Below are 57,671 nucleotides of genomic sequence, written 5' to 3' on the forward strand. Positions count from 1 at the left end.
GCGATCCTCGTGATGCTGCCGTCCACCGCGGAGTGGATCAAGGCCGGCTGACGCCCGAACCTTCTGTCGCCGAACCGAACCGTCGGGCCACGCCCTGTGGGTCGTCGGTGGTGATCTGGTCGGCGTGCAACTCGAGAGCGCGGTCGATGTCGGGGTCGTCGGCCCGGCCGAAGGTGTAGATGTCGATCTCGCGTCCGGTGGCGTGGAACGCTGCGACGAGGTCGGTGCCCCGATCGGCGACGGTCAGCACCAGCCGCCGGTCGAGGTAGATCACCTCGGCCCGAGGGGAAGCGGCGACCGCATGGTCGACGAAACGCCGATAGGTGCGCCACCTCAGCACCCGGTCGACCGCGCCGTAATGGCAGGGGTCGTACCCCACACGCAGTCGCGGTACCGCATCGGTGAGGATGCGTACCGCCTCGGCATCGCCGCACGAGAGAATCGCATGCTCTGCGAACGGTGCCACCGCCTCGACGAACGCCCGCACGGTCGGCTCGTCGAGGTCGTCGGCGGACTGCTTGAGATCCAACTGCAGCAACGCATTCGGGTGAATGTCGGTGAGCAGACCGCCCAGGTCACCGAGCAGCGTCACCGGTTCGTCGATCCGATGACCGTCGTTGTCGCGCAGGGACAACGATCGAAGGTAGTCGGCTGGGGCTGCGCCGACGTCGCCGGCGCCCGTCGTCGCCCCGGCCAGATCGCGGTCGTGCAGGATCGCGAAGCCGCACGACGCGGACGAGCCCGGCCCGTGGATGACGAGGTCGACCTCCACGCTCGCCCCGACTGCCATCCCCTCGACGATTCTGCTGCGCGTGAAGGGCGGGTCCTCGGCGCGTTTGCGTGCGCGATGCCATTTCAGTCGGGTTCGGTGGCCGTCGGATGTCACGGCGATCGGTTCAGCGGTACTCATCGTCGGCGCACTCTACCGTCGGCAGTTGGCCAAAACGTGTCCGATAAAGTGAAACGTGTTCTAGTTTTGGCTGATGACGTTACGAGTGGTGGAGTGGTCGACCGGAACCGTCGGCCGACATGCGATTGCCGGGATCGATGCCCATCCCGACCTCGAACTGGTCGGGGTGTGGGTCTCGGACCCGGCGAAGGTGGGCAAGGACGCGGGCGAACTCGCGGGTCTCGGCCGCGACCTCGGTGTACTCGCGACCGACGACCGGGCCGCACTTCTCGCGCTGGCCCCCGATGCCATCGTGCACACCGCGATGACCGACGACCGCATCTTCGAGGCGATCGACGATCTCATCTCCTTCGTCGAGGCGGGCGTCAACGTGGTCTCGAGCGGGCCGGTCGTGCTGCAGTTCCCCCTGGGCATCCTCGATCAGAAGCTCCTCGATCGCATCGCGGCCGCAGGCGCGGCGGGTGGGGCCAGCCTGCACGTCAACGGTATCGATCCAGGGTTTGCGAATGATGTTCTGGCGCTGTCGATGACGAGTCTCTCGCAACGGATCGACGAGGTACGGTGCCTCGAGATCGCCGACTACTCGACGTACTACCAACCGGTGGTCATGCGTGACATCTTCGGTTTCGGGCAGCCGATGGACGCGACTCCGCTGCTCCTGTTGCCGGGTGTGCTCGCGATGGGGTGGGGCAGTGTCGTCCGCCAGCTCGCCGCCGGGCTCGGACTCGCACTCGACGAGCCGCTGATCGAACGACATGAGCGCGTCGCGGCCGACCGTGACTACTCGACCGTGTCGGTGGAGATTCCCGAGGGAACCATGGCCGCACTGCATTTCGAGGTGGTCGGCCAGGTCGCCGGAGTCGACCGCATCGTGCTCGAGCATTACACCCGCACACACCCCGAACAGTGTCCGCAGTGGCCGAGCCCCGTCGACGGTGACGGCTGCTACCGCATCACCATCTCCGGTGAGCCGCAGATGTCGGTGGAGTTCGCTCATCACGGTGAGAACGGCGATCATAACGTGTCGGGGATGATCGTGACGGCAATGCGATTGGTGAATTCGGTTGCCGCGGTGGTTGATGCACGACCGGGTCTGGTAACGGCCCTCGACCTGCCGCTCATCACCGGTGCCGGGCTGGTCTCGAGGTAGGAGGCATCCTCCGGCGGTTCGGGTGCTTTTGCAGGAATCCCTGCACTGCAGCATATTTCGGGCTAATTGGACAAGTCGGACAGATCGAATCAGCAGTGTTTGGTTATGCTAACCTTGGCCGCCATGGTCACGGAGCAGGTCGCCAACCCACCGGTCGCACGCACCAGGGCATCGGCAACCCGTCGGCGAACGTCGAAGAAGCCGGTGCGACGTGCTCTGATCGTGACGCACCGGTGGAGTTCGATCGTTCTCGGTCTGCTTCTGGTGGTCGTCTGCACCAGTGGTGCGATCCTGGTGTACGAGCCAGAACTGGTGCGCGCCACCAACTCCTCGCTGTTCACCACCACCGACACCGGGCTTCAGGCGAGTTTTGCCGACGCGGTGTCGGCCGTCCACGCTGCCGACCCGGATTTCGGTGCCCAGTATCTGTCACTCAAGGACGGTGTGTACTTCATCAGTTCCGCCGATACGACCGCGGGCACCTGGGCCGTCGATGCCGGCACCGGAAAGGTCAACGGCCACGGCGATATTGACGGCGGATTTCTGGGTTTCCTGGTCAACCTGCATGACTGTGGCCTGACCTGTGAGGGCTATCCGGGGTACATCTCGTGGTTGGCCAAGCCGTCGGTGGTCGCCGGTTGGGGTTGGTTCACCGCCGATATGACCTGGGGTGCACTTCTTCTCGGGATCAGTGGACTGTTGCTGGTCTTTCTGGCCATCTCCGGCATCGTCATCTGGTACCCAGGGCTGCGACGCTGGCGCAACGGTTTTCGGGTGCGCATCGGCAAGGGGCGATTCGCGCGGGACACCGACCTGCACAACGTGATCGGCATCGTGGCCGCGATCCCGCTGCTCATCTGGGGGCTGACCGGGATGAACTTCGAGATCCCGGGCGTCGGCAAGGTGTGGTACGCCGCCACCGGAGGTGTCGCGCCGGCCGATGACGCGTACACGATGCCGACCTCGGAGTCGACCGGACCTCTCATCTCCCTCGACCAGGCAATTGCCGCCGCTCAGGCGCACTACCCCGGATCGCACGCCACCTGGGTGGGGATGCCGTCGGAGGGCTCGGAGTACTACTCGGTGGATCTGCTTGTCGGAGGGCCGGATCTGTGGTCGGGGAGCGCGACCTACCACGGCAACCGAGAGCTCGGAATCGACGGCCATGACCCGTCGGTGATCAAGGAGTTCTCCGGGGCGCCGGCGACGGTCTCCAACACTATCGCCGACGACTGGGCACAGCCGACCCTGCACTACGGGGTGTCGGTCAACGGCTGGTGGCGGGCGCTGTGGTTCATCTTCGGGATGACGCCGCTGCTACTGATGATCACCGGGCTGAGTACCTGGCAGATCCGAAACCGCAACGCGCGGCGCAGACGTCGTCGCGCCCGTGACCGTGCGGCCGCTACGCCCGACACCTCGACCGACTCGACGGGCGTCGCAGCCGCGACCGACGTCGAATGAATCCATCTGTGGCATTACTGCTCTGCGTCGCGTGCGTAGGGGCGGCGCTGTGGTCGCTCCTGGGACTGACCTCCGTGCCGTCGCTGGCCTGGCCGACGCGAGTCACCGTGATCGTCGCGGTCGCTGTGATCGCCTGGACCGCAGGCGGTCTGGTGGCGTGGATGATCGGCGTCGATGCCCCTGCGCGACCCGGGGTGTTCCTCGGCTACGCGGCCACGGCGGTGGGTCTCGCGGCATTCGGCATACCAGCAACGACGACCCTCGGTCGGCGTGGAGCCGCCGTCGCCCGGGCGCTCGTCCTCGCGCTGTTGGCTTTCGTGTGCTGGCGAGCCGAATCCGTCTGGCTGATCGGCGTGCCCGGGATGCATGGCTGACCGCACCGGAACTTGTGCGAGAGAACTTTCGACAACCTCTTGCCAACCCGACAAACCCGGCATACACTCGAACACAACAACACACAAACACGTGTTCGCTAGCGCCGGGGGGTGACAATCATGGTCGACACCGCACTCCCCGACGACGCACTGCCGGACGTGTCGGGGTTGTCGACCACCCAGAAACTTGCCCTCGCCCACCGCGTGGTTGATTCGCTGGCGTCGGATGATTTGACCGGGCTGTCCAACGACGACCTGGTCACCGTCGCTCAATCCACCGAACAGTTGATCACCCGCATCACCATTCAGGGCGATCGGCAGATCGTCGAATTCTCCGACCGCCATCTGGCCCGCGAGTACGGGTTCGGGTCGATCACCGACGCCATGATCGGCTTACTGCGTGTGTCGGAACCGTGGCGGCGGTGGAAGCAACTGAAAGCGACCGCCACCTTCCACACTTTTACCGGTGAGGTCGCCGCCCCCAAGTATCCGGCGTTGGCCGAAGCGATGGCCTCCGGTGCGGCCGGCTCCTCGCATGCGGCGGTGGTGATCGACGTGTTGGTCCGTATCCCCGCGGCAGTGCCGTTCGACGAGAAAATGTCGGCCGACGCCACGATGGCCCGCTACGCCCGCACCCACACCCCCTCCGACCTCCGGATTTTGGGGGCACGGGTGTTGGCGCACCTCGACCCCGACGGCGACCTGACCGACGATTCGGATCGGCAACGCCGCCGCCAGATCCGCATCGGCCGCCAGGACGCGCAGAAAATGAGTGGGTTGTCGGGGCAGATGACCCCCACCCTCACCGCGCACCTCGAAGCAGTACTCGCCGCGTGGGCAGCCCCCGGAATGAACAACCCCGCCGACCCGGAGTCCCCCACCGGGAGTCGCGAAGACGCTGATCCCGAACAGGTGGCGGCCGCGGCGGCCCGCGATCACCGTGATCAGGTACAACGCAACCATGACGCGTTGGAAGCGGTCCTACGCGCCGGACTGGATGTCGGTCTCGGCCCCCAATCCCATCGCGGCCTACCACCACATCTGATCATCAAAGCATCGCTGTCCGACCTGATTGCGCAGACCGGAATGGGGGTGAGTGCGACCGGCACCCTGCTCCCGATCACCGATGTCATCGCCCTCGCCGCTCAGTGCCAGCCGTGGCTGGCGGTGTTCGACGACCACACCAGTCTTCCCCTGTATTTGGGGCGCGCGCGGTTGGCGAGTCAAGGCCAGCGGATCGCGTTGTTCGCCAAAGACGGTGGTGAATACTGCTCGTTTCCCGGATGTACTCAACCCGCCGCCCATGTCGAAATTCATCACGCCACCAAAGACCATGCGAAAGGTGGGCTCACCAACATCGGTGACCTCGCCCCCGCCTGCGGCACACACAACCGGATGGTCGGCGACAAACCCGGCCAGTACACCACCGGGATTTATCGCGACGGGCCGTGGGCCGGACGCTGCTGGTGGCGCAAAAACACCCCCGTCGGCGCAGCGACACCGAACCCGAAACGCACCAACGCACTCCCCGACGTCGGCACCACCTACACCGACGCGCTGGCCCGCATCCGCGCGGAACTGCACCCACCACCCGACCCGACACAAGGTGATGCTGATACCGATCTCGCCGAGCGCGACGACCGGGACTCGATGCTGCCCACCAACCGAGTCCGCCGCACCCGAGTCCCGCTCGGACACGGCTACTACGACCTCGTCGAAATCCTCACCCCAGACCCTGGCTCGCCGGTCGAGAACCGACTCGCCCAACTACTCGGCGACCGCGGGTTCTAGACCGTCACGTATTCGGTCCGGGGCTGGAACCAGCAGCGGCGCAACCGGCCTCGAGACCCGGTCAGCCGACGCTCATAGGGTCCAGGAGTGCACCGGCTCGCCCTCGTGCATGTGGGTGACGTAGTCGGCCAGCATTCCGCGGAGGGCGTTAGTGCGGTCCTCGCCGGCCTGCTCGCGTGCGGCGACTGCCCGACGCTGCCATACCGAGCCGGTTTGTCTTGTGACGCAGCGGCCTTCGATGACCGACAGGTAGCGGGCACGCGCTTTGGACGAGACTCCGAATGCGCGGAGGCCGTCGTCGGCGAGGGGGAGTAGTCGACGGAGGGTGAGCTCGTCGGGGCGCACCCAGCCCACGTCGGGCCAATACAGTTGCGACTCGAGGCCTCCGCGGGCGCCGGCATGCAGATTCTCGGCAGCGGCATTGAACGACATCTGCGACCACAGCGGTCGGTCGGCCTCCACGAGACCGCGGACCACCCCGTAGTAGAACGCGGCGTTGGCCATGGTGTCGACGACGGTCGGCCCGGCGGGCAGCACACGGTTCTCCACCCGCAAATGGGCCTGCCCGTCGACGACGTCGTAGATCGGCCGGTTCCAGCGGTACACGGTGCCGTTGTGCAGACGCAGTTCCTCGAGCGCAGGGATGCGCCCCGCGTCGAGTTCGGCGAGCGGATCGACGTCCGTCGACACCGGTAGCAGCGCAGGAAAATAGCGGGTGTTCTCCTCGAACAGGTCGAAGATCGTGTTGATCCATCGCTCCCCGAACCACACTCGCGGTCGCACGCCCTGGTTCTTCAGTTCCAGCGGCCGGGTGTCGGTCGCCTGCTCGAAGACGGGGATGCGACTCTCGTGCCACAGCGCGGTCCCTGCCAGGAACGGGGCGTTGCCGGCCAGCGCGACCTGCACCCCGGCGATCGCCTGCGCGGCATTCCAATGCGCGGCGAAATCCTCCGGTGCCACCCGAAGATGGAGTTGCAGGGACGTACACGCGGCCTCGGGCAGGATGGAATCGGTTGAGGTGTGCAGTCTTTCGCTGAGGTGATGCTCGCCGAGCGGGACCCCGGCGATGTCGATCTCGATGTCCTCACCGCGGGCGGCAAAGATCTGTTGGTTCAGCAGGTCGTAACGCGGATTCGCCGAGATCCATTGATGTGCGAAGTGCTCGGTCCGCAGGGTGGGCAGCGTGCCGATCATGACCAGGTGCGTACCGACGCGGGTGGCCTGTTGCTCGGCGCGATTGAGCGAGGTGCGCAGCCGTTGTTCGAGAGACATCGTGTCGTTGTCGACGAAAGGCCGCGGCGAGACGTTGATCTCGATGTTGAACTGGCCGAGTTCGGTCTGATAGTCGGGGTCGGCGATGGCGTCGAGTACCTCGGCGTTGGCCATGGCCGGGTTCATCTCGTCGTCGACGAGATTGAGCTCGACCTCCATGCCGAGCAACGGCTCGGGCGGAGCGCCGTGGTCGGTGAACAAGCCGTCGGCGAGCATCCGGGCGATCGCCTCGGTGCCCCGGCTGACCTGCTTGCGAAAACGCACCCGGTCGGCGCCGGAGAACTGCTGGGTGCTGACGTCGGTGCCCATTGCTCAATCCTGCCCGGTCCGTCCGGGTTGCGGGCGCGATCAGCGCAGGGCACTCAACGCAGGGCGGCCACGACCTGATCGGCCATCGCCTGCTGGCCGCGCGCGTTGGCGTGCATGGACGGGAAGTTGACCGCACCCAGCGTCGGCTCGACCCAGCGCCGATCACCCGCGCAGGCGTCGTGGCCTGCGGACGCCTTCGTCATGTCGACGAAGGTCGCATGCGTCGTCGCCGCGGCACGGCGCAAGGCGTCGTTGAGGGCGGCGAAGGCCTGGTGCAGGTATTCGGTGTCGGCGGGCGTGGTGAGCAGCGCAGCCGAGCAGACCGGGGATCCCACGGCCGGGAAGATCTGCGGATATCCGACGAGCACGACACGGGCGTTCGGGGCGGCGCGGTCGATGTGGCGCAACGCATTCACCAGGTCGGGGTAGGTCGAGGTGTTGATCTTGTCGACCAACGAGGTGCCGAATGCATCGCGGCACGGGGCGGCCGACAACGGCGCGGACAGCCAGGCCTGCTGGCAGGCCGACGTCGAGTCGCTGAACAGCCCGTTGTTGTTCGCGCCGATCGTCAGGGTGATCAAGTGGGTCGCCGGTCCCAACGCGTTGATCTGCGGTCCCTGCCACCGGTACTGCGACTGGGTCAGGTCGGCGGTCGTCGCGCCGGCGCAGCTGACGTCGGCGACATTCATCCCACGTCGCTTGGCGACGAGGTGGGAGTAGTTGACGCTCGAGTTCGAGCAGAAGGTGGCCGCACTCGTGGCCTGGGGGAACACCGATGCGCCTGCGCTGTAGCTGTCACCGAGGTTCACGTAGGGATATCCGTTGGCCGCCTGCGCCCCGCCGGCCTGAGCGAGTCCGCCGAGAAGGGCGACGGCGGTGGCCGCCGCGGTCAGCACGGTTCGGATGCCGAGGCGTCGGTGGGGGCTGCGGCCGTACGGCAATGGCATTCGGTGACTCCAGATCGTGGTGCTCGTGTTACTGACGTTGTTAGTGTGACAAATGGTACTGATGATGTCGTCGGGTTCGTCCGGAGCGTTACCGGAATGGGTCCTGATTGCCCGCCGCGTGCCCGAACGATCCCGCCGCGAGGCGGCGTGAATCGACGGCGAGGCATCATGGGCGGCGTGCCCGCCCGAAAACCCATCGATCCCACCGACACCCGCGCAGCGGTACTCGCTGTCGTCGAGTGGTTGCGCGATGAGCAACTGCCCGCGCCTGCACGGCCCACGCTCGCGGCCGCGGTCCGGCTGACCGCGCGCACGCTGGAGGACATCGCACCGGGGAACTCCGTCGAGGTCCGAGTGCCACCGTACGTGGCCGTCCAATGCATCGAGGGTCCGCGGCACACGCGGGGGACTCCGCCGAACGTCGTGGAGACCGACCCGCGCACCTGGTTGAGCCTGGTCGTGGGGGATGCGCGATTCGCCGATGCCGTCGAGTCCGGTGCGGTCACGGCGTCGGGATCCCGCGCGGGCGAGGTCGCGCAGTGGCTGCCCCTGGTGCCGGTGCCCCGCCCCGACCTATGACCCTGCTCACCCCGGAGGAATATCGTCGGGCGCGTCGTCGCTGCACGGTTGGCATCGGGGCAGTACCGATCGGTAGACTCCGGAGGGTCTCCAGCCCATTGCCGCGTTGGCTTCCGCACGGCCGGTCTCGCCCGTGATCGGATCACCATCGTGACCCGACATCTCATCCGGCCGTGGTGTCCGCGTCCGGATGTGCAGACCAGAGCCCAGCCCCAGGGAGATCGTCGATGACCGAAGAGTCGATAGCCGGCCGGAACCTCCTGGCCCCCACGTCGCGGGCATGTCCCTCGAGCCGACCGATCGACGAACCCGAGAACGAGCCGCGCGAGGAGTGCGGCGTTTTTGGTGTCTGGGCTCCGGGTGAGGACGTCGCGAAGCTCTCGTACTACGGCCTCTACGCCCTGCAGCACCGTGGTCAGGAGGCCGCCGGGATCGCGGTCGGCGACGGCTCGCAGGTGCTGGTCTTCAAAGATCTCGGACTCGTCAGCCAGGTGTTCGACGAGCAGACGCTGGCATCGATGGTCGGCCACGTCGCGATCGGCCATTGCCGCTACTCGACGACCGGATCGACCACCTGGGAGAACTCCCAGCCGATCTTCCGCACCACCGACGCCGGGACAGGGGTTGCGCTGGGCCACAACGGCAATCTGGTCAACACCGCGGAGCTCGCGGCGCGCGCGCGTGAGGTCGGCATCAAGAGCACCGCGGCGACCTCGGATTCCGACGTCGTCGGCGCGCTGCTGGCCCATGGTGCCGCCGACAGCAGCATCGAGCAGGCGGCCATGGAGTTGCTCCCCACCCTGCGCGGTGCGTTCTGCCTGACCTTCATGGATGAGCACACCTTGTACGCGGCGCGCGACCCGCACGGTGTCCGCCCGCTGTGCCTGGGCCGTCTCGACCGGGGATGGGTCGTCGCCTCGGAGACCGCGGCCCTCGACATCGTCGGTGCGTCGTTCGTGCGTGACATCGAACCCGGTGAGCTGCTCGCCATCGACGCCGACGGCGTGCGCAGTTCCCGTTTCGCCGAGCCGACGCCACGCGGCTGCGTCTTCGAGTACGTCTATCTCGCCCGCCCGGACAGCGTCATCCACGGCCGTTCGGTGCATTCCACGCGTGTCGACATCGGGCGGCGGCTGGCCCGCGAGTTCCCGGCGGTCGGCGACCTGGTGATCCCGGTACCCGAGTCGGGTACGCCTGCGGCCGTCGGGTTCGCCCAGGAGTCGGGGATTCCCTACGGGCAGGGGCTGATGAAGAACGCCTACGTCGGCCGTACCTTCATCCAGCCGTCGCAAACCATTCGTCAGCTCGGTATCCGTCTCAAGCTGAACCCGCTCAAAGAGGTCATCCGCGGCAAACGTCTTGTCGTCGTTGATGATTCGATTGTGCGCGGCAACACCCAACGCGCACTGATCCGGATGCTGCGGGAGGCGGGCGCGGCCGAGGTGCATGTCCGTATCGCGTCGAGCCCGGTGCGCTGGCCCTGTTTCTACGGCATCGATTTCGCCTCGCCCGCGGAACTGATCGCCAACGGCATGGAGTCCGAGGAGCACATGGTCGAGGGCGTCCGGCAGGCGATCGGCGCCGATTCGCTCGGCTACATCAGTACCGAGGAGATGATCGCGGCGACGCATCAGGAGCCGTCGGCGCTGTGTGCGGCATGCTTCGACGGCAACTATCCGATCGAGCTGCCCAAGGAGTCGTCGCTGGGCAAGGCGGTGCTCGAGCAGATGCTCGCCAACGCCGCCGACGACGCCCGGATCGACCCATTGACCGCTCCCAATGACAACGTCAGCGCCGTGATGCGGCCCTGAAGCACTCGGGTAGCGTGTCTCCCGTGAGCGAACAGGATGCGGCTGACGAGAAGTCCACTTCACCTTCCGCGGATCTTCCTTCTGGCGGCCTGTCGTACGCGGGGGCCGGGGTCGACATCGACGCCGGTGATCGCGCTGTCGAGCTGATCGGTCCGCACGCCAAACGCGCCACACGCCCGGAGGTCCTCGGCGGACTCGGCGGATTCTCCGGACTCTTCGCCCTCAAGGGCAACTACCGCGAGCCGGTACTCGCCGCGGCGAGCGACGGCGTCGGTACCAAACTCGCCGTCGCGCAAGCGATCGGCAAACATGACACCGTCGGCCAGGACCTGGTGGCCATGTGCGTCGACGACCTCGTGGTGTGCGGCGCCGAACCGCTGTTCCTGCAGGACTACATCGCCATCGGCAAGGTGGTCCCGGAGACGGTCGCCGAGATCGTCGCCGGCATCGCCGACGGCTGCGTTATCGCCGGCTGCGCACTGCTCGGTGGCGAGACCGCCGAACATCCCGGTCTCATGCGTGACGACCACTACGACCTCTCGGCGACCGCGGTGGGCGTCGTCGAGGCCGACCAGGTGCTCTCGCCGGATCGGGTCCGCGCCGGCGACTCGGTGATCGCACTGGGTTCCTCGGGCCTGCACTCCAACGGATATTCGCTGGCGCGCAAGGTCCTTCTCGACTGGGGCCACATGGATCTCGGAGGCGATGTCGAGGAATTCGGTCGCACCCTCGGTGAGGAACTCCTCGAACCGACACGCATCTACGCACGCGATTGCCTCGCGCTGGCGGCCGAGGCCGACGTTCGGACGTTCGCCCACATCACCGGTGGGGGGCTCGCCGAGAACCTGGCCCGAGTCATCCCATCGGGGCTCGTGGCCGAACTCGAACGCAATACCTGGACTCCCGCACCGATTTTCGCCATGATCGCCCAACGCGGTCGTGTCGAGCAGGCCGAGATGGAACGCACCTTCAACATGGGTGTCGGCATGGTGGCCGTGGTGGCGCCCGAGGACACCGATCGTGCCCAGGCCGTCCTGACCGCGCGCCACGTCGACAACTGGGTGCTCGGCACCATCAAGCGCAATCCCGAGGCCAAGGGTGGATCGGGGCGCGTGAACCTCGTCGGCGATCACCCACGCTTCTGACAAGCGTTACTGCAAGTACCGCCCGGGGAGACGCTGAGAAACCAACGATCACCGGTCCGTTCGCCGAACGCACTCGAGAGTTGCGTTCGATGAACGAACCGGTGATCGCCTGTGGTGGCGCTACCGTGACGACGACGCCGGGGCGGTCGGCGTCAAGGGGTGAGCGAAATGAGGGCGGTCGCGCTCAGGCGCGACGCCACTCGTCCTCTTCAAGCCACTCGTCCACCGGATCCGGGCGGTCTGCCGAATCCGCCGAACCCGACAACTCGCGCTGCAAGCTGTCGAAGTCGGTGTGGGGAGTGGAGTACTTCAGCTGACGAGCAACCTTCGTCTGCTTTGCTTTAGCCCGGCCGCGGCCCATATGGGACCCCCTCGCACAATGACGGGGCGGCCAAACTGGTGGCGGCCCCGTTCTCTCGGTAGTTGAGTATCTCGTGGGCACCAGTTTAGCGCGCGTTTCGCGATTACGCGGATTGCCCCGGCAATGGCACGCCGACCAGCTGCGATGGGGGTTGCCCGGGGCCTTCCCGGTGTGCTCGGGCCGGTGGCCGTCAGACCTTCGCGACGCGGGCGAGATGTCGGCTCGCCTCGCGACGAACCTTCGCGGGTAGGTCGTCGGCGGCCAGCAGGGTCTGTAGGGGCTCGGCGTCGGTGCCGGTCAGCAGATCGCGGACGGTGACTCCGTGGTCCGGGCGGGCGACGACGCGGATCTCGTCGCCGGCCCCGATGCTTCCGGGCGTGAGAACCCGCAGGTAGGTGCCGACGTCACCCTGCTGCATGAACCGTTTGACCCACCGGGGCTCGCCCGCCCACGCGGCGAAGGTCCGGCATGGGGTCCGGGGGATGGTGGTCTCCAGCAGGACGCCGGTCGAGGGATCCTCCGGTGGCCCGACCCACCAGCGTTCGCCGACGAGCGCATCGGTGACGGGCAGGCCGACGACGCGCAGGTTCTCCCCGAACCAGCCGTAGGGCAGGTCGCGACCGAGCTCGTCGGCCCAGCGGCGCGCCTCGCGGTCGTCGTAGGCGTAGACGGCCTGGTCGTGGCCCCCATGGTGTTTCGTGTCACGGACGTGGTCGTTCAACAGGCCGAGCTCGCCGACCTGCACCCGCCCGTCGTGGGGGCGCTTGTCGATGGCGCTGATGCCCGCCCGGCCGAGGTCGACGTCGGCGTGGACCGCGCAGACCGCCAGGACGCGCCCGTCCGGCTGACCCTGGTGCGCCGGCTCGGGCGGTGTCACCGTCATGCCCGTCCGCGGAGGCGTTCGACGGCCGCCCGGCCCGCCTGGACCCGGTCGTCGGCGTCCACGGAGTCGGGATCGACGCGGGCGGCCATCGGGGGTTCGTCGGCGTCGCCATTCACGAGCAACTCGAGGTCGGGGCCGATGCCGCGCTTGAGCAGTCCGAGGGCGATGGGGCCGAGGTCGAAGTGGTCGACGGCGGTGCCGAGGCGGCCGACGGTGCGCCCCCCCGCGGTGATCGGCGTTCCGGGCGGCGGACGGTGATCGGAGCTGCCGTCGAGATGCAGCAGCACGAGTTGCCGCGGCGGCTTGCCGAGATTGTGTACGCGGGCGACGGTCTCCTGACCGCGGTAACAGCCCTTGTCGAGGTGGACGGCGCCGAAACGCTCCGGACCGCCGATCCATCCCGCCTCGTGGGGGATGGTGCGTTCGTCGGTGTCGACGCCGAGGCGCGGGCGTAGGGCGGCGACACGCAGGGCGTCGAAGGCCCAGCTGCCGGCCATCCGTGCGCCGGCCTCGGTGAGCTGCTCCCACCAGCGCAGCAGCAGGAACTCCGGTACGACGAGGTCGACCATCGGCAGCGAGGTGTCGGCGTGCGGTCCCTCCGACAGGGGCGGCATCATCCGCCAGAAGCCGAGCGGCTCGTCCTCGTGATGGGATTCGGGCAGGTCACCGGCCTGATAGGGGGCGGCGTCGGGGTCGATCTCGAGGAGGTCGGCGATCGGTCCGCGCACCGCGTCGGGGCCGATGAGGGTGAGGACCTTGACGTCGGTGCGTGCCGCGGGTTGCACCTTGGCCCAGAAGACCATCCTGGTGAGGAACGTCAGCAGGGCGTCGCCGCGTGCGGCCTCGGTGTCGATCCAGGTGACCTCGTCGACGTCGGTGAGCACGAAATGGTCCTCGACTCGCCCGTTGGCGTCGAGGGACAGCGCCTCGGCACTCGACCGGTCACCGAGGTCGCTCACCTGCTGCGAGCAGATCGTGTTCAGCCAGGTGAGGCGTTCGGGGCCGGGGAGTTCGAGGACCGCACGGTCGGTGCGGTCGACGATGGCCGCGCCGCGGACCGCCGCCCGCTGCTCACCGAGGGGATCGCCGTAATGCCAGGCGACTCCAGTGCCCTGCGGAGTGGTGGGAGTCTCGGGAGCGGCGACCGCGCCCTGGCTGGAATACCTGGTCAGGATGGGTGAGCGGCTCACGGCTCGAGTCTACGCGGCGGGTCGATAGGGTGGCGGCATGTCCCAGCCCGACAAGTCCCAGCCCGCAGTGTCCCAGCCCGCAGTGTCGCAGTCCATCCTGGTGTCCCTCGATGGAACCGTCCTCGATCCCGAGGTCCCGTTCCTGCATGCCGACGATCTGGCCGCGGTGCGGGGCGACGGGATCTTCGAGACGCTGCTGATCCGCGACGGGTGGGCGCGGTGCGTCACCCTTCATCTGCAGCGTCTGGCCCGCTCCGCGGAGATGCTCGATCTGCCCGAGCCGGATGCCGAGAAGTGGCGTTCGGCGATCGAGGTGGCGACGCGCACGTGGGTCGACCGCAACGGTGAGTTCGCCGAAGGTCTTCTACGCCTTGTCTATTCGCGTGGGCGGGAAGCTCATCCGGCAGGCGCGGGTGCCGAGTCCGGGGCGCCGACGGCGTATCTCACGGTCGGTCCGGTCGCCGAGCGGGTCGTCGCGGTCCGGGCGAACGGGGTCTCGGTGATCACCCTGGACCGCGGCTATTCGATCGATGTCGCCGACGCCGCCCCGTGGCAGTTGCTCGGTGCCAAGACGCTCAGCTACGCGACCAACATGGCTGCGCTGCGTCATGCCGCCGACAACGGCTACGACGATGTGATCTACCTCAGCAGCGAGGGTGCGATTCTGGAGGGTCCGCGCTCGACGGTCGTTGCTGTGATGGGGAAGACACTCGTCACCCCGCCGGCCGAAATCGGCATCCTGCCCGGCACCACGCAGGTGGCGACGTTCGCGTTGGCGGCCGAAGAAGGCTGGCAGACCGAGACCCGCGTGCTGCGTCCGGCCGATCTGCTCGAGGCCGATTCGGTGTGGCTGATCAGCAGCGTCACCCTCGCCGCGCGGGTGACCGCGCTCAACGGTCACCCCCTGCCTGTGACGGAAGTTTGCCAGGATTTTATCGATTTGGTCGACCGCGCCATTTCTGCTGACCGATAATGGTCGGTGTCTGCGGGCTCTCCCCGCGGACACCAGCGAGATCCAGCCCACAAATGAACCCAGGTGACGGGACTTTTGGCGCTTGTTCGCGTGAGTGGCCAGGCGTAGCGTCACCGGTATGGTTACTACGTGGTGTAGTAGCCAACTTTCGTCCCGCGTCTCGCAGCCCGAGACGCGACCATGCGATTCGAGGCGACGTTGAACGCTCTGGATTTGTCACGATGGCAATTCGGTATCACGACCGTTTATCACTTCTTGTTCGTCCCGTTGACCATCGGTCTCGCGCCGATGGTGGCGATCATGCAGACGGTCTGGCACAAGACCGGAAACGAGCAGTGGTTACGAGCCACGAAATTCTTCGGGAAGCTGTTCCTGATCAATTTCGCCCTCGGTGTGGCCACCGGTATCGTTCAGGAGTTCCAATTCGGAATGAACTGGAGCGAATACAGCCGGTACGTCGCCGATGTGTTCGGCGCGCCGCTGGCCCTCGAGGGATTGATTGCCTTCTTCCTCGAGTCGACATTTCTCGGCCTCTGGATCTTCGGCTGGTCGCGTCTACCGCGTCGGGTGCATCTGGCCACCATCTGGCTGGTCGCGATCGGCGTGACCGCGTCGGCGTACTTCATCATCGCCGCGAACTCGTGGATGCAGCACCCGGTGGGTGTGGCATTCGACCCGACGCGTAACCGCCCGGCCATGAACAACTTCTGGGCGGTCATCACCAACAACACGACCCTCGCGGCGTTCCCGCACGTGATCGCCGGTGCGTGGCTGACCGCGGCCACCTTCGTCGGCGGCATCGGTATCTGGTGGATGTCGCGAAACATGTGGCGCGCCAAGAAGTTGCGCGTGGCCATCGACACCGGCGACACGAGTGGGATGCCCAAGACCACCTCGCCGAGCCAGATCGATGCCACCCCAGAGGATCTCGAGCGCGACGCCCATCGCCTGTGGCGTCCGGTGACCCGGTTCGCGTGCTGGGTGGCGATCGTCGCCGGCGTGCTGTTGTTCATCACCGGTGACTTCCAGGCGCAGATCATGTTCAAACAACAACCGATGAAGATGGCATCGGCGGAATCGTTGTGCAATACCCAGGAGAATGCCGGGTTCTCGGTGCTCTCGATCGGGCGACAGAACAATTGCGCCGACATCGACCACGTCGTCGAGATCCCGGGCATGCTGTCCTTCCTGGCCACGCATCGCTTCGGTGAAACATTGCAGGGCGTGAATCAGTTGCAGGCGCAATATCAGGAAGCGCTGAACATGCCGGGTCAGAACTTCGCCCCCAATCTGTTCGTCACCTACTGGGGTTTCCGCGCGATGATCACCTGGGCGCTCGGATCGGTCGTGGTGGCCTTCGGTGGACTGTGGTTCACCCGACGAAAGAAGGTGGTCGAATCCAGACGCCTGGGCCTGTTGGCCCTCTGGATGATCCCGACCCCGTTCCTGGCCAACGCATCCGGCTGGATCTTCACCGAGATGGGCCGCCAGCCATGGGTCGTCGCCCCGAACTGGGAGAACAACCTCGACCCGTTGCGCATACACATGCTCGTGCAGGACGGCGTCTCCAACCACACGCCACCGATCCTGTGGGTCACCATGATCGGCTTCACGCTGCTCTACGGCGGGCTGGGTGTGGTGTGGTTCCTCCTGCAACGGCGTTACGCCATCGAGGGTCCCGCGGCATATGACCACATCGCTCCGGAGGTGGAGTCCGACGACTCCGATTCCGATGAGCCCAAACAGCTTTCGTTCGCGTACTGAGGAGCGGGACAGATGTCACTCGAAAACTTCTGGTTCATCGTCGTCGCGGTCCTGTTCATCGGCTACTTCGTCCTCGAGGGCTTCGACTTCGGTGTCGGCATGCTGATGCCGTTCCTCGGTGCGAGTCACACCGGTGGCGACGAGAAGGTCGCGGCCGACGACGACGCCGCCGACCCGGACAAGCGCAGGCGAGCACTGCTCAACACCATCGGCCCGGTGTGGGACGGCAACGAGGTGTGGCTGCTGACCGCCGGTGGCGCGCTGTTCGCGGCCTTCGGTGGTTGGTACGCAACGATGTTCACCGCGTTCTACCTGCCGCTGTTCCTGATCCTGATCGGACTGATCACCCGGGTTGTGGCCATCGAGTGGCGCGGCAAGATCAACGACCCGCGCTGGCGGATGTGGTGCGATGTCGGCATCGGCCTGGGATCGTGGATTCCCGCACTGCTGTGGGGCGTGGCCTTCGCCAACGTCGTCCGCGGTCTGCCGATCGACGCCGCGCACCAGTACACCGGCGGATTCTTCAACCTGCTCAATCCCTATGCGCTACTCGGCGGTGTCACCACGCTGCTCGCGTTCCTGACCCACGGTGCGGTCTTCCTCGGACTCAAGACCAGCGGCGTGCTGCAGCAGGACGCGATGAGATACGCCAAGCTGCTGGCCATTCCGACGTTGGTCGTGGCCGCGGCGTTCCTGCTGTGGACGCAGTTCGCCTACGGCAACGGCTGGACGTGGATCCCGGTGCTCATCGCCGCTGTCGCCGCGCTGGTGATGGTGGCGGCGACCCAGGTGCAGCGCGAGGGCATCGCCTTCCTGGCGACCTCGATCGCCATCGCCGGGACCGTGGCGACGCTGTTCTCGGTGCTGTTCCCGAATGTGCTTCCGTCGACCACTGATTCGGCCTACAACCTGACCGTCGCCAACACCGCGTCGAGTCATTACACGCTGACCGTGATGACGATCGCCGCGCTGATCATGACGCCCATCGTCATCGCCTATCAGGGGTGGACCTACTGGGTGTTCCGCAAGCGCATCAGCGTCGGCCAGATCCCGGCACCCACCGGTCTGTCGTTGAAGGCATGGCAATAGCGGACGCGGACGGGGGTTCTCGACGCGCACGGCGGGCCCGCCCGCCGCTCGATCCCCGCCTGCTCCGGTATTCGCCCGCCACCCGGCGCTATGTGCTGGTGACCGCCTTGCTGGCGGCGATCACCACGGTCGCGGTGATCGTCACCGCGGTGATGACTGCGTCGATCCTCGCGGAGTTGGTGACCGAGCCGGCACGCCGTTCCCTGACCGCGCAGTCGGTGCACCTGTGGGTGCTGGCGGCGGCGGTCGTCGTCCGCGTGCTCACCTCGTTCGGCCACGATCGGTACGCGCATCGGGCCTCGGCGACCGCGATCGCCGAGCTGCGCGCCCGCGCCCTGGATGTGTTGACCGACCCGGACCGCACGCCGCCGCGAGAGCTGGTGCAGCGCCGCGAACACGCGACGACGGTGTTGCTACGGGGACTGGGCGCGCTGGGCCCGTATCTGTCGGGATATGTGCCGGCGCTGATCGTGACGGTTCTGGTCACGCCGACGGTGCTGGCCGTCATCGCCGTCGCCGACTGGCCGTCGGCGGTGATCATCGTGATCACGCTGCCGCTGATCCCGCTGTTCATGATCCTCATCGGACTGATGACACGTGATCGCACCGAGCGCAAGCTCGCGACGATGAGCCGGCTCAGCGCTCAACTGCTCGACCTGGTCACCGGTTTGCCGACGCTGCGCGCACTTAATCGCGCTCGCGCGCCTGCCCGGCAGGTTGCCGACCTCGGACAGGCGCACCGGCGCAGTTCGATGTCGTCGTTGCGGGTGGCGTTTCTCTCCGGCGGGGTCCTGGAGTTCCTCGCGACCATCAGTGTGGCGTTGGTCGCCGTCGGTATCGGCTTGCGTCTGGTGTCGGGCGAGATGACCTTGTACGCAGGTGTTCTCGCACTCATCCTGGCGCCCGAGGCCTACCTGCCGTTGCGGCAGGTCGGTGCGCAGTTCCACAACTCGGTCGACGGGGTGACCGCTGCCGGCGAGGTGCTCGATCTCATCGACTCCGGTTCCGCGGGTGCGGGTGTCGGCCGGACGCGCTCGTGCACCGTTGCCGGAGAACCGATCCGGTTGCTCGACGTCGGTGTGCACGGCCGGGACGGCTGGGCGCCCTACGAGCTCACGGCGACCGCGAATCCCGGTGAGCTGACGGTGTTCACCGGACCCAACGGGTCGGGCAAGTCGACGATGTTCGCCGCCATCCTCGGACTGCTCGCCCCCGACGAGGGGTCGGTGCTCGTCGGGTCGATCCCGGTGGCCGAACTCGAACCCGACGCCTATCACGAGCAGGTCGCGTGGCTGCCCCAGCAGCCGGTTGTGGTGCCCGGCACAGTCGCCGACAACCTCGCCCTCTTCGGCGCACTCGATCCGGCGCAGCTCCACCGAGCCTGCGCCGCAACGGGTTTCGACGAGGTTCTGGCCTCGTTGCCGGACGGCGCCGACACCGTGCTCGGTACCGGGGGCGTCGGGCTGTCCGCGGGACAGCGGCAGCGACTCGCGCTGACCCGGGTGCTGGCCTCACCGTCGCCGCTGCTGCTGCTCGACGAGCCCACCGCACACCTCGACGCCGCGAGCGAGGAGTCGGTGCTCGCCGCGCTGGCCGCGCGGGCGCGCGCCGGTGACACCGTGCTCGTCGTCGCGCATCGCGATGTGGCCCGCGCCAACGCCGACCACGTCGTCGAACTCCCGGAGGTGCTCGGTGTCCGCTGATCTCGCTGAGACCTCTGGTGTCTCAACAAGCACTGGGCGGCATCGCGATCCGTTGCTCCGCGCGTTGGGATTCCTCGGTCTGCGCACCCGGCCGGTGCTGTGGTCGCTGATGCTCGGCGTGGCCGGTGCCCTCTCGGCGCTGGGGCTCGCTGCGCTCTCTGCGTGGCTGATCACCCGAGCCTGGCAGATGCCGCCGGTGCTGTACCTGTCGGTCGCGATCACCGCCGTTCGCGCGCTGGGCATCTCGCGGGGACTGTTCCGGTATCTGGAGCGGCTGGCCACCCATGACCTCGCACTCGGCGCGATGGCGACCGCACGCGAACGGCTGTACGTGGCGTTGGCGTCGGGATCGCCGGCCTACTCGGTGACCCTGCGCCGCGGAGATCTGTTGACCCGCACCGGAGATGACGTTGACGAGATCGGCAATGCGCTCATCCGGGCGTTCATTCCGATCGGCGTCGGGTTGACGACCTCGGCGGCCGCGGTGGCGATCATGGCGTTGGTGTCCGGCTGGGCGGCACTGGTCCTCGCGATCGCCCTGATCGTCTCCGGGGTGATCGCGCCCTGGCTGGCGGCCCGCGGCTCCGATCGTGCGCTCGGTGACGCCGCCCGCGCGAACACCGCGGTCGCCGAGGCGACCACCACCGCCCTGTGGCATGCGCCCGAGCTGGTCGTCTCCCGGCGGCGGCGCAGCGTGCTGGTGACCGCCCGGCAGGCCGACGCCGAGGCGATCCGGGCTGCCGACCGGGGCGAACGCATCGAAGCCCTGGCCGCCGCGGCGACCCCACTCTCGTTGGGGGCGTCGCTGATCGCGGCCTGCGTCATCGGGATCGGCCTCGCCTCGGGGGTTTCCGGCTCGCTGGCCGGCGTGTCGAGTACCACCGGCCTGCTGACGCCGATGGTGCTCGGCGTGTTGATCCTGTTGCCGCTGTCGTCCTTCGAGTCCACGGCGCCGCTGACCGAGGCGGGAATCCAACTCGAGCGCAGTCGGCAGAGCGCCGCACGGGTGATGGCACTCGTCGACGGGGCACGCCGGATCGGCGAGGACTCGGCGGTCGGGGATGCGGCGATCGACGACATCGCTGTGCACGCCGCGCCCGCGACGCTGCGCCTCGACGCTCTGCGCTGGGGGTGGTCGGATGCGGCCGTGCTCGGCCCCGAGGCGGGTGTGACCGCAACGCTGACGCCGGGTGCACGGATGGCCGTCGTCGGACCCAGTGGTATCGGCAAATCGACGCTGCTGTTGACGATGGCCGGTCTGCTCGATGCCCGCGGTGGGTTGGTAACGGCCGCCGACGAAGCCGGGCAGCAGCTGACAATCCGTTCGGCGACATGTTATTTCGCCGAGGAGGCGCACATCTTCTCCACGTCGCTCGAGGAGAACCTCCGCGTCGCCCGCGGGGATGTGACCGTCGAGGAGATGCACGCGGCGCTCGTCGAGGTGGGTTTGGCCGACTGGGTGGCCGAACTGCCCGGCGGGCTCGGCACCGAACTGACCGGCGGCGCCGAATCGCTCAGCGGTGGCCAGCGCCGGCGACTGCTGCTTGCGCGGGCGTTGCTGCACCGTGCGCCGATCGTGCTACTCGACGAGCCGACCGAGCATCTCGACGCCGCCGACGCCGAGCGCCTGCTGGCACGGATTCTCGACCCGTCGTCGGGCATGTTCGCCCCGGATCGCACCGTGGTGGTGGTGACGCATCAGCTGCCGGCGACGGCGCTGCATCCCGGGCGTGCCGAGTCGGTTCGGGTGGTCGACCTCAGCCCGGTCGCGCACTGACGTGACATCTCCCCTGTGAAACCCCCCGGAACGAAAACCTGTTGCCGGGCTTGAGGTTGCGGCGTAGTTTCGTCGGTACACATGGAAGGAGGTGGTCCGAAGTTGATTGGCACACGGACAAGTGAGGTGACCATCCGCTGACGCGGAGATCCATCTGATATCCCTCGATCGATCCCTCGCATCGGCGAATACCAGGTGGTCACCCGACCCCCGCACCCGACCTGGTCCGGTCGCTCGGCCCGAATTCCCGGGCGGTGCGGGGGTCGTTCCATGTGTGGGGTCCGTCGGGGTGAACCCCCGGGTTTTCGGGTAGTGCACTACTCGTGTTCGGGCTGTTCGGCCGGTGTGGACTGGCACACAGATCAGCTCACCAACGCGGGAGACGTCATGAACACCGGGATCCTGGATTCGTCAGCAACTGCCTCATCGGCAACCGTGGGCATTGCGACCGCATCGACGCGGGAGTTCTCGGTACCCACCGGCGGGTTGTCGCGCTTTCTCACCCCGGGCGATCGCGACTGGAACGACGACGGCGCGGGTACCTGGATCGCGGGGTACGCCGGCGGGCTCACGTACACGTTGACTGCCGATTCCGTGGACTCGCGTCTGACCCTGCACAACCGCGGCCGCACCGATCTCGCCGTACTCTCGATTCCCGGCTTCACCGCGATGTCGGGTGCCCGGCTCACGCCACTGAGCGCAGGTTCATCGGCGACGTTGCCGGACAACGAGTTCCACGTCCTGCAGGCCGAACGCCGCGGCGGGCGGCCGGTCATCGTCGGTCAGATCGTCGACGACGGCGAGCCCGCCTTCCTCATCCACCCACCACGGCCCGACGAGGTCGACTGGCTGCGGATGCCGGGTGCGGACGAGTTCTGGACGCCGTACTCGCCGGCACCGTCGGCCGGGCCCGGTCAATCGGGTGGGGCGTCCCGCAGCGCCGCCGAACCGCACAGCGCCACAGGCTTTCACGACGCCACGGACGCCGGGGTGTGCTGCGAGAGTGTCGCGGGGATGGCCGTGGTCCACAATCGGGGGCCGCGACGGATCGCGGTGCTGATGACCGGGCTCGGCGGGGCCTTCGACCTCGTCGTCGCGCTCCCCGGGGAATCGATCCCGATCCCACCGGGCCCCGGCATCCACTATGTGCAGGCGGCGCGGGATTCCGGGCGGCCGGTCGTCGTCGACGTCATCCATGTGCGCCCCTGAAGTGTATGACGCCTGATGTGTATGACGTTCGTGTGTATGACGTTTCCGGCGGAAACCGGGCAAATCGTCATACTGATCGACCTTCCGGGTGACATGGGGGGATTGGCGGTAGCGTATGCGCGGTGAATGAACCGGGGAGCCCTTATTCGAATCCGTACCCACAGCAGCCGCAGTACCCACAGACCCAGCAGTGGGGTGGCGGCCAGTATCCGGGCGGCTACGGGGTGCCCGGTGCGTATCCCGGTGCGTATGGGGCAGCACCGTTCACACCACCGCCGAAGCCGCCGCTGCGCCACGTCGCGCTGACGCGGACGTTCGCTGCGTGCACGATGCTCGCGTGGTTGCTGATCGGTGTTTTCGGGTTTCTCACCTTCGCGACGGTGACCGCAAACGACGGCGGCGACTCGACGTTCAACGGATGGGCTCACTGGACCTCGCAGGGTGAGGGACTGCCACTGATGGGCGGATCGCATGCGGTCGTCTTCCCAGGGGTGCTACTGCCCCTACTCATCCTCTTCCCGACGCTGCTGTCGTCGATCCTCATCCTGTGCAACGTCGCTCGGCGCGGATTCTCCGCGGTGAACGTGGTGTTCGGGGTCATCGGTGCGGGTGTGGCGACGGTCGCCGTCGTCGATCCCTCGGCAGTGGTCGGCACTTTCGACAACGACTCGTCGCAGTATGTCGACGCCCACTACACATTCTCGGCCGGACCCTCGGCGATCCTGAATGTGGTGCTCGGCGTCGTGGTGGTGCTGCTGGGGATCGGCGGAATCATCTGGGGTGGCAAGGCGCCCGCGCCGGCGCCTGTCTATGCACCGCCGCCGGTGTGACGGCGCAGCAGTTCAGCCGACGCAGCAGTTCAGACGACGCAGTTCAGCCGACGTGACGCCGCAGCTTGGCCGACAGGCGCGGGGTGAGGTCGCCCTCGGCGTCGACGCGTTCCTCGACGTAGGCGAGATCGCCGTCGGGCACGATGCCGTAGAGACGCTTGGCGCCGCCGGTGTGCTTGCCCGACTCGGAGCGGATGACGACGTCGGTGGTCAGATTCCACGACGTCTGGTTGAGCGGGCGGCCGTAGTACAGCTCGATGGAGCCCTCGGCGTGGGTGAGGAGGAGTTCGATGCTGTCGTCCTCGCCGATCCGCCAGAAGCCGGCCTCACGCAGATCGGGGCGGACGAAGTTCCCGTCCTCGTCGATCACCCACGAACGGGCCTCCCAGTTGAGGAAGTTCTGTCCGTCGTGGCTGGCCACGATCTGCTGGGCGAAGTGGTAGTCGTTGCCGCTGACCGGGTCGTGGCCCTCACCCTCGCCGCGCCAGACTCCGACCATCGGCAGGAGGGCGAGCAGGCCCGGATGCAGGTCGGCGCCGATCCGCAGATTGGCGGTGTCGGCGGGCAACGGCAGATCGTCCCACGAGGGTGTGTTGCGTTCGCGGCTGCCGGATTCGGCGGCACGGACCTCGGCCTGGTTGATCGCCTCGTCACCCGACCGACGTGGGGTATCGGCCCCGTCGGGGTCGGGTTGTCCGTCGGACGGCAGGGTCACGATTCGTCGTTGACCAGGCGGTAGATCACGTACAGCGTGAACCAGATGATCAGCAGCGTTGCCAGACCCAGCAGGATTTCGAAGAAGAGGACCACGGGTGGGAGTTTACCTCTCGGGGTGTGCGCGGACGTCGTCGGTCCGGCCGAGTGAAAGATGAATCACGGGCCGCCCTGGGAAGACCCGAGGAAGAACAGGTGAGAACGCCGACGGCCCGGCCACCGCGAGGGTGACCGGGCCGTCGGGAGTCCGCGTGGACCTACTTGCTGACGGTGATGTCGTGCGTGTGCACGCCGGGTCCGTCCGGGCTGACGGTGACGTCACCGTTGCCGACCGAGCTCAGCGCACGCAGCGTCCACTTGCCGGGCGCGGCGAAGAAGCGGAAGTCGCCGGTGGGGCTGGCGACGACCTCGGCGGTGAACTCACCGGTCTCGTCGAGCAGCCGCACGAACGCACCCGCGACGGGGCTCCCGGAGTTGTCGGTGACCTGTCCGGTCAGGACGGTCTCCTTCTCGACATCGACGCCCGCGGGCAGCTTCTGTCCCTGCTTGGGTGCAGCACACATGATTACTTACCTTCTCCCAGTTCAACCGGAACGCCGACGAGCGAGCCGTATTCGGTCCAGCTGCCGTCGTAGTTCTTGACGTTCTTGTGGCCCAGCAGCTCCTGCAGAACGAACCAGGTGTGGCTGGAACGCTCGCCGATGCGGCAGTAGGCGATGGTTTCCTTCTCACCGTCGAGTCCGGCGTCCTTGTAGAGCTCGGCGAGTTCGTCGTCGCTGCGGAAGGTGCCGTCCTCGTTGGCGGCCTTGCTCCACGGCACGTTGATGGCACCGGGGATGTGGCCCGGACGCTGGCTCTGCTCCTGCGGCAGGTGGGCAGGGGCGAGGATCTTGCCGGAGAACTCGTCGGGGCTGCGCACGTCGACGAGGTTCTTGGCGCCGATGGCGTCGACGACCTCGTCGCGGAAGGCGCGGATCGAGTTGTCCGGATCGGCGGCCTTGTACTCGGTGGCCGGACGGCTCACGGCATCGGTGGACAGCGGACGGCCGTCGAGCTCCCACTTCTTGCGGCCGCCGTCGAGCAGCTTCACGTCCTGGTGGCCGTAGAGCTTGAAGTACCAGTAGGCGTACGCCGCGAACCAGTTGTTGTTGCCGCCGTAGAGCACGACGGTGTCGTCGTTGGCGATACCGCGCTCGGAGAGCAGCTTGGAGAACTGCTCGCGATCGACGAAGTCACGACGAACCGGATCCTGCAGGTCGGTCTTCCAGTCGAGCTTGACCGCGCCCTCGATGTGGCCGCCGTCGTAGGCGCTGGTGTCCTCGTCGACCTCGACGAACACGACCTTGTCGGTGTGCAGGTTCTGCTCAGCCCAATCGGCGCTGACCAGGACGTCGGAACGTGCCATGGGTGTTTCCTCCCGTAGATGTGGGTATCGGGTGTGGTGGAGATGAACGTGAAACAGCGATGAAGGCGATCGGCGTCGGACGCCGACGAACTTCGGCGGATGATGACGGCGTGATCGGCGGAGAGCCCGGGATCTCGGTGGACGGCGTCGTCATGGGAAACGCGCCTGGACCGGCCGGCATCGAGTGACCGTGCGACTCGGGCGGGACGGGGCCGGCGCGAGCGAGACGATCACATAGTGATGCGACAGCAACAGTCGGCGACTCGACAGAAGTCGATCGCCCGGCGGCGGGTGAGCATGAACTCACGGCGCTGTTGCATGTCCACGAGGGTACAACAGCGAGCGGTGTCCGCCACAAGCGTGTCCCCGGCCCGGCCGTGGTTGCGATCGTCGAGGTCAGAAGCGCGCGGGCAGCAGGTCGCGTGGCCCGGACCCGGCGGTGAGCAGGATGTCGCTGCCCGAGCTGTGCGCTCCGGTCGCCGGCAGGTCCCATGGCATGGGCAGCAGCGGCAGTGTTGCGGTGAAACGCCCGAGCACGGCCGCGCGCCGGGCGGCCTGGTCGGCGCCGACGAGTTCCGGTGCGTCGACGTGCTTTTCGGGGCCGGTGTAGAAGCCCGTCGCCTGCAGGTGCAGCCGGCCGTCGCGCACCGATACCTCGACGGTGACACTGACCCTGGTCCGTGGGCCCGGGTACTCCGAGGCCGACGGTGCGCGCTGCGGGCTCGGCGTCGCACCGGTCGGCGGAGCCGAGGTCGGCGGCAGGGCCACCGATCCGGTCAGCACGATCCCCGAGGTGCGTTCGAGGTTGCCGAATTGGGGTCCGCCGCCGCCGACACGGTCGGGGCCGGCGGGGGTGTTGACGGTGAGGTCCAGGATGCCCAGCATGCGGCCCAGATTCACCGAGTCCAGCCGTGAGTAGGCGGCGATCGAGTCGGTGTGCAGGGTGTCGGCGGGCCCGATGTCGAAGCCGTCGGGGACCCGCAGCGCCCCGAGTGTCGCCCCGAGTTCGGCGAAGCAGGGGCCGGCCGCCGGATACGAGCAGCCCTGCGGGATCGGCACCCCGCGGGCGGTGATCGTGGCGCCGGTGAACTCGCCCGAGGAGGCGTGGGTCAGGAACGGGAAGCCGCCGAGCGTCACCTCAGGCCGGTAGGTGATACCCGGCGCACTCGCGAGGGCCGTCGAGAGGCGATGTTCGCCGCGACTTGCCGCGACGGTGTCGACGATCACCGCGACGGCACCGAGGACGACGACGAGCGCGAGCGTCACCAGAAGCGTGCGTCGGAGCCGATGTCGCGAGGGTGCGGGGGTCGCTGCGTCCGAGGTCACGGCCTCCGAGTCTGCCTTGTTAACAGCCGAGCGTGACATTGCGGTTATTCTGTCATCTGTCGCGCACATGTTGGTAAGGCAGAGTAAACATGCTCTTTCAGGCGCGATCGGTGGATCGCCTCAACGTCGAGGTGGCCGGGAGACGGGGTACGACCATCCCCGAGGCCCCCTGCCTCGGGACGTAAGGTGCGCGAGGCGCGACGAGGAAGATCGGAGAAGGACGTGGATCTCCTGTTGTTGACCGCCGATCCGAACCCGGAGGCGGTATTGCCGTCCCTATCGCTGCTCGCGCACACCGTGCGGGTGGCGCCGACGGAGGTGTCGTCGCTGATGGAGGCGGGTAACGCCGACGTCGCGATCGTCGACGCCCGCACCGACCTGGCTGCGGCCCGCGGACTGTGCCGGCTGCTCGGCAGCACGGGATCGGCGGTGCCGGTGGCCGCGGTGCTCACCGAGGGTGGATTGGTCGCGGTGAATGCGGATTGGGGACTCGACGAGTTCCTGCTGCCCGCAACCGGCCCCGCGGAACTCGACGCCCGCCTGCGCCTGCTCGTCGTGCGCACCCGCGGCGTCAGCGCCGAGGAGGCCTCCGGCAAGGTCACTCTCGGTGAGCTGGTGATCGATGAGGGCACCTACACCGCCCGCCTGCGCGGGCGCCCGCTGGATCTGACCTACAAGGAGTTCGAGCTCCTGAAGTATCTGGCGCAGAACGCCGGTCGTGTCTTCACCCGGGCGCAGTTGCTGCAGGAGGTCTGGGGATACGACTTCTTCGGCGGCACCCGCACCGTCGACGTCCACGTCCGGCGCCTGCGCGCGAAACTCGGCAGCGACCACGAGTCGTTGATCGGCACCGTCCGTAACGTGGGCTACAAGGCCGTGCGCCCGACGCGCGGCCGCTCCGCCTCGGCGGAGACCGCCGACGACGAGACCGCGGACGCGGGAGACGAACTCCCCGGCGAGGACCTCGGCGACATCGGCGACACCCGGATCGATCCCTTCGACGAGGAGTTCAGTGCCCCCTGAGGTCGAGGTCCCCGAGGTTGACGTCATCGAGTCCCTGACGCCCGAGATGGCCGCCCACGCACACCGTCTCGTCGCGGCAGCGACCGCGGCCGACGGGGTGGCGCCACTGTCGGAACAGGCCGTCCTCGCCATCGACGGTGCCGGCGTGGGCGTTCGACACGTCATCAGCGCGGCCGGCTACGCCAACATCGTTGCCGGCCGTGACGACGAGCAGGCGATGATCGAGGCCGTCGTCGATCCTGAACAGCGTCGCAGGGGGCACGGCCGGGCACTCCTCGAAACCGCCTTCACGGCGGCGCGCGAACGTGCCGGCGCCGCCCCCACCTCGGACGCCGTGCGGGCCTGGGCGCACGGCGATCTCCCGGCCGCGCAGGCGTTGGCCGCATCGCTCGGGCTGCAGCGTCGGCGAGAGTTGTTGCAGTTGCGGCGAACCGGTGGAGCCGATGGCCTACCCGCCCTCGACGTCCCCGCCGACATCGAATTGCGCACCTACGCAGGGTCTTCGGATGACGCGGAGATCCTTCGCGTCAACAACGCCGCCTTCGCCTGGCACCCCGAGCAGGGTGGGTGGGCCCCCGAGCAGATCACCGAGCGGGTGGCATCGGACTGGTTCGACCCGGCCGGGTTGTTCCTGGCGTTCGACGCCGCGGCCGGTGCCGGCGAATCAGATCGCCGACCGCTCTTGGGTTTTCACTGGACCAAGACGCAGGGGCCGGGGCTCGGCGAGGTCTACGTCGTCGGTGTCGATCCGGCCGCGCAGGGTCGCGGTCTCGGGCGGCTGCTGACGCTGGCGGGTCTGCACTACTTTGCCGAGCGGGGTGTCGACGAGGTGCTGCTGTACGTGGAGGGTGACAACACCGCGGCGCTGCACACCTATGAGCGATTGGGCTTCACCCGCTACGCCATCGACGTCGCCTATGGGTGAGCCGGCCCCGGCAACAGGTGGTCGTCGTTCGAGCTCTACCGGGGTGACCCGCTTCGGTGTGATTCGGCGGGGTGTGATCCGGTGGAGTGTGATCCATTGGGTGACAACGATTGTCGGCGTGGTGCTGGTCGGTGCGGGCGCCGCCGGGGTGGCCGCCCATCATTCGCCGCTGACCAGCTCGACGGCCAGCCGGATCGCCGCGTTCACGCCGTTGCTGGTGTTGGCCTCGATCGTCGGGTTGGCCGCGCTGCTCGCCGCACGGCGCCGGCTCGGTGCGGTGCTCGCGACCTTCGTGGTGGCGGCCGGCGTGGTGACCCAGGTACCGCTCTACGTCGGCTCGGCGTCGGCGCGGGCCGATGATCTCGTGGTCATGCAGGCCAACATCTACCTCGGCGCCGCCGACACCGACGCGCTGGCCGACACGGTGCGCGCCGAGAAGGTCGACATTCTGACCGTCGTCGAACTCACCGACGCGGCGCTGACGCGCCTACGCTCCTCGACTCTGGCTGCGACGCTGGGGTATTCGTTCACCCACGCCCTGCCCGACGGCCGGGGGATCGGCATCTTCTCCCGGTTCCCCCTCGTCGAGGGTATGGTGCTGGAGCATTTCCGCCTGGGGAACGTGCGCGCGGTGGCCGACATCGACGGCCACGGCCGCCACGCCGTCTACGCACTGCATCCGTTGCCGCCGTGGCCGGAGCCGGCCTGGCGCTGGCAGTCCGAACTCTCCCGACTCTCGTCGATCCTGAACGCGGAGACACTCCCGACGATCGTCGGCGCCGACATGAACTCCACCTGGGATCATCGGCAGTTCCGAGAGTTGTTGCGCGGCCACGGTCCCGACGGATCACCGGGCCTGCTCGACGCCGCCGAACTCACCGGCGCGGGCGCCGCCGCCACGTACCCCGCGAACCGTCGGATACCACCGATGCTGGGGATCGATCACGTCATGACCCGCGGCGGGCCGGTACCGACGTCGCTGCGTACGGTGGACCTACCGGGATCCGATCACCGCGGCGTGGTGGCCACGGTGCGTCTGCGCCGATAGCGGGCCGTCAGGCCACCGCGGGGGTGGCGGGCGCACCGAGCAGCGGCAGCAGGAGATCGGCGGCGATCTCGGCCTCCGCGGCCAGCGGCCAGCCCGACAGAATCCAGATGTCGATACCGGCCTGTGCGGCAACGGTGTTCATCGCGCGGGCCACGTTCTCGGCGCTGCCGACGAAGTACGTTCCGGTGCCCTTGCCGGCGATGTCGAAGGGAGGTTCGGCGGCGGTCCAGGTGGTCAGCCCGGCGGCCATGCTCGGGGCGAACTCGAGTAGGTCGCGCCCGGGGATGCGCCCGGCACGCAGGGCGTCGATACGGCCCTGCACCTGCGGGTCGGGACTGGTGATCTCGTCGAGCCCGGGGAAGCCGAAGCTGCGCAGGTTGCGGTCGGCCGTCGCGAGCACCGTCTCCGGGCGTGTGCGGGACAGCTGATCGGAGAACCGCTCCCACGCCTGCTCGTCGGTCTCGCGCACGATGACGCTGGCGAGCACGCCGAAGCGCAGCGACCGGCCGCTGCCTGCGGCGGCGTCACGGACCCGGGTGAACAGTGTCGACAGGTCCGCAGGTGCCGACATGAACGACAGGTACACGTCGAGGACCTCGGCCGCGTGGGCAATGCCCTCCGGTGATGCGCCGGTTCCCCAGACCTCGATGCCGCCGGGCTGTCGGGGGCCGGGGATCGCGGGCTTGTATCGCGGTCCGTAGGAGAAGAATTCGCCGTCGTAGGCGTCGGTGGCGTCGGCGTAGAGACGTTTGACCTGGGTCCAGTATTCGGCCGAGAGCCGGTACCGCTGCGCCTTCGAGGCGTACTGGCCGTACCGGGCGAGGACGGCGTCGGCACCGTTGACCTGATTGAAGATCAGGCGCCCGCCCGAGTACTGGTCGAAGACCTGTGCCTCCTCGGCGAGCATCGCCGGTGGCTTCACGCCCGGGTACACCGGGATCAGAAAGCGCAGATTCTCGGTCTCGGGGACGAGCGCGATCGGTTCGCGCGCGGTGGTCAGTGCCCCGCCGTAGCCGAACCGGTCGAGGGTGCGGGCCTGATGCCGGATCACCTCGAAGGTGGGTTCGGTCCGCAGCGACGGTTCCCACGGGACGTCACCGTCGGTCGGATTGATGTACCAGAAGACCTCGGGCGCCATGGAAGATGAGGTTAGCCTATCCTGTTTTCGTGGACGCAACCGACACCTCGCCGATCAGCGCGGGGGCGCCGCTTCGGCCGGCCGCGTATCTCTCGAGGATCGGCGTGACCGATGTCGCCGCCGACCCGGCGAACCTCGTCGTCGCGATCGCCACCGCGCAACATCGACGAATCCCGTTCGAGAATCTCGGCATTCACCTCGGGACACCCGTCGAGGTGGACCCGCACGTCATCGTCGACAGGCTCGTCGACGGCCGTCGGGGCGGGATCTGCTACGAACTCAACGGGCTGCTGCTGCTCGCGTTGCGTGCGTTGGGTATCGATGCGGACGTCGTCGGCGCAAGGGTGGAGTCGGCCGCCGGTCTCGGCCCGCCGCTCGGGCACATGGCCGTGCTGGCGCAGGTCGGCGGAGAGCCGTGGCTCGTCGACGTCGGATTCGGTGGCGAGATGGTCTGCCGGCCCATCGACCTGGCCTCGGTCGCCGAACGCCGTATCGAATGCGAGTCGGCGGCCTACCTTCTGGAGCCGTACACGCGGGAACTCGCCGAGTTCGAGGCGATGGCCTGGTGGCACAGCACCTCGCCGCGGTCACGATTCACCGGCTCGCTCATCGCCACCCTGCCCGTCGACGGCGGGCGGGTGAGCATCACCGGCGGCGCCGATGACTATCGGCTGATCGTCACCGACGCGCGGGGAACGCGCACCGAATCCGACCTCGATCACCCTGCGGCGCTCGACGTGTGCCGCCGGGTGCTCGGCCTCGATGTCGACGAGTTACCTTCGCTACCACTCGGTTCCGCGCGCGACCGGTCTCACTCCGGGCGCCACGGGGTGGGGAACGGCAACCCCAGATAGACCTCGCCGAGGGCCTGCTGCTCGGCACGCGAGGCGACCCACCGGGTCAGCTTCGCGTGCCGCAATCCCCAGTCGAACGGGTCGTCGGTGAAGCGGTGCAGCACCGACGTCAGCGTCCAGGAGAAGTTCTGCGCCTGCCAGATCCGCGGCAGCGCGGTGTCGGTGTAGCTCTCGAGGCGGGTGCGGTCACCGTCGCGGTAGAACACCCCGAGGGCATGGGACAGCACGCTCGCGTCCGACACGGCAAGGTTGAGCCCTTTGGCGCCGGTCGGCGGCACGATGTGGGCGGCGTCGCCGAGCAAGAACAGCGAACCGTGCTGCATGCGTTCGGTGACCACGCTGCGCAGCGGTGCGAGGCTGCGGTCGAAGATCTCTCCGGTCTGCAGTTCCGGGTGGTCGTCGGATGCACTGCGCCTGCGTAATTCGGCCCAGATGCGTTCGTGGGGCCAGTCGGCGAGATCGGTGTCGGCCGGCACCTGCAGGTACTGGCGCGTGATGTGTGTGCCGCGCATGCTGTGGACCGACAGTCCGTCGGGGTGGGCGCAGTACATGCCTTCCTCGGTCACCGGGGTGGTTCGGGCCAGGATACCCAGCCATGCAAAGGGATACACGCGTTCGATGGTGCGCACCGACGACGGCAGCCGGGTCCGGGAGACCCCGTGGAAGCCGTCGCAGCCGGCGACGAAGTCGGCGGTCAGGCGATGAGTGCGGCCGTCGACGGTGTAGGTGACCTCGGTGGTGGGGCCGTCCGTCGGGCCGATCTCGACGTCGGCGGCGTCGAACACCAGCGGCAACCCGGCCGCCGTGCGTGCGTCGATGAGGTCGGCGACGATCTCGGCCTGTCCGTAGACGAAGGCGTTGCGCCCGGTCAGTCGGTGGAAGTCGAGGTGGTGTGTGCGGCGGTCGTAGCGCAGGTAGAAACCGTTGTGGCGCAGCGCTTGTACGTGTAGCCGGTCGGCCACGCCGAGTTCGGTCAGGGTGTCGACGGTGGTCTGTTCGATCACGCCGGCGCGAACCCGGGCGCGCACGTGCGCCTCGTCTCGCGCCTCGAGGACGACGGCGTCGATACCCTGACGGTGCAACATCATCGCCAGCGACAAACCCGCCGGGCCGGCACCGATGATCGCGACCTGACAACGTATGAGGGGACTCCTGGGCATGAGGGGACTCCTGGGGTGTGGGTGCCCGGCCGGCACGCGCTCAGGTGAGCGCGACCAGGGCACGGAGACGATCGGGCAGGGCGGCGAGTGCGTCGGCGACCGCGGCCGAGGACACCGCGTCGTCGAAATAGGCTGCGGCCACCGACATCCCGCCTCCGACGAGTGCGGTCGTCACGGTGAGGCCCTGCGGCGTCGGGGGATCGGCGACCGAGAACACCCGCGCCCGCTCGTCGGCCAGCCACGTCCAGCGGTGATCGCGGCCCGGCACGGTACCCACACTCGAATGCAGCAGCGGCACCGGCACATCGGTGAGTACCGCGGGCGGTGGGTCGGCTGTGCGCCGGGAGGACGCGAGCGTCTTGACCGAGGTGATCGCCAGGTTGGCGATGGGCCGCCCCATCCGTGCCGACGCCGTCAGGGCGCGCTGGAGCTCGACCGGATCGCTGCCGGGCGGAACCGCAAATGCCAGTCCGGCAGAGAAATTCGCGAGCGTGTTCCGTGCGCGGGGGAGGTACACGCGGGCGTCGAAGGGGGCGGTGATCGTCGGATGTAGATCGACACCGGCCTCGGTGAGCGCATCGACGAGCGCGACGGTGGTCAGTGCGTACATCCCCACCCCGGGACAGTCACGGTCCCGGGCGGCGCGGACCTCGGCGACCGTGGCCGCGGGGACGTGGGCGAGGGTGGCGCGTGGACGGCGGCCGGTTGCGGCGTCGACACCGCCGACGGTGCCGGAAGGACCGGGTACCGACGCCGCTTCGCCGGTGGTCCGGACTCCTCCGGGCTCGGTCGGCGCCCGACGTAGCAGCCGCGCCAGCGCGACCACGCGGCGTGGGTCGGCGCAGACCGCGGCCGAGGCCAGCGCCAGCGGCGGTGTGCGGTGGCCGAATCGGCGCCACGTCCGGCGATCGTGTGGATCGGTGGACCCGAGGATCACCGAGACGACGACGTTGAGCAGGGTGGCGTCCCCGAGACCGTGATCGAAGTCGATGGCGATGTACTCGTGGCCCAGGACGACGCGCAGGGGCCGATCCGAGCTGCTGCGGACCTCGTCGAGCAGGCGCAGCGGCTCGTCGTCGCCGCCGCTCGCCCGCACCTCGCAACCACCGGCGCGGGGATCGTGGGTCCAGCGTGCACGTGTCGGAGAGGGGTGCAGGCCCACCCGCGTGAACGGGCCGGCCGCGGCCATCGCACGCACTCGCTCGCGAACCTGAGCCACGGACGGGACCTCGACGGGTCCCACGACCAACGCCGAGCGCCGGCGGCTGTGGTGGCGGTCGAGGGCCGCAGTGCGAATGGATCCCTGGGTGATGGTCCCTCGACGGACGGGCCCGCGTGGCATCGCGACCCGAGATGTCGGGAGTGCGGGATCGGGGGTTCGCTGCGTCGCCATGAGAATCGTGACAACTTTACCAAGCCTTACCTAAATTGAGTGCGCCGGGATGGGCTTTGCGCTGGTGCGCACCGGACGGCAACCCGGCATTCACCGCGTGCTCACCCGGGTGGCGGCCGCGGGCCGCGGGCCACGCGTGGCACGTGGCCCGCAGTGTGGGCGTGTCGAGCGCCACAGCGATCCGAAATGGGACGTATCGGTCCAGCTCCGAGGGGTGATTGTCCGATCTGCGCATCCGGTCGGAACGCAAGGTGGCCGGAATCGACATGTCCGAGTCGTCCAATTCATCTTCCGTTCACCTTTCGTCGGGGGACCGTCCATCACTGCCCCATAAAGTCAGCTCGACCGGGCAGGGTCGCATGGCCGGACTGCCGTGTTTTGATGCTGGAGGAACCAGAAGTGAAATTGAGTCGTACAGGTGCTGTTGTCGCCGCCATGGCGGCCAGCTCGGCCCTCATTCTCGGCGCGTGTAGCAGTAACGCGGACAAGGGGACCACCAGCGCGGCACCCGCGTCGGCCGTCGCCAATGTCAAGTGCGAGGGCAAGCAGTCGCTCAAGGCCAGCGGCTCGACCGCCCAGGCCAACGCGATGAAGATCTTCTCCACGTCGTTCGCCAAGACCTGCCCGGGGTTCGAGCTCGCCTACGGTGGCGGTGGCTCGGGCCAGGGTGTCTCCGACTTCACCCAGGGCCTCACCGACTTCGGTGGCTCCGACTCCCCGCTCAAGGGTGACGAGATCAGCAAGGCCGCCGCGCGCTGCACCGGCTCCGAGGCCTGGCAGCTGCCGTTGGTCTTCGGTCCGATCGCGGTCGCCTACAACGTCGACGGGGTCAGCGACCTCGCACTGTCCGGCCCGACGCTGGCCAAGATCTTCAGCGGCGAGGTCAAGACCTGGAACGATCCGGTGATCACCGCCGACAACCCGGGCAAGACCCTGCCGGCGACCCCGATCAGCGTCATCTACCGCGCCGATCAGTCGGGTACGACCGACAACTTCCAGAAGTACCTGACCGCCGCCGGTGGCTGGACCAAGGGTGACGGCAAGACCTTCAACGGTGGTGTCGGCGAGGGCAAGCAGGGCAACCCCGGTGTGGGTTCGGCCGTGAAGCCGACCCCGGGCTCGATCGCCTACGTCGAGTGGGCCTACGCGCAGTCCAACAACCTGTCGATGGCCAAGATCATCACCGATCAGGATCGCAGCGGTGTGGCGTTGACGGCGGAGTCGGGCGGCAAGACCATCGAGTCGGCCACCTTGAAGAACGGCCCGGACAACCACAACATGGTGATCGACACCTCGTCGTTCTACAAGCCCACCACGGCCGGTGCCTACCCGATCGTTCTGGCAACATATTCGATTGTCTGCTCGAAGTACTCCGACACCGCGGTCGGGCAGGGCGTCAAGTCCTTCCTCTCGGTCGCCTCGGCGCCGCAGAATCAAGGGCAGGAACTGATCAACGCGGGTTACATCCCGCTCCCGAGTGACTTCCAGCAGAAGCTGCAGGCCTCGATCAACGCCATTCAGTAACCGGCGCGAACGTCAACGAAACACCTCGAAGTACCCGAACCCTAGGCGATAAGAGTTATGTCAGTGGATGACACCACCGGTACGGGCCGGGGTCATACGGATAATCCGTACGACCCCGGCGCGCAGCCGCCCGAAACGCCCACCCAGTTACCGCCCGAAGAAGAGCGAGAACTCGACGAGCAACTCCACCCGGGCCTGCGTAGCCACCGAGGTGCCACCGGTGACCGCGTCTTCTCCTATCTCGCCCGGGGTACCGGGTTCTTCGTCATCGCCCTGATCGCCGGTATCGGTATCTCACTGATCGTCGATGCCGTACCGGCGATCGCGGCGAACAACGCGAACTTCCTGTTCTCCTCGGAGTGGCAGGTCAGCCAGTCGAACTTCGACGGCAACTCCGTGCGCTTCGGTGTGTGGGAGTTGTTCCGGGCCACCGCATTGTCGTCGGTGTTCGCCCTGGCGCTGGCGACGCCGATCGCCATCGGCATCGCGGTCTTCCTCGTCGAATACGCACCGCGGCAGATCTCCCGGCCGCTCGGTGCGGTCATCGACCTGCTCGCCGCGGTGCCCTCGATCATCTTCGGCCTCTGGGGCATCTACATCCTCGCGCCGTTCATCGCGCCGTTCGCGGAATGGTTGAACAGCTCGCTGGGCTGGTTCTTCCTGTTCTCCTCGGGCAGCACGTCGGTCGCCGGCGGTGGCACCGTCTTCACCGCGGGCATCGTGCTCGCGATCATGATGCTGCCGATCATCACCTCCATCACCCGCGAGGTGCTGCGCCAGACGCCGAGCGGTCAGAAGGAGGCCGCGCTCGCGCTCGGCGCCACCAAGTGGGAGGTCATCCGGATGACCTCCTTCCCCTACGGACGCTCCGGCATGATCGCCGCGTCGATGCTCGCCCTCGGACGCGCACTCGGCGAGACCATCGCGGTGATGATCATCCTGAGTTCGGCCGTCGGCCGTCTCAAGTGGTCGCTGTTCGAGGGCGGTGACACCTTCGCCTCCAAGATCGCCCGCGACGTCGGCGAGTTCGTCGGCAGCCGCGACACCCAGAGTGCGTACATCGCAGCAGGTCTGGTGCTGTTCATCCTCACATTCGTGGTCAATGCGATCGCCCGTTCGGTCGCCGGTGGAAAGGTGAACGGATGACCGTCACGATGGACAAGACACCCGGGGGCGGCCCGATCAAGGCCTCCGGCACGGCCTTTCGCGAGGTCTCGCTGAGCCGGAAACTGCGCAACAATTCGGCGAAGGGCATCTTCATCGGATGCTTCGTCATCGGTGTCATTCCGCTGGTGTGGCTGCTGTGGACGGTCATCTCCAAGGGCGTCGGCGCCATCACCGACCCGAACTGGTGGTTCGGCGACGCCTATGGCATCGACACCACCACCCAGTTCGGGGCGGGCGTCGCGCCGGCCATCATCGGTTCGATCATCCAGGCGCTCGTCGCCGCGATCATCTCGGTGCCGATCGCCGTGCTGACCGCGGTCATGCTCGTGGAGTATCCGACGTCGCGGCTGGTGAAACCGGTCAGCTTCATGGTCGACATCCTCGCCGGAGTGCCGTCGATCGTGGCCACGCTGTTCATCTTCACCGTCTTCGTCATCGGGTTGTCGATGGGGCAGAGCGGCTTCATGGTGAGCCTCGCACTGATCCTGCTGATGATCCCGATCGTCGTGCGCTCCACCGAGGAGATGCTCAAACTCGTTCCCGACGAGCTCCGCGAAGCCTCCTATGCGCTGGGCATCCCCAAGTGGAAGACCATCATGCGCATCGTCATCCCGACCGCGCTGTCGGGCATGCTGTCGGGCATCTTCCTGGCCATCGCCCGCATCATGGGTGAGACCGCGCCGGTGCTGATCCTCGCCGGACCGGCGAGCACGATGGTCAAGACCAACCCGTTCGAGGGCGGTATGAACTCGTTGCCGCTGTTCATCAAGGACATGTGGGCGGCGAGTCAGCCCGCGTCGTCGTTCTACTACTGGGGTGCCGCGCTCACCCTGATCATCATCGTCGCCGTCCTCAACCTGTTCGCAGCCGTGCTCTCGAAGCTGCTGGCCCCCAAGACCAAGTAAGTCCGAGCCGCGCACGCAGTCGAAAGGGGCTGTGTGCCAGGCTCATCCATCGCCGTAAAGAAAGTAGTTCCATGGCCAAGCGCCTCGACATCAAAGACCTGAACATCTACTACGGCAAGTTCCACGCCGTGAAGGACGTGACGCTCTCGGTCCCGCCGCGCAGCATCACCGCGTTCATCGGCCCGTCGGGCTGCGGCAAGTCGACCGTGCTGCGCACGCTCAACCGGATGCACGAGGAGATCCCGGGCGCCTACGCGGTGGGCAGCGTGCTGCTCGACGGTGAGGACATCTACGGCAAGGGCGTGAACCCCACCAGCGTCCGCACGACCATCGGCATGGTGTTCCAGCGCCCCAACCCGTTCCCGACGATGTCGATCCGCGACAACGTGGTCGCCGGGCTCAAACTGCAGGGTGTGCGGGGCAAGTCGCAGCTCAACGAGGTGTGCGAACGCAGCCTGCGCGGCGCGAACCTGTGGGAAGAGGTCAAGGACCGGCTCGACAAGCCCGGTGGCGGGCTCTCGGGCGGTCAGCAGCAGCGTCTGTGCATCGCCCGCGCGATCGCGGTCTCCCCGGATGTGTTGCTGATGGACGAGCCATGCTCGGCGCTCGACCCCATCTCGACGCTGGCCATCGAGGACCTGATGGGGGAGCTCAAGAAGGACTACACGATCGTCATCGTCACCCACAACATGCAGCAGGCCGCGCGGGTGAGCGATCAGACGGCGTTCTTCAACCTCGAAGGGGTCGGTCAGCCCGGCCAGCTCGTTGAGATCAACTACACCGAGACGATCTTCTCCAACCCGACCAAGCGGGAGACCGAGGACTACATCTCGGGACGCTTCGGCTGACGCCGGGAGCACGCAACGACCGACGTCCCCGGATCGCCTGGCAGTGTCACGAAGCCATCGGCGGCCGGGGACTTGTCGTATGTCGCGCTCTTGTCACAGGTCATGTCTTGTCACATGTTGAGGTAGAGCAGTACCAGCAGCACCAGCAGCGACGCGATCACCCCGGCGTAGGTGAGCAGCTGCCGGGCACACACCCCGGCACCGACGTCGCCCTGATCCCCGGCGGCGTTGACATCCTGGTCGGCGGGAGAGTGCAGGCTCATGACGAGCAACGCTAGCCGGTCGCCGGGCCCCGATGCACACCGATCGGTGACCTCGGATCGGGTATCACACGCAGACACGAAACGTGGTGCAGCGCACAGGAGCGAACTGCACCACGCACGCGGGTCGGTCAGGCTAGACGTCGAGGTCGGCGAGGGTCTTGCCGGTCGCCTGGAACACCACACGGCGGCCGATCATGACGGCGTGATCGGCGAAACGCTCGTAGTAGCGGCCGAGCAGGGTGATGTCGACCGCGGAGGCCACCCCGTGCTGCCATTCCCGGTCCATCAGCACGGTGAACAGGTGACGGTGCAGGTCGTCCATGGCATCGTCGTCCTCCTCGAGACGGACGGCGGCCTGCGGGTCCTGCGAATCGAGGGCCTCGCGGGCGTTGCGCGCGAGATGCACGGCCAGCCGTCCCATCTCCGCGAAGTAGCCTGCGACCTCCTCGGGCAGCGCCTTGGCGGGGTGCCGACGGCGTGCGACCTTGGCGACGTGCAGGGCAAGCGCACCCATGCGGTCGGCGTCGGCGACGATCTGCAGCGCGCTGACGATGCCGCGCAGATCACCGGCCACCGGGGCCTGCAGGGCCAGCAGCCCGAAGGCCTGCTCCTCGGCGCGGGTGGCGAGTTCGTTCATCCGGTCGTTCTCACTGATGACCTCTTCGGCGATCGCGAGATCGGCTTGGAGCAGCGAGCGGGTCGCGCGCTCCATCGCCGAGCCCGCGAGGTCGCACATCTCACCCAGGATGCTGTTGAGTGAGTGGAGTTGTTCCTGGTAGGCGGTCCGCATGTATCAAGGCTACTGCCTGTGTCGAGCGGTCACCGTCACCCGCCGGGTGAACACACCGTGAACGGTGACCGGCGGTTCGACGAGGGCCGTCATACCCGCCGAACGGCGTGGTGCAGGTCACGAACAGGTGGTGTCACCGGCGTTGGTGATGGCCAGGTCATTGGGCAGATTCGAGGTGTTGGCCGCCGGCGGCAACGACGACGCCGAGAGCGTCGTGCCGACCGCGGGAGCCGTCCCGACCGATCCGTCGAACTCCGACCCCAGAATGACCTCCACACCGTCGCGCACCGTGCGGTCGAGCTGGATCGAGGCGCCCGGGAACATCTCGGCCACCGTGGCCGCAGAGTCCTCCGAACCGGTGCCGTACCGGATGACGGTGTCGGTGCGGTTCTCCGACGCGTCGGCGACGCCCTGGACGTCGAATCCCTGCGCGGACATCTGGTCGGAGACCTCACTGGCGATGCCGCTGCGCCCACTGCCGTTGAGGACCCGCAGCGAGACGTTGCCGGGGTTCTGGGCGGTCGCCGCCACCTTGCTCGGAGCAGCCGGCGTGGTCGTCGACGGGCGGGTGCTCGAGCTGGTGCCGGCCTTCTCGGCCTGCTCGCCGGGCAGCGGCTGATCATCGATGATCGCGTTGAAGATCGCGTTGATGGCATCGGTGTTGGGCAGCTCGTTGTTGCTGCCGTCGGTGGCGGTGCCGCTGGTGGGCAGGGTGATGAAGGTGACCCGGCCGGCCTCGATGCCCTGCATCGACTCCGCGAGCTGCAGCAGTGACTCGGTGTTGACGTTGTCGACGTAGCTGTAATTGATGAACGTGTTGACGATCGAATTCAGCTTCGCCGGATTGGTCAGCACGTTGCTCGACAGACTCGACCGCAGCAGCGACGACATGAACAGCTGCTGCCGTTTGATGCGGCCGTAGTCGCCGTTGCCCTCGGTGGAGACCATGCGGGCGCGGACATAGTTCAGCGCGCGTCGGCCGGTCAGTTTCTGCTTACCCGGTTTCCGCAGGATCTGGCCGAGTTCGTAGTCGTAGATCGGCTGGGTCGAACACACCTCGACACCACCGACGGCGTTGACGACCTTCTCGAACCCGAAGAAGTCCATCGCGATGAAGTGGTTGATGTTCAGGCCGCTCATCGCGGTGATGACCCGCACCAGACATTGCGGTCCGCCGAGGGCGTAGACGCTGTTGAGTTTCACCTGTGTCTCGGCGTCGAGGGTGGCGCCGTAGGTGCCCTTGTCGTTGTCCCACTGCTGGCATTCGGGCCGGTCCACCTGTAGGTCTCGTGGGAAGGACACGGCCACGACGCGACTGCGGTCGGCGGGGATGTTGACGAGGATGACGGTGTCGGAGCGGGCGCCCTCGGCGTCGGCGGTGGTGCCCGCGCCGACGTCGCCGTTCTGCCCGCTCCGGGTATCGGTGCCGACGATGAGGTAGTTCTCGTCGCCGTACTGGGCGTTCTTGTTGCGGATGTTGGTGTCGTCGGGGTTGACGGCCATGATGTTGCGCCAGTTGCCGTCCACCGAATTCAGATAACCCCACACGAAGCCGGTGCCGACCAGCGCCATCACGCAGGCCACCGCGACCAGGATGCGTCCGGTGACCGTGGCGTTGCGCCGCATCACCTGTTTGCGCGTGCGAGCCCGCACCCGACGGGGACGCGAGCGCGCCATCGCCGCCAGATCCGGTGTGCGCTGCAGCGGGGGCCCGGCCGGTTCGGTGGCCTCGGCGGAGGCCGCGTGCACGGTCTCGGGGGCGGCGGCGGGAGTATCGGTGCTGGTGTTGGCGGCGTCGGGGGTGGGTGCGTCCTCGGTGTCGCCGGCCGGTGCGACCCGTGTGACCGGCTCGAACTCCTCGGGTGCGACCGGTGCGGCGTGGGAGCCCTGTGCGCGTGACTCCTCGCTGGCGCGGCGCGCGGTTGCCTGGTCGGAGAGATCCACGCCGGTCGGTGTGTCGGTGACCGGGGGAAGCTTCTGGGTGACGTCGGCCGGTGCGTAGGGCGGGACCGGGGGAATCGACTCGGTCGGCGGGTCCGCACGCGGGGGGGCAGGCGCAGGAGGCGGGCTCGACCGCGGTCGTCGGAGTCGCGCGCGGCTGGTCGGGATGGCCTGGGTCGGGGTCTCGTCGGATGCCCCGGCCGACGCATCGTCGGCGTTCATCTGTTCCATCAGCTGCCGCACGGTCAGCCGATTGCGCCCACGGACGAACCGATCCGAGGACCGGGGCTCGCGGAGCCGATCGGCGGGCGGGCTCTCACCGGACGCGGCGAACCTCGACCCGCGGTCGTCGCCGGTACGGCGATCGTCGGGGTCGTCGCCGTCACCCGGCTGGGCGCCCTTGTTCGGCGTCGAACGACTCAACTGACAGTTCCTCTTCCCCCGGCAAGCTTTCGTGGACCGCGTCGTCGGGGCTCAACGCGTGCGGCACGCTCCGATCACGAACCTGCCGCAGCAGGACCTTGCGACATCTTACTTAGTCTCCGCTGAGAAGCACTCGCGCCGGTCGCCGATCCCGACCGAGTGGTCACGCGTCGCGCAGGTCTCCGCTCACCCGCCGGAGTGCATCACCTCGGCGCCGGCCGGAACCACGTCCTCGTCGGGATCGTCGAGCCAGCCGTCCGGGAGCGCCACCTTGGCGGGTGATCCCTGACGCCCACGAGGACCGTGTCCGTCGTCGGGGAACGGGGCCTCGGCGGGCAGTGTGGCCACCAGATCGCGCAGCTCCGACAGTGTGGTGACCAGTGAAAGTCGTTGGCGCAGATCCGATCCGGCAGGGAAACCGCGGAGATACCAGGCGACGTGCTTGCGAATCTCGCGCATGCCCTTGTCCTCGCCGTGGTGGTCGGCGAGCAGCTCACCGTGGCGCACGATGATGGCCGCGACCTCGCCCAGGGTGGGCGCGGCGGGTGCGGGCAGGCCGTTCAGCTCGGCGGCGAGCTCGGCGAACAGCCACGGCCGGCCGAGGCAGCCGCGGCCGATGACGACGCCGTCACACCCGGTGCGCTGCATCATCGCCACCGCGTCGGCGGGCTCGAAGATGTCGCCGTTACCGAGCACCGGGACGTCGGTGACGTGCTCCTTGAGACGTGCGATCTCATCCCAGTCGGCGTGCCCGGAATATCGCTGCGACGCGGTACGGGCATGCAGCGCAACGGCTTTCGCACCCTCTTCGGCGGCGATACGCCCGGCGTCGAGGTGGGTGTGGTGCTCGTCGTCGATGCCGATGCGGAACTTCACGGTGACCGGGACGTCGGTGCCCTCGGTGGCGCGCACCGCGGCGGCGACGATCTTGCGGAACAGGGTGCGCTTGTAGGGGATCGCCGATCCACCACCCTTGCGGGTCACCTTGGGGACCGGGCAACCGAAGTTCATGTCGATGTGGTCGGCGAGGTTCTCCTCGACGATCATCTTCGCGGCCTCGTAGGTGTAGCGCGGGTCGACCGTGTACAGCTGCATCGACCGCGGACTCTCGTCCGGGCCGAAGGTGGTCATGTGCATCGTCACCGGATGGCGCTCGACAAGCGCTCGCGCGGTGACCATTTCGCACACGTAGAGCCCCGACACCGTCCCGGTGCGGGCGAGTTCGAGTTCGCGGCACAGGGTGCGGAAGGCGACGTTGGTGACCCCGGCCATCGGTGCGAGGACCACCGGGCTCGACAACTCGAACGGTCCGATGCGCAGCCCGGATGCTCGGGACGTCGGGTCGGACGGGGCGTGCGGGACAGACGCCGAACCGGCGCCCTCGGTGATCGAGGACGCCGGTGCGGTCAGGGTCGGTGCGGTGCTCAGGATGCCTGACGCTCCCGCTTCTTGGCCTCGCGGGCGAGGGCGCGGTCGCGCATCTCCTCGAACTTGAGGGTGTCCTTCTCGAGTTGCTCGAGGAAGGCGGCGAGCTCCTCGCGGGTCTTCTCGCCCTCGCTGGTGAAGTCCTCGCGTTCGAAGACCCGCCACTTGCGCAGCACCGGCTGCACGACCTCTTCGAGGTGCTGGCGCAGGTCGTAGATGCCGTGCTTGGCCATCAACACGCCGTGGCGGCGGAAGTTGGGCATGCCAGCGCCGGGCATCTGGAAGTTGGTGACGATGTCGGTGACCGCGCGCAGCGTCTGATCCGGTGCCAGATCCATCCCGGCGCCACAGATGTTGCGGTAGAAGATCATGTGCAGGTTCTCGTCGGCGGCGATGCGCTGCAGCATCTTGTCGGCGATCGGGTCGTTGCAGGCCTTGCCGGTGTTACGGTGGCTCACCCGGGTGGCCAGCTCCTGGAAGGTGACGTAGGCGACGGAGTGCAGGATGCCCAACTCGTCGGCGTGCTCCTCCAACTCGTCCGCGCGTCCGGCGGCGGCGAGCATCGGGTCGTAGCCGTTGGTCATGTGGACCATGCGGTCGGCCTCGAGAGCGGCGGGATCGACACCGCGGGTCACCACGAGGTAGTCGCGCATCACGATGCCGTGACGGTTCTCCTCGGCGGTCCACCGACCGACCCAGTGGCCCCACGCAGAATCCATCGAGAAGTTGTCGGCGATCACGCGGTGATACGAGGGCAGGTTGTCCTCGGTCAGCAGGTTGGTGATCATTGCGGCCTTGGCGACCTCGCTGAGCTGCGACTGCTCGGGGTCGTAGTCCGGGCCGCCCAGCGCCGGGTAGTTCTTGCCCTCATCCCACGGGATGTAGTCGTGCGGGTTCCAGTCGCGGGCGATCTTGAGGTGTCGGTTCACGTTCTCTTCGGCAACCGGAGCGAGTTCCTGCAAGAGCTCCAGTTGAGTCAGTGCACGTGCCATAGAGATTCCTCCGAACGGTGGTCGCATACGTGTGGGGTCGGTGCGCACACGGTTGGGTCAGCATTACAGGCTACGGCACATACCAGGCCGAACCCAAGTCACTACCTACGGTGCCGTAACCCGACCTCTCGGTCATGTTGCCATGGGGGTGATGTCGCTGTCTTTCGGATGTCGCTGTCTTTCGGGTGTCGCTGTCGGCATGGATGGTGTTACCCCGGCTCACCATCCTGAGGGTCGGCTTCGTCCGGGTCCAGGCCCGGACGCGTACTCACAGGTGATCGACAGATCAGCGGCGCGCGGCGAACGCCGGCCCGATCCGGCGCATCCATTCGGCCGCACTGTCGTCGAGAGTACCGAGGTCGGACGCCTTTTCACACCACTTCATGGCGGCGGCACCGAACTCGAGCGGGTTGTAGACGTCCTCCTCGCGCGACCACAGCCCGTCGCCGGCGTAGGTGAGGATGGTGATGTTGGTCGCTGTGATGAGGCTGCCGTCGCCGGGATCGCGCATCGGGTTGTCGACCTCGCAGATCACCCGCGCGGTCGACGGGTCGGCGACGTGCCACAGTGCCGGGAATCCGGTCATGTGGCTGCCCGGGAATGCCGTCATCGTCTTCCAGATCCACGCCCGGATCTCCTCGCGACCACGCATGACGCCCAGAGCGTGCTCCACGTAGTCGGCGTCGGTGGTGAACAGGTCGGCGAAGCGGTCCCAGTCCCGGCTGACCCCGATCTCGGCGACGGTCCGCTGGAAGTCGGCAAAGGCCGCGTCGAGTTCGGCGGCGTCGAAGTTCGGTGCGGCGGCTGCGTTGGACACGTGTCCACCCTACGGTGACGGGAACCGAATCGGTCGAATTTCGCATTCTCGCGCAATGTGTGGGGATGACCGCCGACGGGGAGCAGAATGGTTTCGGGGGCCGAAAGAGGGCCGCGTCGCCGAAGCACTCACGGGTGCTCCGGCCGAGACAAGTGGAGGTCCGCAGTGCAGCGGTTGAGTGGTTTGGACGCGTCGTTCCTGTATCTGGAGACGCGCTCGCAGTTGATGCATGTCGTGGGGATCATGGAACTCGATGCGAGCACCATTCCCGGTGGTTACAGCTTCACCCGAATGCGTACCCAGCTCAATGCGCGGGTTGCCGCGATGCCCATGTTGCGACGCAAACTGGAGAACTCCGCGCTCAACATCGACCACCCGGTGTGGGTCGAGGACGACCACTTCGACATCGATCGGCACGTGCACCGCGTCGCGTTGCCCTCGCCCGCGGGCAAGAAGGAACTCAACGAGCTCTGCGGACATCTGGCCGGGCAGGCCCTCGACCGGGGCAAGCCGCTGTGGGAGCTGTGGATCATCGAGGGCAGCGCCGACGGCAAGATCTGTGCGTTCCTGCGGATGCACCACGCCAGCGTCGACGGGGTCACCACCGCCGAGGTGCTCGGCCAGCTCTGCAGCCTGACCCCCGACGAACCCGACGTCGACCCGGACAAGGTCGCCGAGACCGCCGGTGGACCCAACCGCACCGGCATGGTGATCTCCGGCGCCCTCAACTACTTCGTGCAGCGACCGATCGCGATGGCCAAACTGCTTCCGCAAACCGCCGGCGTACCGATCGAGTGGTTTCGCCGGTCGCGGTCGCGTACCGGGATGCCCGCCCCCTTCGCCGCGCCCCGCACCGTGTTCAACGGGCCGATCTCGCCGCACCGCAGCATCGCGACCACCCAACTCTCCCTCGACGACGTCAAGCGGGTGAAGAACCGCTTCGGGGTGAAGGTCAACGACGTGGTGCTCGCGATGGTCGGCGGTGCGCTGCGCGAATATCTCTCCCAGCACGGGGACCTACCGGGCTCGCCGTTGGTGGCGATGGTCCCGGTGTCGGTCCACGATGCCGACGAGCGCGATCTGGTGGTCAACGGCACCAACAAGGTCACCGGCATGTTCACCGAATTGCCGTCGGACGTCGCCGATCCGGTCGAACGGCTCGAACGTGCCGGGGAACTCGCCCGCCGCGCCAAGGAACATCACGCCGACATCGACGCGAACATCCTGCGTGCGTGGGCACAGTTCGCCCCCGGCACCACGCTGTCGACGCTGATGAAGTTCTACGGTGACCGCAAGCTGTCGATGAATCATCCGCCCATCTACAACGTCACGGTCTCCAACGTCGCCGGCCCCGACTTCCCGATGTACTTCTGCGGGGCGAAGGTCGCCGCCATCTATCCGCTCGGTCCGATCTTTCACGGCCTGGCCCTCAACATCACCGTCTTCTCCGTCGACGGGCACCTCAACGTCGGCATCCTGACCTGCCCCGACGAGGTGCCCGACGTCGAGGTGATCGCCGAGGCCTTCGATCACCAACTCAAGGCGCTGATCGAGGCGTGTGACGACTGAGGGTCGACGCCGCCAACGGCCCCGCAGTTAGGCTGAGACCGTGTCTGTTCACGACCATGGTTTCGCGCGGGTCACCGGGGCAATCCCGGTCGTCCGCATCGCCGATCCGAAGGCCAATGCCGAGGCGACCGTCGAGTCGATGCGGCAGGGTGCCGCAGAGGGCTCGCTGCTCGTCGTCTTCCCCGAGATGGGTTTGTGTGGCTACAGCATCGACGATCTCGTCCAGCAGGATGCGATTCTCGACGGCTGTCGCGATGCATTGAAGTCGATCGTCGACGCCAGTGCAGGGTTGATGCCGCTCGTGGTGGTGGGGTTACCGCTGGTGGTCGGCGACGGGCTGTACAACTGTGCTGCGGTGATCCGTGACGGCGCAGTGCTGGGCGTGGTCCCCAAGTCGTATCTGGCCAACTATCGAGAGTTCTACGACAAGCGCTACTACAGTGCCGCGCGCGATGCGCCGCAGGATACGGTGCGGCTCTTCGGCTCCGACGTCCCGTTCGGTGCGGATCTCCTCTTCGACGCCGAGGACGTCCCGGGCTTCTGCCTGCACGTGGAGATCTGCGAGGACGGCTGGGTGCCCATCCCGCCGAGCGTGTGGGCCTCGCTGGCCGGCGCGACCGTCCTGGCGAATCTGTCGGGTAGCCCGGTAACCGTCGGCAAAGAGTCGTACCGGAAGTTGTTGAGTACCAGCCATTCCGCGCGCTGCATCGCCGCGCACCTGTACGTGGCGGCCGGTTTCGGCGAATCCACGACCGATCTCGCGTGGGACGGCGACGCGTTGATCACCGAGAACGGGACCCTGCTCACACGCAGTAAGCAATTCGAGATGGGTGCCCAATCCATCAGTGCCGACATCGATCTCGACCGTCTGCGCCAGGAACGCATGCGTATGACCAGTGTGCGCGATCAGGTCGGCGACCACGCCGAGGACCTGAAAAGGTTGCGGCGCATCGGTTTCAGCTTCGGTGTGCAGCCCGGAACCGATGACGTCGAGGTGCTGCGACGTGCCATCGCGCGGTTCCCGTTCGTGCCCAGCGGCACCAGCGACCTCGATGAACGTTGTCGGGAAGTCGGCAACATCCAAGTGCAGGGACTCGCGGCGCGCTTGCGTGCGACGGGACTCGAGAAGGTCGTCATCGGCGTATCCGGTGGACTCGATTCGACCCTTGCATTGTTGGTCGCGGTGGACACCTTCGATCGACTCGACTTGCCGCGCACCAATATTCTGGCTTACACCATGCCAGGCTTCGCCACCGGAGGCGCAACCCTGCGGCGGGCGCACACTCTGATGGACTCGCTGGGCGTGAGTGGGACCGAACTCGACATCCGCCCGTCGTGCGAGCAGATGCTCGCCGACCTCGACCACCCGTACTCGCGTGGCGAGAAGGTCTTCGATGTGACGTTCGAGAACGTGCAGGCCGGGGAACGGACCTCACACCTGTTCCGCCTGGCCAACCACCACGGCGCCATCGTCCTCGGCACGGGAGATCTCTCCGAGCTCGCCCTCGGATGGTGCACCTACGGCGTCGGTGATCAGATGTCGCACTACAACGTCAACGGGTCGGTTCCCAAAACGCTTGTCCGCCATCTCATCCGGTGGATGATTACCTCCGGTGAGTTCTCCGACGAGACCAGTGCGGTACTCGCCGAGATCCTTGCCGACGTGATCTCGCCCGAATTGGTACCGCCAGGCGAGGACGGTGCGATCCAATCCACCGAAGACACCGTCGGGCCGTACGAATTGCACGACTTCTTCCTTTACTACCTCACCCGGTTCGGCTACCGTCCCAGCAAAGTCGCGTACCTCGCCCGTCAAGCATGGGGCGATCTCGACCGAACGCCGTGGGATACCGAGCCGCTCGACGACCGCAACGTCTACGACGCGGCGACGATCGACAAGTGGCTCACGGTTTTCTGCCAGCGGTTCATGGCCAACCAGTTCAAGCGCACAGCCATGCCCAACGGACCCAAGATCGGTTCCGGCGGTTCGCTGTCGCCACGCGGTGACTGGCGTTCACCGTCGGACGCCTCCGCACGTGCGTGGTTACAGGAGCTCCGCGGGGAGTGAGAAGCGGGGAGTGAGAAGCGGGCAGTGAGATGCGGCCGGGCCCCACGGTGATCATCTCGACCACCGTGGGGCGGTTCGCTATTGAGTTCTCAAACAACAGATGCGGTCCCGGCCTGGCCGGGTGCGGGGAATCAGGTTGTGGGGCAGCGTAGGTCAGGCTGCGGTGTTGTCGAGTCGCATGGTCCGTCGGTGATAGGACGGTATCGGTCGTCGTTTCGGATCGATGCTGGCGGGCGGGATCAGCCAGGGGTGTCGGTCGAATCCCATGACGATGTCCCAGCCGTGGTGGTGGACATCGTCATGGCAACTGGTGCACAGGAGGCAGCCGTTGTCGAGGTCGGTGGGACCACCATCGGCCCAGTGGTGCGCGTGGTGTGCTTGGCAGCGTCCGGCGTGGGCACCGCATTTGATGCACCCACGATCCCGGACCAGCAACGCTTTGCGTTGCCCGGGTGTGAAGAAGCGTTTCGCCTCCCCAACACTGAGCGGCACACCGTTCGGATCGAGCATGATTTTCGTGATGGTGGTGTCACACGACAACAGTTTGGCGGTGGCTTCGGTGATCGCACCCATATTCTGCAGGTCCCCGCCGAGTGCCGGGTTGTCCGCTGACCAGGTCCACAACAGGCCGTTGGTCGGTTTCGCCGAGAACGTGGTGTCCGCCAAACCTTGTGCCGCCAACTCCACGATCGTCTCGAATGCGGCCGCGCAGATCTGTTCGGGTGTCCGCGGATCCGGCGACCCGTCGGGTTGAGGCTTGGGCGCCGACAAGGTTTCCATCAGAGTTCTGGTTTTCTCCCCGGCGATGATGTCGAGGTTCGCTGAGATTTCCAGCCGGCCGTCGTCGGTGATGCGGTCGGTGTAGGAGTTGATCGTCTTGTCTTCGGCGGCAGGTAACCCGCCAGGCGTCTCCGCGGCGAGCTCGTTACCCAGCTGTCGCGCGTAGAGGTTGATCTCGGCGGGGGTGAAACCGGCGAAGTAGTGCGACAGCAGTTTCCGCAGGTATTCGCACCGTTGGACGGTGTCGAGGGGTTCGGGGCATCGGGTGTCGATGTGGCCCAGCCCGCGGACGATGGCGTCGGTGTGTTCGGACGAGATGGACCCGTCCGCTGCATGCGCCAACAACAGATCGATGTCGCCGGTGGCAGCAATCCGCACGTACCGACCTGCGACGGCAGGTGCGAAACCCATGCTGATCAACAACTCCCGCAGTCGGGTGGTCTTGTGGTCGGCCACTCCCAGGCGATCCATCTCACCGGTGAGGGTGGTGGCGTGATGATCGATCAGGTTCCGCAACAACAGGACTTGTTTCATCGCACCGAAGGCCTGCGGTCCGGTCATCTCCGGATTCCATTGCAGGTCGCTGAGTTGGGTGACAATCCCGGCGAAAACTGCCTCGGCATCAAGAGCTTCGGTGGTGTCGATCATGGGCCCCTCCCCAGTGGCTGATCGGTGTGATGACTCCATCCTACTCGAACATAGGGATCAAGGCAAGGGTGTTCGATGGTTGTGGGGAGGCAAAGGTGCTTGTGGACAACGGGTTTCGGTGGTGGGCTGGCGGCAGTTTTCTGTCGGTGGGGTGTGGTAGGCGGGCGGCTTTCGCTGTGAGCCGGATCGATGTGGTTGGGAGGCTTGTTGTCTCGCCGGGTCTCGAGGCTCGCCGCACGCGGCTCGCACCTCGACCATCGGGGGGAAGGCCAGGCGGCTGGGGCGGTGTACACCCTCGACCATCGGGGGGGAAGGCCAGGCGGCTGGCGGCTGGGGCGGTGTACACCCTCGACCATCGGAGGGAAGGGGGCGGGGTGCGCGTCGCAGGAGGTCGCTACAGCCCCAGATCCTTGGCGATGATCGTCTTCATCACCTCGTTGGTCCCGCCGTAGATCCGCGATACGCGGGTGTCGGCGTAGAGGCGGGCGATGGGGAACTCGGTGATGTAGCCGTAGCCGCCGTGTAGCTGCAGGCATTTGTCGATGACCCGGCCCGCGGTGTCGGTGGCGAACAGTTTGGCGCGGGCGGCGTCGGGAACCGACAGCTCACCCGAGTTGTGCAGCGTCAGAGCGTGATCGACGAACTGCTGGATCGCCTCGACCTCTGCAGAGCATTCGGCGAGCACGAACTTGGTGTTCTGGAAGGAGGCGACCGGCCGCCCGAAGACGTCACGCTCGCGGGTGTAGGCAAGTGCATGCTGCAGGGCAGCGGCGGCGGTGGCCGCCGAGCCGATCGCGATGGTGAGCCGCTCCTGCGCCAGATTGTGTGTGAGGTACCGGAATCCGGCGCCCTCGTCGCCCAGGCGGTCGGTCACCGGCACGCGCACCGAGCTGAACGACAGTTCGGCGGTGTCGGAGGCCTTGAGCCCGATCTTCTCCAGCTTGCGGCCCACGGCGAAGCCCTCGGAGGAGGTGTCGACCACCAGGATCGACAGGCCGCCGCGCCGGTTGTCGGGGTCGAAGGCCGACGTGCGGCAGACCACCAGGATGCGATCGGCCAGGGCGCCGCCGGTGATGAAAGTCTTGGCACCGTCGAGGATGTAGTGGTCGCCGTCCTCGCTGAGTCTGGCGGTGGTGGAGATGTTGGCCAGATCCGACCCGGTGCCGGGCTCGGTCATAGCGATCGCGAACATCAGCTCGCCGGAACAGAATCCGGGTAGCCAACGCTGCTTCTGCTCGTCGGTCGCGTACTCCATCAGGTAGGGCAGGATGAGGTTGGCATGCACCGAATAGCTACCGAAGGTCACCCCGGCCAGCGCGCATTCCTCGGCGATGACCATCGAGTAGGTGAAGTCGTGCTCGCCGCCACCGCCGTATTCCTCGGGCGCCTCGATGCCGAGCACTCCGAGCTCACCGAGCTTGTTGTAGAACTCGCGCGGCGGATGCCCCTGCTTCTCCCAGTCGTGGTGGACGGGTACAACCTCCTTGGCGATGAAGTCGCGAATGGTCTTGCGGAAGGCTTGGTGATCGTCGTTGAACACGGTGCGCTGCATGGGTTCTGGCCTCTCTAGTTGGTTCGGTACTCGCGGAGCAGACCCTTGGAGATGATCTGTTTCTGGATTTCGCTGGTGCCCTCGCCGATCAGCAGGAAGGGAGCCTCCCGCATCAGCCGTTCGATCTCGAATTCCTTGGAATAGCCGTAGCCGCCGTGGATACGAAAACTGGCCTGGGTGACCTCTGCGCAGTACTCGCTGCACAAGTATTTGGCCATCCCGGCCGCGACGTCGTTGCGTTCGCCGGAGTCCTTGAGCCGGGCTGCGTTCACCATCATCAGGTGCGCCGCTTCGGTTTTGGTGGCCATCTCGGCCAGCGAGAAGGCGATCGCCTGATGCTCGGCGATCGGCTTGGCGAAGGTGCGTCGCTGTTGGGCGTAGGTGACGGCGAGTTCGAAGGCGCGCTGGGCGATCCCGCAGGCGCGCGCCGATACGTTGACCCGGCCGACCTCGACGCCGTCCATCATCTGTGCGAATCCGCGGCCCGGTGTGCCGCCGAGGATGTGCTCGGCATCGGTGCGATAGCCGTCGAAGATCAACTCGGTGGTGTCGATCCCCTTGTAGCCCATCTTGTCGATCTTGCCGGGAATCGTCAGTCCGGCAACCACTTCGCCGAAGCCGGCCGGCTTCTCGATGAGGAAGGTGGTCAGGTTGTGGTGCGGCTTCTCGGCTCCCTCGTCGGTGCGCACGAGCGCCGCGACCAGGGTCGACGAGGCGCCGTTGGTGAGCCACATCTTGGCGCCGTTGATCGTGTAGGTTCCGTCGTCGGAGCGTTTGGCCGACGTCGTGATGGCCGCGACGTCGGAGCCGAGGTCGGGTTCGCTCATCGAGAAGGCGCCACGCACCTCGCCGGTCGCCATCCGCGGCAGCAGCCGCTGCTTCTGTTCCTCGGTTCCGTGCTGTCGCAGCATGTAGGCGACGATGAAGTGGGTGTTGATCACGCCCGACACACTCATCCAGCCGCGCGCGAGTTCCTCGACGCACAGTGCATAGGTCAGCAACGATTCGCCGAGCCCGCCGTACTCCTCCGGGATCATCAGCCCGAACAGTCCCATCTCCCGCATGCCGGCGACGATCTCCTCGGGGTAGGCGTCGGCATGCTCGAGTTCTTGCGCGTTGGGGATGATCTGGGTGTCGACGAAGCGCCGCACGTTGGCGACGATGTCGGTCTGGATATCGGTGAGACCGAGGGTCTGGGCAAGGCGGGCCATGGTCTTCAGCATGCCCGTGACGGGACCGCCCGGTAATGCGGTCTTCGGCTAAGGCTCCGATAGGACGAGACAATGCCACGCCTGCAAGAAGCGACTGCGGGCCGCTGACCAGCACGTATAGGCAACACTTTGGGCACCGATCGCCGATCCGGGCATTGTCGGCATTTCCGGCGAACGGTTTGCTGGGGTCTGGATGTGATCTGGCGCACCCCCGGCGCCACCCCCAACCCCCGACCCGAACAGGATCCCGCCATGGCTCACCTGGCCCCCGAACCGGCCGCCGATTCGTCGGTGACGCCGGCACCGATGCCCTCGACTGCCGCCCGCCCTCGCGACTCCCGCCGCACCGCGTGGGGACTGACCGGCCTGCTCGTCGCCCTCTACGTGATCAACTACGCCGACAAGGCCGTCCTGGGCATCATCGCCCAACCGCTGACCGAGGAGCTCGGATTGCGTTCGGCGCAAATCGGTTTGGTCGGCAGTCTGTTCTTCCTGACCTTCACCGTCGGTGGCTTCTTCGCCGGCGTGCTCAACCGGTGGATGACTCTGCGCTGGGCACTGGTGGTGTTGGCGTTGTGCTGGGCCGTCGCGATGCTGCCACTGGTCGCCGTGGCCGCCTTCGCCGTGCTGGTGGTGAGCAGGTTGTTCCTCGGGCTGGCCGAGGGGCCCAGTTCGGCATTGCTGCACACCGCGGCCTACTCGTGGCATCCGCCGGCCAAGCGAGGGCTGCCGTCGGCGCTGCTCGCCGGCGCGGCGTCGATCGCGAAGATCGCCATCGCACCTGCGCTCGCGGTGGTCACCGTCAGCCTCGGCTGGCGAGCGGCACTGGTCTGCCTCGCCGCGGCGGGCCTGCTCTGGTGTGTCATCTGGCTGGCCGTGTGGCGGGAGGGGCCGTACACGACAACCGGTGCCGCGCGCGAAGCAAGTGCAGAGGCGCCGAGTGCCGACGAACCGTCCGTGCCGTGGCGACGCATCCTGACCTCGCGGAGTTTCGTCTTCGGCGCCCTGCTGGTGATGAGCGTGTATGCGCTGGTCACGGTAGTCCTGACCTGGTTGCCGTCGTACTTCGAGGTCGGGCTCGGCTACAGCCGCGTGCAGGCCGGGTCGATGTTCGCGCTGCCGTCGATCGTCGGGCTGGTGCTGATGCTGGTGTCCTCGATCGTCGGTGACCGGATGATCTCCGCGGGTTCGTCGGCACGCAGTGTGCGCGTCGTGGTGCCCTCGGTCGGCGTGCTGATCTGTGGCGCCATGCTCGTCGCCCTGCCGTCGATCGGCACGCCGATCATCGCGGTCCTGGTGGTGTCCGTTGGCTACGGATTCGCCGCGACCGTGTTCCCGCTGCTCAACGCCGCGATCTCGGAGATCTGCCCACCGCGGCAGATGGCGGGCACCCTGTGCGCATTCCTGGCCGTCATGGCCGTCGGTGGTTTGATCGCGCCATAAGCGACCGGGCTCATCGTCGACGCCGCGTCGTCGCCGGCCGCCGGGTACGCCACCGCTTTTCAGATCCTCGGTGTGGTCTCGGCCGTGGCCGCCGTCCTCGCGTTGATCTTCGTCGACCCCGGTCGCGACAAGGCTGCGATCCGCGGTGATGCCGGTGTGCCGAGCGCGACATAGGTCGCGGCTATGACCCCATGAGCGTGAATCACCTTGTGATCGAGCGCCCGTCATGGTCGATTCGTAGGTAGGGGTCGATTCGTTGGTAGTGGTTTCGAGAAAGGAACTCCTCATGACAGATGCGGTGATCGTCGATGCGGTCCGTACCCCGATCGGACGCCGGGGCGGGGCGTTGTCGGGTATCCATCCGGCCGACTTGTCCGCCCACGTCCTCGAGGCACTCGTGGAGCGCACCGGCGTCGATCCCGCCGACGTCGACGACGTCATGTGGGGGTGCGTCAGCCAGCACGCCGAACAGGCGGGCAACATCGCGCGCACCGCGATCCTGGCCGCCGGTTGGCCGGAAAGTGTTCCGGGGACCACGATCACACGGGCCTGCGGATCGAGCCAGCAGTCGCTGGCGATGGCCGCCGCCGCGGTCATCAGCGGTCAGCTCGACATCGTCGTCGCCGGTGGGGTCGAGTCGATGAGCCGCGTGCCGATGGGCAGCGCGGCCCCGAACGGAGAGCATCAGCCCCCGACCGTGCTCGACCGCTACGGCGTCGACCGGTTCAGTCAGGGCGTCGGCGCCGAGATGGTGGCCCGGCGTTGGGATCTGAGTCGCACCCGACTCGACGAGTACTCGTTGCGCTCCCATGAACTCGCAGCTGCAGCCAGCGATGCCGGGGCGTTCGACGGTCAACTCGCCCCGGTGCCCGGCGTCCTCGAGGGTGACGAGGGCATCCGGCGCGGCGGATCGCTGGAGTCACTGGCCAAACTCAAGACAGTGTTCGACGAGAACGGGGTCATCCACGCGGGCAACGCCTCTCAGATCTCCGACGGTGCGGGCGCGCTGCTGGTGTGCTCGTCGGAGACCGCCGCCGCACACGGCTGGACCCCGCTGGTACGCATCCACACCACCGTGGTGGCCGGCGACGATCCGGTCGTGATGCTCACCGGGCCCATCCCGGCCACCGCCAAAGCCCTTGCCCGGTCCGGGCTCTCGATCGACGAGATCGGGGCGTTCGAGGTGAACGAGGCGTTTGCGCCGGTCCCGCTGGCGTGGCAGATCGAGACGGGTGCGGCGGAGAAGGCGCTCAATCCGCTCGGCGGCGCCATCGCGGTCGGGCACCCGCTCGGCGGCTCCGGCGCCATCCTCGCCACCCGGCTGGCGCATCACATGCGCGACAACACCATCCGTTACGGACTACAGACGATGTGCGAGGCGGGTGGCATGGCCAACGCCACCATCTTCGAACTCATCGGCTGACCACCTCAGGAGCAGATGTATGGAACTCAAGGACCTCTCCACCGCCATCACCGGCGGAGCCTCCGGCCTCGGCCTGGCCACCGCCCGGCGCATCGTCGATGCCGGGGGACAGGTGACCCTCATCGACCTGCCGACCTCCGACGGCGTCGAGGTGGCCGAACAGCTCGGTGCCGCAGCGAGATTCGCGCCCGCCGACATCACCGATCGCGAGCAGTTCGCCGCCGCGCTCGACGTGGCCGACGAACGCGGCGGTCTACGCGCTCTCGTGCACTGCGCCGGTGCGGGTCGCCGGATGCGCATCCTCGACGCGCAGGGCCGCGCCGGATCGGCCGACGACTTCGAGTTCGTCATCCGGCTCAACCTCATCGGCTCCTTCCACGCCCTCTCGCTGGGCGCCGAGCGGATGGCCCGACTGCCCGAGATCGACGGCGAGCGGGGCGTGATCGTGATGACCGCGTCGGTCGCCGCGTTCGAGGGGCAGATCGGCCAGATCAACTACAGCGCCTCCAAGGCGGGCATCGTCGGGATGACGCTGGTGGCCGCACGAGATCTGGCGAGCAAGCACATCCGCGTCAACACCATCGCCCCCGGCACCATGGACACCCCGTTGCTGGCGCGGTTGCGTGACGACGTCCGCGAGTCGCTGGCCGCGAGCATCCCGAACCCCTCGCGGCTCGGCAAGCCCGACGAATTCGGCCGGTTGGCGGTCTCGATCGTGGAGAATCCGTACCTCAACGGGGAGACCATCCGCCTCGACGGCGCCATTCGGATGGCCCCGCGATGACCGAATTACACTATCCGGCAATTACTCTCGCCACGCTGCCAGCAGGTATGGCCCGGCTGTATGCGAACCGCGCGGCCGTCATCGACGGCGAGCGGGTGCTCACCTTCGACGATCTCGACGTGCGCACGGCCGCGGTGGCCGCCGGGCTCGCCGCGATCGGGGTGGTGCAACGCGACGTCGTTGCGCTGCACCTGACCAACAGTGCCGACTTCGTGCTGGCCTACTACGGGGCGTTGCGCGCCGGCGCGACGGTGACATTGATCAACCCGGCGCAGCCGGTCGCCGGGTTGCGCGCCCAACTCGTCGAGACCGACGCCGTCGCGGTCGTCACCGAGGAGCCGCAGTCGCAGACACTGGCGTCGGCGATCGAGGGACTCGATCTGCGGGCCGCGATCCTCGTCGGCGACGACATCGGGTCCGAGACCGACACCACCCCAGCGAGTTTGATCACCCTGGCCGAACTGACCGCCGACGCAGGCCCCGCACCACGGGTCGGGATCACCGGTGCGGATGTGGCCCACCTCGCCTTCACCGGTGGCACCACCGGCGTCTCCAAGGGCGTGCAGGTGTTGCACCGCAAC

General features: G+C 67.3%; 49 protein-coding genes and 1 pseudogene (1 of these 50 running past the window's edge). 28 read left to right on the forward strand and 22 right to left on the reverse strand.

Going from position 1 to position 57,671, the window contains the following annotated elements:
- Window positions 1-37 precede the first annotated feature (37 nt).
- Window positions 38-910: a glycerophosphodiester phosphodiesterase gene (locus tag GOPIP_RS03245; protein WP_035727054.1), complete on the reverse strand. Its 873-nt coding sequence runs from the start codon at window positions 908-910 to the stop codon at window positions 38-40.
- Between the two features lie 73 nt (window positions 911-983).
- On the opposite strand from GOPIP_RS03245, the gene GOPIP_RS03250 reads away from it, so the two are divergent.
- The 4 genes from GOPIP_RS03250 to GOPIP_RS03265 all read left to right on the forward strand — a co-directional run bounded on the left by GOPIP_RS03250 (window position 984) and on the right by GOPIP_RS03265 (window position 5,689).
- Window positions 984-2,060: an NAD(P)H-dependent amine dehydrogenase family protein gene (locus GOPIP_RS03250; protein WP_014361359.1), complete on the forward strand. Its 1,077-nt coding sequence runs from the start codon at window positions 984-986 to the stop codon at window positions 2,058-2,060.
- Window positions 2,061-2,183: 123 nt separating this feature from the next.
- A complete protein-coding gene (locus GOPIP_RS03255) occupies window positions 2,184-3,524 on the forward strand; it encodes a PepSY-associated TM helix domain-containing protein (protein ID WP_244421105.1) in 1,341 nt (446 codons plus the stop codon).
- Window positions 3,521-3,898 (forward strand): hypothetical protein, encoded by a 378-nt coding sequence (locus GOPIP_RS03260; RefSeq protein ID WP_035727056.1) that lies wholly within the window; start codon window positions 3,521-3,523, stop codon window positions 3,896-3,898. Before GOPIP_RS03255 ends, GOPIP_RS03260 begins: the two co-directional genes overlap by 4 nt.
- A gap of 120 nt (window positions 3,899-4,018) precedes the next feature.
- Complete coding sequence (locus GOPIP_RS03265) at window positions 4,019-5,689, forward strand: HNH endonuclease signature motif containing protein (protein WP_006368120.1); 1,671 nt, start codon at window positions 4,019-4,021, stop codon at window positions 5,687-5,689.
- A gap of 72 nt (window positions 5,690-5,761) precedes the next feature.
- Here the strand turns inward: GOPIP_RS03265 and GOPIP_RS03270 are convergent, their stop codons facing one another.
- A complete protein-coding gene (locus tag GOPIP_RS03270) occupies window positions 5,762-7,270 on the reverse strand; it encodes a glutamate-cysteine ligase family protein (protein WP_006368121.1) in 1,509 nt (502 codons plus the stop codon).
- A 53-nt stretch (window positions 7,271-7,323) separates the two neighbouring features.
- A complete protein-coding gene (locus GOPIP_RS03275) occupies window positions 7,324-8,217 on the reverse strand; it encodes an SGNH/GDSL hydrolase family protein (RefSeq protein ID WP_006368122.1) in 894 nt (297 codons plus the stop codon).
- Between the two features lie 168 nt (window positions 8,218-8,385).
- Between GOPIP_RS03275 and GOPIP_RS03280 the strand changes: the two genes are divergently transcribed.
- From GOPIP_RS03280 to purM, 3 genes are all read left to right on the forward strand, one after another.
- Window positions 8,386-8,796 (forward strand): sterol carrier family protein, encoded by a 411-nt coding sequence (locus GOPIP_RS03280; RefSeq protein ID WP_006368123.1) that lies wholly within the window; start codon window positions 8,386-8,388, stop codon window positions 8,794-8,796.
- Window positions 8,797-9,023: 227 nt separating this feature from the next.
- Window positions 9,024-10,607 (forward strand): amidophosphoribosyltransferase, encoded by a 1,584-nt coding sequence (gene purF, locus GOPIP_RS03285; protein ID WP_006368124.1) that lies wholly within the window; start codon window positions 9,024-9,026, stop codon window positions 10,605-10,607.
- 23 nt (window positions 10,608-10,630) lie between these two features.
- Complete coding sequence (purM, locus tag GOPIP_RS03290) at window positions 10,631-11,752, forward strand: phosphoribosylformylglycinamidine cyclo-ligase (RefSeq protein WP_014361354.1); 1,122 nt, start codon at window positions 10,631-10,633, stop codon at window positions 11,750-11,752.
- 184 nt (window positions 11,753-11,936) lie between these two features.
- Here the strand turns inward: purM and GOPIP_RS28150 are convergent, their stop codons facing one another.
- The 3 genes from GOPIP_RS28150 to ygfZ all read right to left on the reverse strand — a co-directional run bounded on the left by GOPIP_RS28150 (window position 11,937) and on the right by ygfZ (window position 14,186).
- The gene (locus GOPIP_RS28150; RefSeq protein ID WP_006368126.1) at window positions 11,937-12,113 is read right to left on the reverse strand and encodes a DUF3073 domain-containing protein; all 177 of its coding nucleotides are present in this window, start codon (window positions 12,111-12,113) and stop codon (window positions 11,937-11,939) included.
- Between the two features lie 190 nt (window positions 12,114-12,303).
- Window positions 12,304-12,996, reverse strand: a complete 693-nt coding sequence (locus tag GOPIP_RS03295; protein ID WP_006368127.1) for an MOSC domain-containing protein — start codon at window positions 12,994-12,996, stop codon at window positions 12,304-12,306.
- The gene (ygfZ, locus tag GOPIP_RS03300; RefSeq protein WP_006368128.1) at window positions 12,993-14,186 is read right to left on the reverse strand and encodes a CAF17-like 4Fe-4S cluster assembly/insertion protein YgfZ; all 1,194 of its coding nucleotides are present in this window, start codon (window positions 14,184-14,186) and stop codon (window positions 12,993-12,995) included. The genes GOPIP_RS03295 and ygfZ overlap by 4 nt, the downstream gene beginning before the upstream one ends.
- A gap of 82 nt (window positions 14,187-14,268) precedes the next feature.
- Here ygfZ and GOPIP_RS03305 point away from each other — a divergent pair, with 82 nt between their 5' ends.
- The 7 genes from GOPIP_RS03305 (at window position 14,269) to GOPIP_RS03335 (ending at window position 23,531) form a co-directional block, all read left to right on the forward strand.
- Window positions 14,269-15,159 carry an aminodeoxychorismate lyase gene (locus tag GOPIP_RS03305; protein WP_026919886.1) on the forward strand — a complete coding sequence of 297 codons (891 nt, stop codon included), beginning with the start codon at window positions 14,269-14,271 and terminating at the stop codon, window positions 15,157-15,159.
- Between the two features lie 198 nt (window positions 15,160-15,357).
- On the forward strand, window positions 15,358-16,923 hold the full coding sequence (locus GOPIP_RS03310) for a cytochrome ubiquinol oxidase subunit I (protein WP_035727077.1): 1,566 nt from the start codon (window positions 15,358-15,360) through the stop codon (window positions 16,921-16,923).
- Between the two features lie 12 nt (window positions 16,924-16,935).
- Entirely contained in the window at window positions 16,936-18,012 is a 1,077-nt protein-coding gene (gene cydB / locus GOPIP_RS03315) for a cytochrome d ubiquinol oxidase subunit II (protein WP_006368131.1), read from the forward strand.
- Window positions 18,003-19,715, forward strand: coding sequence for a thiol reductant ABC exporter subunit CydD (gene cydD, locus GOPIP_RS03320; RefSeq protein ID WP_006368132.1), 1,713 nt, complete (start codon window positions 18,003-18,005; stop codon window positions 19,713-19,715). Before cydB ends, cydD begins: the two co-directional genes overlap by 10 nt.
- A gap of 52 nt (window positions 19,716-19,767) precedes the next feature.
- Window positions 19,768-21,492: a thiol reductant ABC exporter subunit CydC gene (cydC, locus tag GOPIP_RS03325; protein WP_006368133.1), complete on the forward strand. Its 1,725-nt coding sequence runs from the start codon at window positions 19,768-19,770 to the stop codon at window positions 21,490-21,492.
- Between the two features lie 387 nt (window positions 21,493-21,879).
- Window positions 21,880-22,701, forward strand: coding sequence for a hypothetical protein (locus GOPIP_RS03330; protein ID WP_210739750.1), 822 nt, complete (start codon window positions 21,880-21,882; stop codon window positions 22,699-22,701).
- A gap of 122 nt (window positions 22,702-22,823) precedes the next feature.
- Window positions 22,824-23,531 carry a hypothetical protein gene (locus tag GOPIP_RS03335; protein WP_006368135.1) on the forward strand — a complete coding sequence of 236 codons (708 nt, stop codon included), beginning with the start codon at window positions 22,824-22,826 and terminating at the stop codon, window positions 23,529-23,531.
- A 43-nt stretch (window positions 23,532-23,574) separates the two neighbouring features.
- Here the strand turns inward: GOPIP_RS03335 and GOPIP_RS03340 are convergent, their stop codons facing one another.
- The 4 genes from GOPIP_RS03340 to GOPIP_RS03365 form a co-directional block, all read right to left on the reverse strand.
- A complete protein-coding gene (locus GOPIP_RS03340) occupies window positions 23,575-24,246 on the reverse strand; it encodes a heme-binding beta-barrel domain-containing protein (RefSeq protein WP_006368136.1) in 672 nt (223 codons plus the stop codon).
- Between the two features lie 256 nt (window positions 24,247-24,502).
- A complete protein-coding gene (locus GOPIP_RS03350; protein ID WP_006368137.1) occupies window positions 24,503-24,808 on the reverse strand; it encodes a DUF1416 domain-containing protein in 306 nt (101 codons plus the stop codon).
- 2 nt (window positions 24,809-24,810) lie between these two features.
- The gene (locus GOPIP_RS03355) at window positions 24,811-25,650 is read right to left on the reverse strand and encodes a sulfurtransferase (RefSeq protein ID WP_006368138.1); all 840 of its coding nucleotides are present in this window, start codon (window positions 25,648-25,650) and stop codon (window positions 24,811-24,813) included.
- 396 nt (window positions 25,651-26,046) lie between these two features.
- A complete protein-coding gene (locus GOPIP_RS03365; protein WP_006368139.1) occupies window positions 26,047-27,015 on the reverse strand; it encodes an LmeA family phospholipid-binding protein in 969 nt (322 codons plus the stop codon).
- A gap of 183 nt (window positions 27,016-27,198) precedes the next feature.
- On the opposite strand from GOPIP_RS03365, the gene GOPIP_RS03370 reads away from it, so the two are divergent.
- The 3 genes from GOPIP_RS03370 (at window position 27,199) to GOPIP_RS03380 (ending at window position 29,972) form a co-directional block, all read left to right on the forward strand.
- Entirely contained in the window at window positions 27,199-27,999 is an 801-nt protein-coding gene (locus GOPIP_RS03370) for a winged helix-turn-helix transcriptional regulator (protein ID WP_006368140.1), read from the forward strand.
- On the forward strand, window positions 27,989-28,924 hold the full coding sequence (gene mshD, locus GOPIP_RS03375; RefSeq protein ID WP_006368141.1) for a mycothiol synthase: 936 nt from the start codon (window positions 27,989-27,991) through the stop codon (window positions 28,922-28,924). The genes GOPIP_RS03370 and mshD overlap by 11 nt, the downstream gene beginning before the upstream one ends.
- Window positions 28,925-29,024: 100 nt before the next feature.
- Entirely contained in the window at window positions 29,025-29,972 is a 948-nt protein-coding gene (locus GOPIP_RS03380; protein ID WP_006368142.1) for an endonuclease/exonuclease/phosphatase family protein, read from the forward strand.
- Window positions 29,973-29,979: 7 nt separating this feature from the next.
- On the opposite strand, the gene GOPIP_RS03385 is transcribed toward GOPIP_RS03380, so the two are convergent.
- The gene (locus GOPIP_RS03385) at window positions 29,980-31,110 is read right to left on the reverse strand and encodes an LLM class flavin-dependent oxidoreductase (protein ID WP_006368143.1); all 1,131 of its coding nucleotides are present in this window, start codon (window positions 31,108-31,110) and stop codon (window positions 29,980-29,982) included.
- A 29-nt stretch (window positions 31,111-31,139) separates the two neighbouring features.
- Between GOPIP_RS03385 and GOPIP_RS03390 the strand changes: the two genes are divergently transcribed.
- Window positions 31,140-31,964: an arylamine N-acetyltransferase family protein gene (locus GOPIP_RS03390; RefSeq protein WP_006368144.1), complete on the forward strand. Its 825-nt coding sequence runs from the start codon at window positions 31,140-31,142 to the stop codon at window positions 31,962-31,964.
- Here GOPIP_RS03390 and GOPIP_RS03395 read toward each other — a convergent pair.
- Both GOPIP_RS03395 and GOPIP_RS03400 read right to left on the reverse strand, forming a co-directional pair.
- Entirely contained in the window at window positions 31,922-33,124 is a 1,203-nt protein-coding gene (locus GOPIP_RS03395) for a 4-hydroxybenzoate 3-monooxygenase (protein WP_006368145.1), read from the reverse strand. The two genes, GOPIP_RS03390 and GOPIP_RS03395, sit on opposite strands and share 43 nt — an antisense overlap.
- Before the next feature lie 40 nt (window positions 33,125-33,164).
- Complete coding sequence (locus GOPIP_RS03400; RefSeq protein ID WP_244421106.1) at window positions 33,165-34,343, reverse strand: hypothetical protein; 1,179 nt, start codon at window positions 34,341-34,343, stop codon at window positions 33,165-33,167.
- A gap of 573 nt (window positions 34,344-34,916) precedes the next feature.
- Here GOPIP_RS03400 and pstS point away from each other — a divergent pair.
- The 4 genes from pstS (at window position 34,917) to pstB (ending at window position 38,961) form a co-directional block, all read left to right on the forward strand.
- A complete protein-coding gene (gene pstS, locus GOPIP_RS03405; protein ID WP_014361334.1) occupies window positions 34,917-36,041 on the forward strand; it encodes a phosphate ABC transporter substrate-binding protein PstS in 1,125 nt (374 codons plus the stop codon).
- A gap of 57 nt (window positions 36,042-36,098) precedes the next feature.
- Window positions 36,099-37,187 (forward strand): phosphate ABC transporter permease subunit PstC, encoded by a 1,089-nt coding sequence (pstC, locus tag GOPIP_RS03410; RefSeq protein WP_006368149.1) that lies wholly within the window; start codon window positions 36,099-36,101, stop codon window positions 37,185-37,187.
- A complete protein-coding gene (gene pstA, locus GOPIP_RS03415; protein ID WP_006368150.1) occupies window positions 37,184-38,113 on the forward strand; it encodes a phosphate ABC transporter permease PstA in 930 nt (309 codons plus the stop codon). Before pstC ends, pstA begins: the two co-directional genes overlap by 4 nt.
- A gap of 71 nt (window positions 38,114-38,184) precedes the next feature.
- The gene (gene pstB / locus GOPIP_RS03420; protein ID WP_006368151.1) at window positions 38,185-38,961 is read left to right on the forward strand and encodes a phosphate ABC transporter ATP-binding protein PstB; all 777 of its coding nucleotides are present in this window, start codon (window positions 38,185-38,187) and stop codon (window positions 38,959-38,961) included.
- A 110-nt stretch (window positions 38,962-39,071) separates the two neighbouring features.
- On the opposite strand, the gene GOPIP_RS28990 is transcribed toward pstB, so the two are convergent.
- The 6 genes from GOPIP_RS28990 to GOPIP_RS03445 form a co-directional block, all read right to left on the reverse strand.
- Window positions 39,072-39,224, reverse strand: a complete 153-nt coding sequence (locus GOPIP_RS28990) for a hypothetical protein (RefSeq protein WP_006368152.1) — start codon at window positions 39,222-39,224, stop codon at window positions 39,072-39,074.
- A 133-nt stretch (window positions 39,225-39,357) separates the two neighbouring features.
- Window positions 39,358-40,014, reverse strand: a complete 657-nt coding sequence (phoU, locus tag GOPIP_RS03425; protein ID WP_006368153.1) for a phosphate signaling complex protein PhoU — start codon at window positions 40,012-40,014, stop codon at window positions 39,358-39,360.
- A 117-nt stretch (window positions 40,015-40,131) separates the two neighbouring features.
- Window positions 40,132-42,378, reverse strand: coding sequence for an LCP family protein (locus GOPIP_RS03430; RefSeq protein ID WP_006368154.1), 2,247 nt, complete (start codon window positions 42,376-42,378; stop codon window positions 40,132-40,134).
- 186 nt (window positions 42,379-42,564) lie between these two features.
- Window positions 42,565-43,698 (reverse strand): tRNA dihydrouridine synthase DusB, encoded by a 1,134-nt coding sequence (gene dusB / locus GOPIP_RS03435; RefSeq protein WP_265078066.1) that lies wholly within the window; start codon window positions 43,696-43,698, stop codon window positions 42,565-42,567.
- Between the two features lie 104 nt (window positions 43,699-43,802).
- Complete coding sequence (locus GOPIP_RS03440) at window positions 43,803-44,795, reverse strand: acyl-ACP desaturase (RefSeq protein ID WP_006368156.1); 993 nt, start codon at window positions 44,793-44,795, stop codon at window positions 43,803-43,805.
- Window positions 44,796-45,081: 286 nt separating this feature from the next.
- A complete protein-coding gene (locus GOPIP_RS03445; RefSeq protein ID WP_006368157.1) occupies window positions 45,082-45,612 on the reverse strand; it encodes a nuclear transport factor 2 family protein in 531 nt (176 codons plus the stop codon).
- A gap of 165 nt (window positions 45,613-45,777) precedes the next feature.
- Here GOPIP_RS03445 and GOPIP_RS03450 point away from each other — a divergent pair, with 165 nt between their 5' ends.
- Both GOPIP_RS03450 and GOPIP_RS03455 read left to right on the forward strand, forming a co-directional pair.
- The gene (locus tag GOPIP_RS03450) at window positions 45,778-47,181 is read left to right on the forward strand and encodes a WS/DGAT/MGAT family O-acyltransferase (protein WP_006368158.1); all 1,404 of its coding nucleotides are present in this window, start codon (window positions 45,778-45,780) and stop codon (window positions 47,179-47,181) included.
- Between the two features lie 40 nt (window positions 47,182-47,221).
- The gene (locus GOPIP_RS03455; RefSeq protein WP_006368159.1) at window positions 47,222-49,249 is read left to right on the forward strand and encodes an NAD(+) synthase; all 2,028 of its coding nucleotides are present in this window, start codon (window positions 47,222-47,224) and stop codon (window positions 49,247-49,249) included.
- Between the two features lie 153 nt (window positions 49,250-49,402).
- Here GOPIP_RS03455 and GOPIP_RS03460 read toward each other — a convergent pair whose 3' ends face one another.
- The 3 genes from GOPIP_RS03460 to GOPIP_RS03470 form a co-directional block, all read right to left on the reverse strand.
- Window positions 49,403-50,677, reverse strand: coding sequence for an HNH endonuclease (locus GOPIP_RS03460; protein WP_006368160.1), 1,275 nt, complete (start codon window positions 50,675-50,677; stop codon window positions 49,403-49,405).
- Window positions 50,678-51,071: 394 nt separating this feature from the next.
- The gene (locus tag GOPIP_RS03465; protein WP_006368161.1) at window positions 51,072-52,229 is read right to left on the reverse strand and encodes an acyl-CoA dehydrogenase family protein; all 1,158 of its coding nucleotides are present in this window, start codon (window positions 52,227-52,229) and stop codon (window positions 51,072-51,074) included.
- Between the two features lie 14 nt (window positions 52,230-52,243).
- Window positions 52,244-53,440 carry an acyl-CoA dehydrogenase family protein gene (locus GOPIP_RS03470; protein WP_035727085.1) on the reverse strand — a complete coding sequence of 399 codons (1,197 nt, stop codon included), beginning with the start codon at window positions 53,438-53,440 and terminating at the stop codon, window positions 52,244-52,246.
- Window positions 53,441-53,746: 306 nt separating this feature from the next.
- On the opposite strand from GOPIP_RS03470, the pseudogene GOPIP_RS03475 reads away from it, so the two are divergent.
- The 4 genes and pseudogenes from GOPIP_RS03475 to GOPIP_RS03490 all read left to right on the forward strand — a co-directional run.
- A pseudogene (locus GOPIP_RS03475) lies at window positions 53,747-55,057 on the forward strand (MFS transporter).
- A 112-nt stretch (window positions 55,058-55,169) separates the two neighbouring features.
- The gene (locus GOPIP_RS03480) at window positions 55,170-56,306 is read left to right on the forward strand and encodes a thiolase family protein (RefSeq protein WP_006368164.1); all 1,137 of its coding nucleotides are present in this window, start codon (window positions 55,170-55,172) and stop codon (window positions 56,304-56,306) included.
- Window positions 56,307-56,325: 19 nt separating this feature from the next.
- Window positions 56,326-57,090 (forward strand): SDR family NAD(P)-dependent oxidoreductase, encoded by a 765-nt coding sequence (locus tag GOPIP_RS03485; RefSeq protein WP_006368165.1) that lies wholly within the window; start codon window positions 56,326-56,328, stop codon window positions 57,088-57,090.
- Window positions 57,087-57,671, forward strand: the start of a protein-coding gene (locus GOPIP_RS03490) for a class I adenylate-forming enzyme family protein (RefSeq protein ID WP_006368166.1). Its footprint extends 1,098 nt past the window's final position; only the first 585 of its 1,683 coding nucleotides appear in the window; it begins with the start codon at window positions 57,087-57,089; the stop codon falls past the right edge of the window. Before GOPIP_RS03485 ends, GOPIP_RS03490 begins: the two co-directional genes overlap by 4 nt.

It is taken from the genome of Gordonia polyisoprenivorans NBRC 16320 = JCM 10675, assembly GCF_000241325.1.
Taxonomy (GTDB): Bacteria; Actinomycetota; Actinomycetes; order Mycobacteriales; family Mycobacteriaceae; genus Gordonia; species Gordonia polyisoprenivorans.

Coding starts and splice junctions, on each gene's coding strand:
- GOPIP_RS03245 (WP_035727054.1), bottom strand. CDS start 910: ATGAGTACCGCTGAACCGATCGCCGTGACATCCGACGGCCACCGAACC.
- GOPIP_RS03250 (WP_014361359.1), top strand. CDS start 984: ATGACGTTACGAGTGGTGGAGTGGTCGACCGGAACCGTCGGCCGACAT.
- GOPIP_RS03255 (WP_244421105.1), top strand. CDS start 2,184: ATGGTCACGGAGCAGGTCGCCAACCCACCGGTCGCACGCACCAGGGCA.
- GOPIP_RS03260 (WP_035727056.1), top strand. CDS start 3,521: ATGAATCCATCTGTGGCATTACTGCTCTGCGTCGCGTGCGTAGGGGCG.
- GOPIP_RS03265 (WP_006368120.1), top strand. CDS start 4,019: ATGGTCGACACCGCACTCCCCGACGACGCACTGCCGGACGTGTCGGGG.
- GOPIP_RS03270 (WP_006368121.1), bottom strand. CDS start 7,270: ATGGGCACCGACGTCAGCACCCAGCAGTTCTCCGGCGCCGACCGGGTG.
- GOPIP_RS03275 (WP_006368122.1), bottom strand. CDS start 8,217: ATGCCATTGCCGTACGGCCGCAGCCCCCACCGACGCCTCGGCATCCGA.
- GOPIP_RS03280 (WP_006368123.1), top strand. CDS start 8,386: ATGGGCGGCGTGCCCGCCCGAAAACCCATCGATCCCACCGACACCCGC.
- purF (WP_006368124.1), top strand. CDS start 9,024: ATGACCGAAGAGTCGATAGCCGGCCGGAACCTCCTGGCCCCCACGTCG.
- GOPIP_RS28150 (WP_006368126.1), bottom strand. CDS start 12,113: ATGGGCCGCGGCCGGGCTAAAGCAAAGCAGACGAAGGTTGCTCGTCAG.
- GOPIP_RS03295 (WP_006368127.1), bottom strand. CDS start 12,996: ATGACGGTGACACCGCCCGAGCCGGCGCACCAGGGTCAGCCGGACGGG.
- cydB (WP_006368131.1), top strand. CDS start 16,936: ATGTCACTCGAAAACTTCTGGTTCATCGTCGTCGCGGTCCTGTTCATC.
- cydD (WP_006368132.1), top strand. CDS start 18,003: ATGGCAATAGCGGACGCGGACGGGGGTTCTCGACGCGCACGGCGGGCC.
- GOPIP_RS03330 (WP_210739750.1), top strand. CDS start 21,880: ATGAACACCGGGATCCTGGATTCGTCAGCAACTGCCTCATCGGCAACC.
- GOPIP_RS03350 (WP_006368137.1), bottom strand. CDS start 24,808: ATGTGTGCTGCACCCAAGCAGGGACAGAAGCTGCCCGCGGGCGTCGAT.
- GOPIP_RS03355 (WP_006368138.1), bottom strand. CDS start 25,650: ATGGCACGTTCCGACGTCCTGGTCAGCGCCGATTGGGCTGAGCAGAAC.
- GOPIP_RS03365 (WP_006368139.1), bottom strand. CDS start 27,015: ATGTCACGCTCGGCTGTTAACAAGGCAGACTCGGAGGCCGTGACCTCG.
- GOPIP_RS03385 (WP_006368143.1), bottom strand. CDS start 31,110: ATGGCGCCCGAGGTCTTCTGGTACATCAATCCGACCGACGGTGACGTC.
- GOPIP_RS03395 (WP_006368145.1), bottom strand. CDS start 33,124: ATGCCCAGGAGTCCCCTCATACGTTGTCAGGTCGCGATCATCGGTGCC.
- pstC (WP_006368149.1), top strand. CDS start 36,099: ATGTCAGTGGATGACACCACCGGTACGGGCCGGGGTCATACGGATAAT.
- pstA (WP_006368150.1), top strand. CDS start 37,184: ATGACCGTCACGATGGACAAGACACCCGGGGGCGGCCCGATCAAGGCC.
- pstB (WP_006368151.1), top strand. CDS start 38,185: ATGGCCAAGCGCCTCGACATCAAAGACCTGAACATCTACTACGGCAAG.
- GOPIP_RS28990 (WP_006368152.1), bottom strand. CDS start 39,224: ATGAGCCTGCACTCTCCCGCCGACCAGGATGTCAACGCCGCCGGGGAT.
- phoU (WP_006368153.1), bottom strand. CDS start 40,014: ATGCGGACCGCCTACCAGGAACAACTCCACTCACTCAACAGCATCCTG.
- GOPIP_RS03440 (WP_006368156.1), bottom strand. CDS start 44,795: ATGGCACGTGCACTGACTCAACTGGAGCTCTTGCAGGAACTCGCTCCG.
- GOPIP_RS03460 (WP_006368160.1), bottom strand. CDS start 50,677: ATGATCGACACCACCGAAGCTCTTGATGCCGAGGCAGTTTTCGCCGGG.
- GOPIP_RS03465 (WP_006368161.1), bottom strand. CDS start 52,229: ATGCAGCGCACCGTGTTCAACGACGATCACCAAGCCTTCCGCAAGACC.
- GOPIP_RS03470 (WP_035727085.1), bottom strand. CDS start 53,440: ATGGCCCGCCTTGCCCAGACCCTCGGTCTCACCGATATCCAGACCGAC.
- GOPIP_RS03480 (WP_006368164.1), top strand. CDS start 55,170: ATGACAGATGCGGTGATCGTCGATGCGGTCCGTACCCCGATCGGACGC.
- GOPIP_RS03485 (WP_006368165.1), top strand. CDS start 56,326: ATGGAACTCAAGGACCTCTCCACCGCCATCACCGGCGGAGCCTCCGGC.